Here is a 57,671-nt window from a genome sequence, read left to right as displayed (position 1 = left end):
GCCGTTTCCGGCGGATTCGCCAGGGCGGTTTCGACAATACCGGCTCGCAGCGCGCGCATGCGTCGCGGGCGCACGCGCCTGCTCGCGTGACGCGCGCCCGCGCCGGCGCCCGTGCTACGCCGGTGCGCGCAACGCACGCTGTCCGGCTGCAAGAGCGGCGCCCGCGAACAGCGTCAGCGCCGAATACACAAGCCCGCGTGCAAGCCCCGCGCTGTCCGACACCCAGCCGATCGCGACCGGCCCGGCGATCTGTCCGAACGCGAAGATCGTCGTGAACGCGCTGATTCCCTTCGCCCAACCCTGCGGCGGCAGGTTGTGGCGCACGAATGCCGTCGTCGCCGCGACTGCCGAAAGAAACGTCGCACCGAACAGCACGCCCGACGCGAACGCGGCCGCCGGATGCACGAACAGCGCCGGCATCAGTGTCGCGACGCCGAGCAGCGCGTTCAGCACAGCGAGCGCCTGGCCGCCGCGCATCCGGTCGAGCAACCCCGACCACAAGCGCGCCGATACGACGGTCGCGACGCCCAGCATCACGTAGAAAGCGGCCACGACCGTTGCGCTCATCCCCGCGCCGCGCAGCAGCGCGACGATGAACGTCATGTAGCCGATATAGCCGACACCGAACAGGCCATAACCGCCGAGCGCGAGCGCGAAGCGAGCGGGACTCGCGCTCGCCGCCGGCGCGGCGCCGTCGCGCGGTGCGGCCGGCGCCGCATGTGCGCGCTCGATCCTGCGCGCGGCCGACACGGCCACCGCCGAAAACAGCACGCATGCGAACGCGAGCGCGAACCACGCTGGCTGCCAGCCGTGCGCGCGATGCGCGAGCGTTGCCGGCACGAGCAGCGACGACGCGACGATGCCCCAGCCCGTGCCGCCGTAATAGAGCCCGAGCAGCAGCCCCGCATCGCGCGGCGACGCGGACGCGAGCCGCGCGGCCAGCACGCCGCCACTGATGAAGATCAGCGCGCTGCCGACACCGGTCGCGAGCCGCTCGACCAGCAGCGCGTTCATCGCGGACGTGAACCCGCATGCGCCCATCAGCAGCGCTGTCAGCACGCAGCCGCACGCGAGCAGCGTGCCGCTGCGGCAGCGGCGCGACAGGAGCGGGAAAACGACCGCGCCGATCAGGTAGCCGGCCGCGTTGGCCGTGTTCAGCGCGCCGGCCTGCGCGAACGTCCAGCCGAGATCGGCCTTCATCGGCGGCAAGAGCAGCGCATACGCGAAGCGCGCGAGGCCGAGCGCGATCGCGCTGCCGAGCGACAGGCAGATCGCGAGCCGCCACGCGGCCATGCGGTCGGGTTCGGTGGCGCTGGTGTGCGGCCGTGCTCGGCCGGCGTGCTCCGGTTGCGGCGCTGCGCGCATCGCGGTGTCTCCATCGTGGTTCTCGGCCGGTGCGGCCTCGGGCCGGCGGCGGCGGCGCGGCGCGACAGCGCGCGGCGGCGTCGATACGCAGGCCGATTGTTGGCGGGCGCCGATCGCGTTTGCGGGGCCGACGCGCCGATCGGCCGATGATACTTTCAAATGCCGCCGCGCACCGCCGGCCACGCGGTCGCCAGCAATCGGTCGCGCGTGCCGCGTGGTGCAACCGCGCGTCCATCGTCCGGCGCATCACGTAAACCGAAACGATCGGCGCAATTGGATTCGGATTTAAAAAATCCAGGCATCGATTAAGTCGACATGTCCCCTATATTCGATAAAAAACAGCGCCGATATCGCTTCGCTTATCCATTGTCGTCGCAAAATTGCCCCCAAAATCCGCGTGTTTAGCACGCATCGGCTAAAAATCTTGCGGTCCATTGCATTCGCAAATTCATCAGACTAATATCGATGCCACTCGTCCGGTATTCAAAAAATACCGAATGAGCGGCGATAAATTTTTTATCGCGCTTTCATGTTGAATCGCTGTTCATCACAGGAGAATTGACATGCAGGAAACCCAGCAGATCGAATTGCTTGACTGGATGAAGGAAGACACGCACCCCGAGGCCGTCGACATGATGGTCGAGGATGCCGTGGTGCCGTTCGGCACCGCGCTCTGGCCGGTCTGAGCGGCCAGCCCGTTCCCGCGGAAGGGCTGCGGCCCTTCCGCCGCTTCCGGAGACACGCATGCTGAACCTGCACCGCGCGCTGGGCTTCCATCCGGCGCTGCGCGACAAGCTCGCACGCGGCGAGACGGGCAAGCTGCTGGTCGGCTACGACACCCGCAACCGCGACACCGCACTGCGCGCGTTTTCCGCGCTGCCCGACTCGCTCGACGCGATCACCCTCTGCCTGGAAAGCACGCCGCCCGCCGACATCGCCGCCGCGCTCGCACACGCGGATCTCTTCGTGCTGCTGTACGACTCGTCTTGCCTGCCGACGCCGTCGCCGAGCGGGCCGCCGTTCCTTGCCGCAATCCGGCCGGCGATTGTCGAGCACTGGAACAAATCCGTGCTGTTCAAGGATTACGGCCCGCATCTCGACGAGGCTTTCGCCGAATCGCTCGACGACATCGCCGCGCGCAACGGCCGCCTGATCGAAGCCGCGGCGCGAGCGTCGCAGCTTCACTTCATCGACGAAGCCGGCAACACGCTGACCGGCTCGCTCGCGCCGGACCAGAAATGGACGAGCGTCGACGGGATGGGCAATCTGGACGTTGTGCCCGGCGAGATTGCGACGCACGTCACCGATTTGCGCGGCTCGATCGTGTTCAGCGGCACGTTTCTCGGCACCGTGCCGTTCGCGATCAAGTACCGTGTCGCAGAGCGGCTCGCGACGCTGCATGTCGAGGACAGCCTGATCGTCGATTTCGACAGCGACGACCCCGGCTTCCGGCGCGACTTCGCGACCTATCTCGACCGGCATGAAAACCACCGGCGCATAGAGGAATTCGGCATCGGCACGAACGTCGGGATCCGCAGGCTGTACGGCCGCAACGCCGGCTTCGAGGAACGCCACCCGGGCCTGCACCTCGGTCTCGGCGGCGGCGCGAACGGCAGCCACCACCTCGATTTGATCTTCGCGCGCGGCACGCTCGCGTTCGACGAGCGGATCGTGTTCGACGGCGCGTTCGCCGTCTGACCCGGGAATCAGGCGTCGGCAGCTGCCGCGTCGCCGAGCCACTTGTACATCACGAGGCAATCGACGAAGCCGAGCCGCGCGTGACGATACGCGCGCGGCAAACGGCCGACGACGTCGAAGCCGAGCTTCCGCCACAGCGCAACCGCCACCTCGTTCGTCGCGACCACCGAGTTGAACTGCATCGCGAGGAAGCCGCGCTCGCGCGCGACCTGCTGCGAGTGCTCGCACATCAACCGGGCGACGCCCTTGCCGCGCGCGGCTGCGTCGACCATATAGCCGCAATTGCACACGTGATTGCCGGGCCCGGCCGCGTTCGCCTTCAGAAAGTACGAACCGAGCAGCACGCCGTCCTCTTCCGCCACCCACGTGCAGAGCGGCGCGTCGAGCCAGATCGCGCGCGCCGCTTCGCGCGTCGGCGCGGGATCGAATGCGTAGGTCTCCTGCGCGGCGACGATCGCGCGGTACGTGGGCCAGAAGCGGAGGAAGTCGTCTTCGGTCATCGGGCGAAGCGTGATCATGCGAGTCCTTGCGAGTCGAGGAATTGAAGCGGGATTGAAGCGGCGTCGGAGCGCTGGCGCCGCGTGCCGCGCATAGCGCGCGATGGTGCCAGAAACGCCCTTGTCGGTCGATCCGGCGACTGCCGCCACGATTGCCGCACGTACGGCTGCCCGCGCGATCGACAAACGTGCCGTACACGCCAATGAGATCGGCCGTTCGGCCGAACCGCCATCGTGCGCGCCGGGCACATTCCCGTGCACCGCCTGCATTGCGCTTCGTCTCGACCAGCCGGTTGTCCCGTCGTGCCCGTTCGCTTCATCGGCGCCATCCGTCACCTGAGCCGGCCACGTCGCTATCTCGCGGCCGAAGCCGGCATCGGCCGCGAATCGCTGTAGCGCACGCTGTCGCCGAACGGCAACCCACGCTCAAAACGCTGCTCGCGGTGCTCAAGACGGTCGGGCTGCGCCTGCCCGTCGTCCCTGCGCAACCGTCCCGGCCGTCGCACGCATCACGCCCCACGGATCAAGGCTGCACCATCCAGACGAGCACCATCGCACGCGGCGCCGCGCTCATCCCCGCTGGCGGCTGCTCGATCTTCGGCTCGACGTTCAACGCGTGCGCGATCGTCGCCGCATCGTCGAGGGTCGCAGAGCGCACGAACGTCATCAGTCGCGCGGGCCGATGCAGCGTCTCGCGATAGAGCGCGCCATACCACAGCGGCCGCGTCCCGAGCGCATCCTGCAGCACGTACGGATACCGCCATAACCGCAGCACGAGCCGACTGTCCGGGTGCGCCGGATCGGTGCGCACGAACACGCGGCGCGTGCTCTCGCCGTGCGTGTAGCGCGGCAGCACCGGCAATGCGTCGGCCGGCGCCTGCGGCAACAGCCAGCGCAGCGCAGTCGCGGGCGACCACGGCGTCGCGCGTTGCCAGCCGGCGAGCGCGAGATGACGATCGAGCGTGTCCGACGTCGCGCACCATTGCAGCGGCAGATATTCCTCGCGATCGCCGCCGATCTCGCTGCGCCACGCCGGCACGCGCTGCCAGCCATCGCGCAGCCACTGATCGACGGTCATCGCGACGACGTCGCCCACGTGCGGACGCGCCGCGCGATCGAGCTGCCATTGTGCAGGCACCGTCCACACGCCGGCCGTCGCGAGCACGACGAGCACGGCGACGAGTGCGCCGCGCGGCTGGACGTGCTCGCGCACGTGCCAGTACGCATAGGCACCCGCCAGCACCGCGAACCATGCGAGGCCGAGGCTCCATCCGCCGAGCAGTCCCGACAGCCACGTGTCGCCGACGTACAGCCGCGCGAAGCCGCCGAGCACGATCCACAGCACCACCGCCGTCACGACCGGAATGCGCCACAGCGCGGGCCGGTCGCGCGTCAGCACCCAGCCGATGCCGCTGCTCGCGAGTATCGCGAACGCCGCATCGGCGTCGGGCAGCGGCACGTGCGGCGCGCCGGGCGGCAGGCTCGCGGGCGTCGTGCCGGGCATGCCGGCGAACGCGGGCACGAGCACGACCGCTATGCCGATCGTGCCGAGCCACCAGGCGGACGTCCACCAGCAACGATGGATCATCAGCCACACGAGAAACGCGGCCGCGACGATCAGCCCCGTATCGTGACCGTGCAGCACCGCGAGCGCACGCATCGTCGCATCGACGGGCGGCGTGCGCAGGCTCTGCAGAAACGCATAGAGCGCGATGTCGGCATGCATCAGCGGATCGTTCGCGACGACGTCCTGCACGATGCCGGCGAACAGCCACACGCAGCCGACGAACAGCAGCGCGAACGCCGGCACCGCGCCTGGCAGGCGGCGCACCTTCACGATGGCGTCGTGCAGCCGCGCACCGAAGCGCGGCCAGCGGCGCACGCACGCATGCACAGCCGCGCCGGCCGCGCGGCACAGCAACGGCCAGCCGCGGCGCAGTGCGACCCGCACGCCGATCCACACCAGCGCAACCAGCGCGGCCACGACCAGCAGGATCGCGGCGACCCGCACGCTGATCGCCGCGGCAAGTGCGGCCGACGCACCGAACAGGACGCCGGGCGCGACGTGCACGGGCGCCCAGATCAGCGCCGACACGACGTTGACCGGATAGAACGACCGGCGCGGCAGCGTCGCGCAGCCGACCACGACCGGCACGACCGCGCGCACCGGGGCCAGAAAGCGCGCGAGCACGATGCTCTTCATCCCGTGGCGCAGCACGAACTGCTCGCCGCGCGCATAGGCGTCCGCGTAACCGAACCTGACCCAGCCGTTGCGGATCGCGCCGCGGTAGCGCCGTCCGAGCTCGTAGCTGATCCCGTCGCCGGCGATTGCGCCGGCGGCCGCGACCCCGATCGTCGTCCACGCGTCGAGCGCCCCCGCGCCGATCAGCGTGCCGGCCGCGAACATCACGGCCCCCGCCGGCACGACCGTGCCGATCAGCGCGATCGCCTCCGCGCAGGCAGTGGCGAACACGATCGCCAACACGAGCGCCGGATGCGCACCGATCGCCCCGAGCCACGCGTGAATCGTCTCGCTCATCGCGGGCCGCGCGGCGTGACCGCGCCGGGCGCGTGCCCCGGCCCGGCAGTGGCGTCGGAAGCGTTCACCGGAACGAGCACGTGTTCGCGGCAGCCGGCGGCGTCAGTCGAACTCGTGCTGCCGCGCGTCGGCTTCGAGCGGCGCGTCGTGATAGCCGACCGTTGCAATCTCGTGCAAATAGCGCGCGAGAAATGCACGGATCGACCCGGCTGCCTCGTACTGGTGAACATGGCGGAATTCATGGGTAAGCAAGCGTCGCGTGCCGTGACCGCGAAGCACGAACACGGCGTGGCCGAGCGTGAGGCCGATCGTTCCGGGCGCCAGCAGCCCCGTGTCGCGCGCGATCGCGCCCAGCGCCGGCGTGTCCGGAAACGGGAGCCGGTCGGCGATCACGACGCGGATCCGCTCCGGCTGCGCGACGCCCACGGTGCGCGCGTCGTCTGCCTGCGCGGGCGTCAGCGGCACGCCGCTTGCGATCCCGTGCGCCGCCTGCGCGCCGGCCCACGCGACGACGTCTGGCAGCACGGAAGGCAGTATCTCGGCGAGGTCGATCATCGTGCAGGCTCCTGCGTTCGGAAACGGTGCAATCGAGCACCAGTTTATCTCCGAATCGGCGCCGACCGCGAGGCGCCGCCTCCGGCCAGGGAAGGCCCGCCGGCACTGAGGGCCGCCCGGTCTGGCGCTTCGGGCGGGACGGTTTTCGGGCGGACTATTTCCTTTGACGACACATTCACCGCCGATATATCTCAAAAATTTCCTTCAGATCCACCATTTCCCGCTTCGGCGGAATATATTGATCAGAAGAACGGTCGCGGCGGCAACCGGCAGGACAGCCCGCGACGCCATCCCGAAGAGGAACGCTAGATGATCAGGGTAATTCTGGCTGACGATCACGCAGTCATGCGGGACGGACTGCGTCACATCCTGGAAACGGCCGGCGGCTTCGAAGTCGTCGGCGAGGCGAGCGATGGCGCTGCCACGCTCGCGCTGGCCGAAAGCCGCGCCGCCGACGTGCTGCTGCTCGACTTGTCGATGCCCGGGCCGACCGGCATCGAGCTGATCCGGCTGATCAAGACGCACGTCCCGGCGCTGCGGATGCTCGTGCTGACCATGCACGCGGAGACGCAGTACGCGGCGCGCGCGTTCAAGGCCGGCGCGACCGGCTACCTGACGAAGGACAGCGCGACCGCCGGGCTGGTCGAGGCCGTCATCAAGGTCGCGGCCGGCGGCGTCTACGTGAGCGCGTCGGCGGCCGAAAGCCTCGCTCGCACGTTGCGCACACCGGCCGACATACTGCCGCACGAACGGCTGTCGGCGCGCGAGCTCGACGTGATGCGCCGCATCGTCGCCGGCCAGACGATCACGCGGATCGCATCGGATCTCACGCTGAGCGCGAAGACGGTCAGTACCTACAAAACCCGCATCCTCGAGAAGATGGACCTGCCGCACGAAGCTGCGCTGGTCCGCTATGCGGCGCGTCACGATCTCGACCTCGGCGTCGACGACGCATGATGGCCGCATTCCGCTTCCCGCCCGCCCCGACCGGCGACGACGATGACGATGCGCAGGACCCGTCGCTGCTGTTCATGTCGTCGCTGCCGCCCGGGCGGCGCGAGCGGCGGCTCGCGCTCGCGACGGTGATCGTTTCGGCGCTGATCTTCGTCGCCGTCGCGCCATTCGCCGGCATGCCGCTTGCTCGCGTGTGGGGCTTCATTCCCGTGTATCAGTCGGCGATCGTCGTCAACGACATGGTGACGGCCGGCCTGCTGCTCGGCCAGTACGCGATCCTGCGCGAGAAATCGCTGCTCGCGCTCGCGGGCGGCTACCTGTTCACCGGTTTCATGGCCGGCACGCACATGCTGACCTTTCCGGGGCTGTTCACGCCAACGGGCCTGCTCGGCGCGGGCGAACAGACCACCGCGTGGCTCTATCTGTTCTGGCACGGCGGCTTTCCGCTGGCGGTCGCCGCATACGTGCTGCTGCGCGCGGCGCCGCGCGCGCGGCCGCCGTCGCGCGAGCAGCGCCGCGCCGCGATTCCGATCGTGCTGTGCATCGTGCTGACGGGCGGCGCGACCGCCGCGCTCGCGCTACTGGCCACCGCCGGTCACGATTTGCTGCCGCGGATCATGCAAGGCAACCGGATGACGCCGACGATGACCGACGCGATCGTCGTCGTATGGACGCTGAACCTCGGCGCGCTGGTACTGATGTGGCGACAGCGGCGACGCCATTCGGTGCTCGACCTGTGGGTGATGATCGTGCTGGTCGCATGGCTGTTCGACATTGCGCTGGCGTCGATGCTGAACCACGGGCGCTTCGATCTCGGCTTCTACGCTGGCCGCACCTACGGTCTCGTCGCGTCGGGCATCGTGCTGTTCGCGCTGCTGTTCGAGAACGGCCGCTTGCATGCGCAGACGGTGCGTGCGCTCGCCGGCGCGCGCTACCAGCATCTGCTCGTCGTGCAGAAGAGCGCGCAGCTGAACGACGCGAACGAACGGCTCGAACAGCGCGTCGCCGCGCGCACCGCGCAGTTGAGCGCGTCGAACCGCGACCTGCGGCGCGAAGTCGAGGAACGCGTACGTGCCGAACGCGCGCTGAAGGCGTCGCGCGAGGAGCTGCGCGAGATCGCGGCGATCAGCGCGAGCGCGCGCGAGGCCGAACAACGCCGCATCGCGCGCGAACTGCACGACGAACTCGCGCAGACGCTCGCGACGCTGAAGAACGATCTCGAATGGCTGCTCGATCACGTGCCGCAGGACGACGCGCCGCTTGCACGCAAGATCGCCGCGATGCACGCGCTCGCGCGCGGCGCGGTGACGGCCACGCGGCGCATCGCATCCGATCTGCGCCCGCTGATGCTCGACGATCTCGGGTTCGCGGCTGCGATGCAATGGCTCGTGGAAAATTTCCGGCACCGTCACGGAATGGCGTGCACGCTGCACGTCGAGCCGGGCGAGCTGCACCTCGACGAACCGTATGCGACGGCCGTGTTCCGCATCGCGCAGGAAGCGCTCGCGAACGTCGCGCGGCACGCGGCGGCGTCATGCGCGGCAGTCGAACTCCTTTATCGGGACGAGACGATCGCGCTGACGATTCGCGACGACGGCGCGGGTTTCGATCCGGGCGCGCCGCGCAAGTCGGGGTCGTTCGGGCTGGTCGGGCTGCGCGAGCGCGCATATCTCGTCGGCGGCACGCTGCGCATCGACACGACGCTCGGCGAAGGAACGACGGTGGAGGTGGATATTCCGGTGGGGTCCGCGCATGTGGCGATTGCGCATGAAGGAACGAGGGCGTCGCGAACGAACGCGTGATGCGCTCGACGCCGCAATGGCGGCGGTCGCCGGGAGCGGTCGGTGCTCTCTCCGTGCATGACACCTGTCATGCACGGTGAAACCCGGGCCGGTCCACGACGGTCGGCCGTTCGGTCGCGTGGGGCGGCCGGCGGGCTTACGCCCGCGCCGCCACCATCCCGCGCTCGGACCGCGTCCATGCAACCAGTGCGCCGATCCCGAGCAACGCGAGGCACACGATCGGCACGATCATCGGCCCGAACGCGGTGCCCGTGACCTTGCCCGCGAACGGCATCAGGTTCTGGCTGAAGAAACCGCCGAGGTTGCCGATCGAATTGATCGCGGCAACGCTCGCCGCCGCGCGCGCGCCGGTGAAGTAACGCGGCGGCATCGACCAGAAGCACGGATACAGCAGCGGAATGCAGGCGCCGCCCAGCACGAGCGCGATGAAGCGCAGCGGCGTCGACGGCAGCACGAGGCTCAGCAGGAAGCCGAGCGCACCCAGCGCCGCGACGATCGCGATCGTGCGCAGGATGCTCTTCGCGCGGCGCAGCTTCGACGGCAGCCACACCAGCAGCACCACCGCGAGCGCCCACGGCAGCATACTCAGGAAACCGTTCGTCGTGCTCGACACGCCGAACGATTTCACGAGGGTCGGCAGCCAGTACGTGACGCCGTACAGCGACGTCGACATCAGCATGTACGTCGCGGCGAACAGCATCACGCGCGGATCGAGCAGCGCCTTCCACGGCTGCGCATGCTCGGCGTGCGCCGGTTTCTCGCGCTCCAGCGCGGCTGCAACGATCTGCTTCTCGCGGTCGTCGAGGAACGGCGCGTCGCGGAACGACGCCGGCAGCACGCGAAACACGACGATCGCGACGATCACGGCCGGCAGCCCCGTCGCCACGAACACCCACTGCCAGCCCGCGAGCCCCCACACGCCGTTCAGGCTCAGCAATACGCCGCCGACCAGCGAGCCGAGCATGTTCGCGAGCGCGCTGCCGAGCGTGAAGATCCCGAGCACCTTCGCGCGGTAGCTCTGCGGGAACCACAGCGTCAGGTAATAGATCACGCCCGGATAGAAGCCGGCTTCGGCGATCCCGAGCACAAAGCGCAGCGAGCAGAACGCGGGCATCGACGTCGTGAAGCCCATCAGCACCGTGATGAGCCCCCACGTCAGCATGATCCGCGCGAGCCATACGCGCGCGCCGTAACGATGCAGCGCGAGCGTGCTCGGCACCTCGAACAGCAGGTAGCCGATGAAGAACAGCGACGACGCGAGACCGAACGCGGCCTCGGTCATCCCGAGGCTGTGCACCATCTGCAGTTTCGCGAAGCCGACGTTCTGCCGGTCGATGAACGCGATCAGGAACATCACGACGAGAATGGGCAGCAGGCGCCGCGCCATCTTCGACATGATGCGCTGCTCTTCGGCGGACGCGGGGTCCTGGGTTTCGGTGGTGACATTCACTGCGGGCTCCTCCGTGAATCGGTTGCTTGTCGGTTGAATCGGCGCACCGCGCGACATATGCGCGGGCGCCGTGGTGTTCGTGAAAATCGTGGTCGAGTGCAGAACGTCCGCCGTCAGCCGGTCCGGTAGTCGTCGAGCATCGGCGCGAACATGTCGCGCCACGCGCGCGGCTTCGCCTTGATCGTCCCGGCGAGATACAGAAACTCGACGTAGTCCATCAGCTGGTTCGGCTGCACCGAGAACCGCGTGTCCGGCGCGGCGAGCATCCGCATTACATCGTCGTGCGACACGCCGACGCCCGATGACGCCGCATACAGCGCGGCGGCCGCGCGCCGATCCTGCGCGATCAGCCGGTTCGCTTCGTCGAGCGCGCCGAGAAACGCGCTGGCCAGCGCCGGCTCCGCATCGATGAGACGCTTCGGCGCGAACACGACGTCGAGCGTCATCGGGCCGAGCACGTCGATCGAGTTCACGACGCGATGAATGCCCGGCTGCCGCAATTCGAGCGTCGAGAACGGCGGCGACGTGAAGTGCGCGGTGACGCCGCTGTCGCGGCGAATCAGCGCCTGCATCGCCTGCGGATGCGGCAGGTTCACCGTGATCGAGTCGAGCTGCGCGAAATGCGTGGCGCCGAGCTGCCGGCTCGCGACCATCTGCAGCACGACCGCCGACAACGACGTGCGGATGCCCGGCACCGCGATCCGGTCGGACCGCGTGAAGTCGCGCAGCGACGCGAGGCCCGGACGATTGGCGTTGAGCGACAGCGACGTCGTCGACAATCCGCTGATACCGATCACCTCGACGTTCGGAATGCCGCGCGCGCGCGCCCACAGCTCGATGAAGCCCGGTGCGCCGGCGCCGGCGAAGTCCAGCGTGCCGGCCATCATCGCGTCGTTGACGGAATTGCCGCCGTCGAGCAGCACCCAGTCGACCGCGACATCGCGCAGGCCGTGCCGCGCCGCGTGCCGCTCGAACAGCCGCTGCTTCTCCATCACGAGCAGCGGCAGGTAAAGCACGCCATAGCCTTTCGAGATCCGCACCGTGCGCGGCGTCGCGCGCACCAGCGACGGCGCGCCGAGCGCGCCCAGCATCCCGAGGCCGGCGGCAAGCAACGTGCGGCGGCGGGCCGACGTCAACATTCGCGCGCCTCCGCGCGGCACGCTGCATGTGCCGACGCGGCAGCCGGCGTCACGCGTTGCCGCCGATCCGGCTGCGCGTTCGTCGTGCGCGTCCCATGCTGCATGTTGTCGTCTCCTCTGGTATTAATGCCGTCGTCGATCGTTCCGGCTGAACACAGGTTATCGGCCGAGTCTGAGAAAATGCTGACATCCCGCCCCGGGGAAAACCCCTAACCCTCTACCTGCAAACGGCACCATGCGCATTCTCGTCGTGGAGGACGATGCCGAAATCGGCGCGGCGATCCGCAGCCGCCTCGCGCGGCTCGGCCACGCCGTCGATCTCGAAACCGACGGCTCGACCGCGAACGGCCTGCTGCGCGTCGAGCGCTTCGATCTCGTCGTGCTCGATGCGAACCTGCCCGGCCTCGACGGCTTCGCGGTGCTGCGCAATCTGCGCGCATCGGGCAGCACGACGCCGGTGCTGCTCGTCACCGCGCGCTCGGCGATCGACGATCGCGTGAGCGGCCTCGGCCTCGGCGCCGACGACTATCTCGTGAAGCCGTTCGACTATCGCGAGCTCGATGCGCGTGTGCAGGCACTGCTGCGCCGCAACAGCGGGCATGCGAACGACGTGCTGACGCTCGGCGGCCTCGTGATCGACCGCAGCAGCCGCCTCGCCGAACTCGACGGCCGGCCGCTGTCGTTGTCGCGGCAGGAATTCGCGCTGCTCGAGATTCTCGCGAGCCGCCCGCAGCGGATCTTTTCGAAGGACGAACTGCTGAACCAGCTGTTCAGCTTCGGCAACGAGCCGACCGCGAACGCGGTCGAGCAATACGTGACGCGCGTGCGCAAGAAGCTGCAGGGCAGCTCGGTCGAGATCCGCACCGCCCGCGGGATGGGGTATCAGATTGCCGCGCATTGACTGGTTCCCGAAGACGCTGTTCGGGCGCACGCTGCTGTTCATCGCGCTCGTCGTCGCGAGCGGCGCGTTTGCGCTGGCCGCGATCGCGCGCTATTACGCCGGCGTCGCGGCCGAACGCGCGTACGATCAGTTGCTCGCGGGCGCGTCGATCCAGGTCGCGGAGAACCTGTACGTGCAAGGCGGCGTGCTCGCGCTGAACCCGCCCGTGGCCGCGTTGTCGACGCTGTCGCGCTACGACCTCGTCTATTACAAGGTCGTCGATTCGCGCGGCGTCGTCGTGGCCGGTTACAACGATCTCGCGAGCCCCGCGACGCTCGCCGCCGCGAAGCAGGGCCCAGCGTTCGCGAATGGCGTCTACCAGGGGCACCGGATCCGCACGGCGACCATCGCGCGCTACATGCCGGAGGAAAGCACGCCTGGCTGGGCGCTCGTAACCGTTGCGCAGACAACCAATGCGCGGCAGCAGCTGACGAACGACATGAGCATCAAGGTATGGACGCTGATCCTGCTGATGAGCGTGCTGGCGATCGGTGCGAGCGGACTCGCGATCCGGCGCGGGCTGCGTCCGCTCGCGCAGATCGACGCGATCATTGCCGCGCGCGATCCGGCCGACCTGCGGCCGGTCGCCGTCGATACGCCGAGCGAGATCGACGCGATCATCGGGTCGATCAACGGACTGATACGCCGGCTGGCCGAGCGGATCAACGCGATGCAGCGCTTCATCGCCGATGCCGCACACCAGATGCGTACGCCGCTCGCGCGGCTCGATGCGCAGATCGAGCTGCTCGACGGGGAAGACGATCCGGCTCGTCATGCGGCACGGCTCGATGCATTGCGCGCGACGTGCTCGGATGTCGGGCGTCTCACCGGGCAGCTGCTCAATCATGCGATGGTGATCCATCGCACCGAGGCCGTGCCGCTGCAGCCGGTCGAGCTCGTCGCGCTGGCGAAGGACGTGCTCGGCCGCGCAATTCCACTCGCGGACGAACGCGACGTCGCCGTCGCGTTCGCGAGCGATGCGCCGCAGGCGTGGATCGACGGCGATGCGATCAGCTTGCAGGAAGCGTTGTCGAACGTGGTGCACAACGCATTGCTGCATGGGCATGCGGACGACATCGTCGTGTCGGTCGCGACCGCGGGGAACGTTGACGGTACGGTCACGCTGACCGTCACCGACAACGGTCGCGGCATTCCGCGCGAGCATTGGGACGCGGCATTGCAGCCGTTCGTGAGGATCGCACCGGACGGAAGCGAGCGCCGCACCGGGTCGGGACTCGGCCTCGCGATCGTGCAGGAAGTGATGAAAGCGCACGGCGGGCGCGTGGGGTTCGCGTTCCCCGAGCGAGGCGGGTTTGCGGTGGTGTTGACGTTTCCGCGGCGTACCGGGCCGGAGTCTCGATGATTCCGTGAACGCGTCCGGGCAGATGTCGCAGTGCGGCCACGCAGTGCTTCGGTCTGCGAGCCTGAACATGGCGCCCCAGACCGAACCATCCCGCCTTCGATCACGCCGCCAGCAGTTTCAACCCGGCCGGCAGCGTTTCACCGAACACGCGCACCGTATCGGCTTCATCGAAGGCAATCGCCTCGCGCACCATCTCGATCCATGCGGCCGATGCGTTCGCGGCCGACAGCCGTTTGATCACCGCTTCGCGCGTGTCGTCCGGCAGATCGCGCTCGCGATCGCCAGTCATTCGCGCGATTTGCGCGGCCGCGAATGCCGCCGGCTCGACCTGCTTCCAGTCGAGTGCGAACAGCGCGTCGAGCCAATGCTGCGCGACGTCAGGCGGCACGACGCTGTGCGCGCTGCCGTAAAACGGCCGCCGCGCGCCGATCCGCCCGAGCGCCCAAGCACAGAGCGTACGATCGGCCGGCTTCTGCAACTGCGCGATCAGCCGCTCGCCGAGTTCCACCTTGCGCGCCACGGGCAACCGTTCGAGCGATGCGGACAAGCGCGTCATGTCGGCCGGGCCGACCTTGGCCGGATCGAACGGCAGCTTGCGGCGCTTGTCGTCGGACGGTTCGAGGAATGCGATCGCATCGCGCACCTGCGCCTGCGCATCGTCGTCGAGTCCGCCAGCCACGCGCCGCCACAGCGTCCACCACTCGGACCACACCTGCGAGTCGTTCACATACTGGATACCGTCGTCGAACAGCGGCCACAGTTGCTCGATTCGCCACGCATCGAGCGGATGGCCGAAGCCCGGACGCAGGCAATAGCCGGCGAGATTCAGCCACGCACGCTCGTGATCGGCCGAACGCCGCCGGCGGCGCGCGCGCGCGAGCAATGCATCGAACAGTTCGCGTGCGAGCGCGACATCCCACTCGTCGCGCGGGCCGAGCACCTGTTCAAGTTGCGCGCGCAACCGTCGCGTGTCCTTCGGCGTCACGTTCGCCGACTTGCTGCCGAACGAGCGATCGATCAGCTCGAGCGCTTGGTCGATACGCGGATGGCGCGCGAGCGCGGGATCGCCGCCGTGCGCGGGCGCGTCGCCGCGCAGCTGGAACTCGAGTCGCCAGCGCCGCGACGGGTCGTCGGTCGCGATGCAGTGCATTTCGAGCGTACCGACTTCGGTCAGCGACGCGGTCAGTTTCACCGGCGTTTCGTGTGCAGCGCCGCTGGCTTGCCGGTCGACCACCGTCGCGATCGGGGGCAGCCGCACGAAGTCGCCGCCGTCCAGTTCGACGAGGTCGCCGGGCTGGTACCTGGTGTCGGCCACGGTCGAAACGAGGTGGAAGCGCACCGGCTGCCCGAGCTGCAGCGCGAACGTGCGCTCCTCGAGCCGGATCTCGCGCCCCTCCTCCGAACCGCGCGGCAGCAGGCAGACGCCGCGCGGTGCCGAGCCGGCATCGCCGTCGTCGAGCACGAGGAAATAGCTGCGCGCCGAGCCGCCGCCGATACGCGGCGCATGGCCGGCGCGTGCGAGCCCGTAGGCCACCGCGCCGCGCGCGACGGCCACGTCCGGATGCGCGTTGTGCAGCACGTCGAGCGGCGCGCCGCGCCACGCGCCGAGCGTGTGCGCGAGACGACCGGCGAGCGCACGCGCGCGGAATACGCCGCCGTTGAGCAGCAGCGTGTCAGGCAGCGGGCCTTGCGCATGACGCTCAAGGAACGCGGCGACATGCCGTGTGACGGCCGCGTCGCTTGCATACGGCAACCCGAATTCGACGATCGCGGCGCGCGCACGACGCGGCAACTCGCCGGCATCGACCTGCGGAAAGAAACCGTCGACGACGATCCGTTCGACTTCGTCGCGCGTCAGCTCGGCCGAGCGCGCGCCGCCGACGAGCTTGCTGCCCGCGCCGAGCAGCGTCACGGTGACGGACGCGGGCGCGTCGTCGCCGAGCAACCGCTCCTTCGCCGCGCGGCAGCGTTCGACGAGCTGCGACAGGCTCGCGGCGGACAGCCGCGTGCCCGGCTCGGTCAGCCGGCTTTCGACCAGACGCGCGAGCGCGAGGTCCATGTTGTCGCCGCCAAGCATCAGGTGGTCGCCGACACCGACGCGCGTAAAGGCCGGCTCGCCGTCGTCGCCGGGCGCGACGTCGACCAGCGTCAGATCGGTCGTGCCGCCGCCGACGTCGCAGATCAACACGCGGCGCGGCACGGCGAACGTGTCGCGCAACGTCGCGCGCTGACCGTACAGCCAGTCGTAGAACGCGGCTTGCGGCTCTTCCAGCAGCCGCAGCGCCGGCAGTTTCGCGCGCCGGGCGGCTTCGACCGTCAACGCGCGCGCGCCGTCGTCGAACGACGCCGGCACAGTGAGGATCACGTCCTGCTTCGCGAGCGGCGCATCGGGAAAGCGTGCGTCCCAGGCGGCACGCACGTGCGCGAGATAGCTCGCGCTCGCGTCGACCGGCGACACCTTGTCGACGCCGTCGGCCGCCCCCCACGGCAGGATCGCCGCGAGCCGGTCGACCGACGCGTGCGACAGCCAGCTCTTCGCGCTGGTCACGAGCCGCCCCGGCACCTGCGCACCGAGCGTGCGCGCATAGCGTCCGATCACGGCCGGCAGCGCATCGGCGTTCGCACCTGCGTTCGCGTCGGCGTTCACATCGGCCGCCGCGCCTGCCTTCACATCGGCCTTTGCACCGGCCGTGGCATGAGCGTTCGAGCCGGAAGTCCACGGCAACCGCAGCGCATCCGGCGGCAGCTCCCCCGCTGCCGGGTGATAGCGCACCGACGGCAACAGCGGCTGCGCGGCCACCGCGCCGGGGCCGACCAGTTGGTCGACGTCGAACACGCGGATCGTGTCCGACCCGGCCTCGACGTATGCGACGACCGTGTTGCTCGTGCCAAGGTCGATGCCGACCGTATAGCGTTTCATCGCGCTCAGGCGGCGCCGCGCACGTCGAACTCGACCTTCCAGCGCTCGTCCGTGCCGCTCGGGATTGCCTCGAGTTCGAGCGTGCCGGCTTCGGTCACGCGCGCGTGCAGCTTCACCGGCACGACCTCGCCGACCGAACGGCCTTCGGCAGGCAGCGTCGCCTGGATTGCGTCGAGTTCCTGCAGCTCTTCCGGCGACCAGTAGTCGAGCAGCGTGCCGACCTGGTCCTGACGCCGCACCGACGATCCGAAGAAGCGGAACTGCACCGGTTCGCCGACGACGAGGCCGAACTCCTGCGGCGGCAGCGCCGCGTCGGTGCCTTCCTCCATCCCGAACGGCGCGACGCACAGCGCCTGCACCGGCGGCTCGAGCCCAGGCACTGCCGGCATCGCCGACTCGATCGCGACGTAGTACGCGCGCGCCGTGCCGCCGCGAATGCGCACGCCGCGACCGCGCTTCACGTAACCGTAATAGGCCGCGCCGCGTGCCACCGCCAAATCGAGGTCCGCGCCTTCGAGCAGGCGTGCGGCCGGCGCGCCTTCGGCGGTAAGCCAGCTGTTGAGCGTATCGAGCACGCGCTGCGTGAGCAGCGTCGACTTGAACACGCCGCCGTTGAACAACACCGCGGTCGGATGCAGGAACGTCGCGCCTTGCGGCAGCGTGCGCTGCACGCCTTCGAGCGTGTCGAGCGCCGCGACCTGGCGGCCGAGGAACGCCGCGAGATGGCGCGTAATGCCCGCGTCCTGCGCATACGGCAGGCCCAGCTGCGTCAGGCCGACGCGCGCGCGGCTGACCGGGCGCGCGGCCGCATCGACTTGCGGGAAGAAGCCTTCGAGGATCGTCTGCGTGAGTTCGGCGCGCGTCAGTTCGGTGCGGATCGAGCCGCCGATCAGCTTCGAGCCGCGGCTCGGCACGACGAGCGGCACCGCGTCGATCGCCGGGTCCGACAGCAGCGTTTCCTTCGCGGAACGGCACGCGTAGGTCAGCGCGCGCAGTTGCCACGGATCGGCCTGCGTGCCCTGCTGCGCGAGCTTGCGGGCGACGACGTGCGCGAGCGCGAGGTCCATGTTGTCGCCGCCGAGCAGAATGTGCTCGCCGACCGCGACGCGATGCAGCTCCAGATTGCCGTCACGCTCGACCACCGCGATCAGCGACAGGTCGGTCGTGCCGCCGCCGACGTCCACGCACAGGATCAGGTCGCCCACCTGCACCTGCTTGCGCCAGCCGCCTTCGCTCTTCTGGATCCAGCTGTAGAGCGCCGCCTGCGGCTCCTCGAGCAGCGTCATCCGCGAATAGCCGGCGGCACGCGCGGCTTCCGCCGTCAACTCGCGCGCGGCCGGGTCGAACGACGCGGGGATCGTGACCGTCACGTCCTGGTCGGCGAACGGCGCATCGGGATGCGCGTGGTCCCACGCTTCGCGCAGGTGCGTGAGATAGCGGATCGAGCTTTCCAGCGGCGACACGCGGGACACTTCGGGCGGCGCATCGCTCGGCAGGATCGCCGCGCGGCGGTCGACGCCCGGGTGACACAGCCAGCTCTTCGCGCTCGACACGAGGCGGATCGGCGTGCCTGCGCCGCGCGTGCGCGCCATCTCGCCGACCGCGAAACCGCGCGAGGCCGTCCACGGCAGCGTCAGGTCGCCCTGCGTGAGCTCGCTTTCATGCGGAAGGTAGAGGAACGACGGCAGCAGGTCGCGCGACTCCAGCGCGCCAGGCGCGGTCAGTTGCGGGATCGGGAGCACCTGCTGCGCGATCTTTTCGCCGTCGCTCGCGCCGCCGTCGACGTACGACAGCGCGCAGTGGGTCGTCCCGAGGTCGATACCGATCGAATAGCGCGGATCGCTCACAGTTCCACCTCCGCCGGCGCGATCACCGATGCGTCGTGGCTGCCCGTCAGCTTCGGCAGGCGCACGTCGGCCACGCGCCAGCCGCGGTGGCTGACGGTGCCCGTGAACGGCGCGGAACCGACCACGTTGCCGGTCACGCGCACGGCTGTCGCGTCGAAGCCGGCCGGCAGCGTCACGCGCGCGCCTTCCGCTTCGTCGCGCACCGGCACGATCGTGAAGTGCTCGCGCAGCGCGGCGCGGCAGCCGTCGTGCACGAGACGCGCGGCGGCGCCGATGTCGGCATCCGCGTAGCCGGCGATGTCCTCCTCGACGAAGTCGATGAAGCGCGCATCGCGCTGCAGCAGGCCGAGCAGCTGCAGCGCCGCTTGCGGGCTCGCTTCGCGCAGTTCCGGCGCCGGAGCCTTCACGGGCGCGGCGGCGGCGGCCGGCGCTGCGGCGGGAGCCGGGGCTGCCGGAGCCGGCGCGACCGCCGGGACGCCGTCGCGCACGCGCAGCACTTCGGCCGCGAACTCGCGGTTGCCGAGCACGGAGAAAAACGTGCCGACGGCCAGCGACAGCCGGCCGAAGAAGGACAGGTTGGATTCGGGCATGGGGTCTGGACTCCTGTGGGCTCGCGACATGGCGAGCAGCTTGCCTGGGCGCCCGGCGACGACGTGCGGTTGCGCATCGCCGTGCCCGGCGCATGATTCGGACGCACCCGTGCGGGTGCGGAAAACCCGTATTTTGCCCTGTGGCGGGCGAACCGGGCAGAAGTTGGGGGACAGAACGCGATCGCGCGCGAGTTTTGCGCCGTACCGGGTGCGGGCGGAATGACGTCGGACTGCCGGCTGTCGGTGGGGCCTCGATATTGTGCGGCGCGTCAGCGCGACTTGCGGCGGCGTGCGGCTTTCGTTTCGAAATCCCGCGACAACATCCCGAGCTTGACCTCGCCGAAGCGGGCGAGCAGCACCGCTTCGGCCTCTTTCAGCGTGGCGGACAGATGCGCGTTGACGGCCTGTTCGATCAGGCAGTCGGGCGCGTCCTGGGTCACCAGATCGGAAAACACCGGCGGCTCGCCGACCGCACGATAAACGTCGAGCAGCGTGATGTCGTCGAGTGCGACGCGGAGCGCCCAGCCGCCGCCGTGGCCCTTTTCCGACTGCACGTAGCCGCAGTCGCGCAGCCCGCCGAGCAAGCGCCGCACGACGACCGGACTTGTGCACAGCATCGCCGCGATCGCCTCCGACGTCAGCGGGCCGTCGGCCTGGTCCATGTGGATCAGCGCATGCAGGATGCGCGACAAACGGCTATCGGTTCTCACGGGCTCGCTCACTCTCGAAACTTCTGAAGTTGCATGAATGATACCATCGACCTATCATGTAACTTCTCGTGTTTCATGAGTTGGTGCGCCATCGGAGCACGCTCTCGCTTGAACGAGTCATGAAAGGAGTGAACGGATGCAGAGCCATCATGAAGTGATCGTGATCGGCGGCAGCTTTGCCGGGCTGTCCGCCGCGATGCAACTGGCGCGTGCACGACGACGCGTGCTCGTGATCGACGCGGGTCGGCCGCGTAACCGCTTCGCCGGACATGCGCACGGTTTTTTCGGGCAGGACGGCAAGCCGCCGGCGCAGATCGTCGCCGGCGCCGCCGCGCAACTCGCGGCCTATCCGACCGTACAGCGGATCGCCGGCGAAGCGCACACCGCCGCGCGCGATGCGGCCGGCCGCTTTCACGTGACGCTGGCGGACGGCAGCCGCGCGAGCGCCGAGCGCCTGATCCTCGCGACCGGCATCCGCGACCAATTGCCCGCGCTGCCGGGACTCGCGGAACGCTGGGGGATCAGCGTGCTGCACTGTCCGTATTGCCATGGCTACGAGGTCGCGGGCCGGCAACTCGGCGTGCTCGCCACGCATCCGCTTTCCGTGCATCAGGCAATCCTGATTCCGGACTGGGGGCCGACGACGTGGTTCACGCAACGCATGGTCGAAGCAAACGAAGCAGAAGCCGCATTGCTCGCCGCACGCGGCGTGCGCATCGAGCACTCGCCCGTCGTCGAAATCCTTGGCGAAGCACCGCGAATCGACGCGCTGCGGCTCGCGGACGGCAAGATGGTGCCGATCGATGCGCTGTTCGTCGGCGCACGCACCGAGATGGCCAGCGATCTCGCGCAACAGCTCGGCTGCGCGTTCGACGAAGGGCCGCTGGGTGCGGCGATCCGCGTCGACATGTGGAAGCAGACGAGCGTGCCCGGCGTGTTCGCGGCCGGCGACGCGTCGAGCCTGATGACCAATGCGACGTTCGCGTCGGCCTCGGGTGTCGCGGCCGGGGTGGGTGCGCATCGGTCGTTGATTTTCGGGCTCGATGCGTGAAGTGAACGACTTCGCACGCGAGGTAACGCGGCGTCGTCTTCGTTTCGCCGCGCGATCGGATGCGGTACGGGCGACGCGCGAGGAGCGCTCATTCTCCCGAGCCTGAAGCGCGTTCGCCGACGTCGATTCTCGCGGATGCTTGGCTGCGCGGCCGCATGGATGGATTCGATGCTCGATGTGATGTCTAATTAATGCCTGCCCACGCCGTCATTCATGGACACGAAATGCTCGATCTCGACGACCTTCGACTCGTGCGCGCGATCGGCGCGTCGCGATCACTGGCATCCGCCGCGCGCCTGCTCGATCTCACGCCGCCCGCGGTCACGGTCCGCCTGCAGCGGATGGAGTCCCGGCTCGGCGTGAGGCTCGCCGTACGGCAGCCGAAAGGCATCGAATTGACCGACGAAGGGCAGCGGCTCCATCAGGAGGCCATCGACATTCTCGAGCGCGTGGACGCACTGCCGGGCAGCATCGCGGGCGATCACGGCGACGTGCAGGGCACGCTGCGCGTCGTCGCGCCGTTCGGCTTCGGACGCAAGTACGTCGCGCGGATCGTGCGCGACGTGCAGCGCGCGCATCGCAAGCTCGACATCTCGCTGCATCTGTCCGAGAGCCCGCTGACCAGCGCGTCCGGTGCCGACGTCGTGATTCACGTCGGCAGCCTGAAATCGTCGTCGTGGATCGGCTATCCGCTTGCGCCGAACGAGCGCTTCCTGTGCGCGAGCCCCGGTTACGCGCGTCGCATCACTGCACTGAACCACCCTTCCGACCTCGCCCGCTACGACTGCCTGTGCCTGCGCGAGAACGACGAGGACATTCCGCGCTGGCGCTTCTCGCAAAGGGCCGATGGCAAAGGCGAATCCCGGCGCTCGGCGGTGATCCGCGTAACGGGCGCGCTGTCGTCGAACGACGGCACCGTCATCACCGACTGGGCGCTGGCCGGGCTCGGCATCGTCGAACGGTCCGAATGGGACGTCGCGCCGCTGCTCGCGAGCGGCAAGCTGGTCAGGCTGCTACCCGACTGGCATCTGCCTCCCGCGCCGGTGACCGCGCTGCTGCCGTCGCGCACCGGCCGCTCCGCGCGGCAACGCATTTTCGTCGACGCCGCAAAGCAGTTTCTCGATCCGCCGCCGTGGCGCGGGAAGGCGTGACGCGCAGCCGCTCATTAACGCTTGCTTAATGGATCATTTGCTGCGCGTTAAACCCGTGACGCATCAACCGTCCTACGATGCTTGCATCGGCCACTCTCGAGGCAACGCACCATGGGCGTCCCAACCGTCAATACCCCCGCCGCACTGATCGACATCGAACGCATGCGTGACAACATTGCGCGCATGCAGACACGTCTGGACGCGCTCGGCGTCCGATTCCGGCCGCACGTGAAGACGACGAAGTGCCAGCACGTCGTCGACGCGCAGATCGCGGCCGGCGCGCGGGGCATCACGGTATCCACGCTGAAGGAAGCAGAGCAGTTCTTCGCGGGCGGCGTGCGCGACATTGTCTATGCGGTCGGGATGATTCCCGCGAAGCTCGGCCAGGCGCTCGCGCTGCGCCGGCAGGGCTGCGATCTGAAGATCGTCGCGGACAGCGTACCGGCCGCCCGAGCGATTGCCGAATTCGGGCGCGAGCACGGCGAACGTTTCGAGGTCTGGATCGAGGTCGACGTCGACGGGCACCGGTCGGGCATTCCGCCCGACGACGATCGGCTGATCGACGTCGGCCGCGCGCTGGTTGACGGCGGCATGACGCTCGGCGGCGTGTTGGCGCACGCCGGCTCCAGCTACGACTACGACACCCGCGACGCGCTCGTCGCGATCGCGGAACAGGAGCGCAGCCGGACCGTACGCGCCGCCGAGCGCCTCAGGGCCGCCGGCTTGCCGTGCCCGGTCGTGAGCATCGGATCGACGCCGACCGCGCTGTCCGCCGAGCATCTCGCCGGCGCAACCGAAGTCCGCGCGGGCGTGTACGTGCTGTTCGACCTCGTGATGCACAACGTCGGCGTGTGCGCGCTGTCCGATATCGCGCTATCGGTGCTGACCACCGTCATCGGACATCAGGAAGAGAAAGGCTGGGCGATCGTCGATGCGGGCTGGATGGCGATGAGCCGCGATCGCGGCACGCAGCGGCAGGCGCGCGATTTCGGCTACGGGCAGGTGTGCACCGAGGACGGCGACGTGCTCGGCGACTACGTGATCAGCGCGGCCAATCAGGAACACGGAATCGTGTCGCGCGCCGGCACGATCGATGCGGATATCGCAAAGCGGTTTCCGATCGGCACCCGCCTGCGAATCCTGCCGAACCACGCATGCGCGACCGGCGCGCAGCATCCGGAATACCACGCGCTGAGCGGCGACGGCGCCATACAGACGTGGCCGCGCTTCTACGGCTGGTAATCGGAAGGCGTGCTGAAACGGTGGTGTGGCGTGATCGTCCGTTTCATCGGACGACATCGATCGCGCCATCGTCGTTCAACAATCGGTGACCGTTTGCCCGTATCTGGACAACCCATAAAATCCGCACATCGTTCCACACTCGACAGGCTCCCGACCATGCCGACAGACGCCCAACTCCTCCTTCTCGATCGCGATGCGGTCGAACCGGCTCTGCAAGCCGAGCCGGTGATGGCGGCGGTCCGCGAAGCGTTCGTGCTGCACAGTCGGCGCGCCGGGCGCGTGTTTCCGGTCGTGCGCGAGAAGCTGCATACCGGCGGGGTATTCGGCATCAAAGCCGGTGACGTCGCGAGCCAGGATCTGCTCGGTTTCAAGGCCGCGGGGTTCTGGCCAGGCAATCGCCGCCGCGGCGGCGAGCCGCATCAGGCGACGATCGCGCTATTCGATCCGGCCAGCGGCCGCCCGCTCTGCATCATGGACGGCAATGCGATCACCACCGCGCGAACGGGTGCGGCGGGCGGCCTCGGGCTCCAGGCGCTCGCGCGGCGCGACAGTTCACGAATCTGCGTATTCGGCACCGGCGTGCAGGCGCACGTCCAGCTCGACTACGCGATACGGCTGCTGCCGCAACGGTGCACGGTGCAGTACGTGAACGTCGGCGGCGAGCCGGATCCGGTATTCGAAGCGGCATTCCGCGGACGCTGCGACATTCGCGTCGCGCGAAGCCGGAACGATGCTGTGGCCGACAGCGACGTCGTGATTACCGCGACGCCGGGCGGCGGCCCGTTGTTCGACGCCGATGCTGTCCGGCCGGGCACGCATCTGACCTGCGTGGGCGCGGACACTGCGGGCAAGCGCGAACTGCCCGAAGGTGTTTTGGCGCGCGCGCGGATTTTCGTCGACGATCACGAGCAGGCGCGCACCATCGGCGAGTGCCAGTGGGCGCCCGATCTGCCGCGCACCGAAATCGGCGACGTACTCGCCGGCACCGTGTCGATCGTTCGCTCCGCGAACGAGATCACCGTCTTCGACATGACGGGGCTTGCGCTGCAGGACCTGACCGTCGCGCGTCTCCTGTACCGGCAGGCTGTCGACAACGGCGCGGGCCGTTCGATCCCGTGGGCGTGGTGAACGGCAACTGCGTGATATCTTCCGTCACCATGCCGCTTGCCAAAGTTTCCGCCATCTCGTTCGACCTCGACGACACACTGTGGCCGTTCGGCGCGGCCGTCGTTCGTGCCGAGGCGTCGCTGCACGCGTGGCTGCTCGCGCGCGCGCCGAATATCGCGAATGTGCTGCCGACGCCGCACGCGTTAAGCCGATTGCGCGACGAATACGAACGTTCGCGGCCCGATCTCGTCGGCGACTATCGCGCGCTGCGCATCGGATCGATCCGGCTCGCGCTGGCGCGCGCAAACGAAGACGTCGAACTGACCGACCACGCATACGATGCGTTCTATGCGGCGCGGAATCAGGTCGAGTTCTTCGACGATGCACTGCCGGCGCTCGCGTGGTTGAGCGCAAGGTTTCCGCTGATCGCGGTGACGAACGGCAATGCGGATCTTCGCTTGACCGGCGGCGCCGAGTTCTTCCGCGAAACGATCAGCGCGCGCGCGTTCGGATTTGCAAAACCCGAGCCGGAGATTTTTCATGCGGCTGCCACGACGCTCGGGGTGCGGGCGGCGGAACTGCTGCACGTCGGCGACGATTTTCATCTCGACGTCGTCGGCGCGTTGAAGGCGGGGCTTCAGGCCGCGTGGGTCGTACGCGACGAACACCCGGAAACGGAGCACGCTGCGCATCGCGCCCCATCCCCGCATCTGACCGTTCGCGACTTGTCGGTCCTGTGCCACGCGCTGGGCGGCCCGGCCGCCGTGCAGTAGCCCCGCACGGCGCGCCATCGCGACAGCGCGCCATCGCGCCCGCTCGCGGCCGTCGGCGCGCTCCACGGCCACTCACGCGGCCTTGCGCGCGTCCGCGATCCGTTGCGGCGCCTTCGGCCGCGCGTAAAGGCGCGCGAGGTACGCCCGCAACTGCGGGAACCCATCGAGCAGCTGACACTCGCTCGCCCAGTCGATCAGATACGCAGTCACGCAATCGGCGACCGTCAGCGTGTCGCCGACGATGAATTCACGCCCCTCGAGATGCCGGTCGAGAATTCCGGCCATTGCGTTGAAATCCTCGCGCGCGAGTTCGATATCGGCCGGCAGCCGCTTCTCCGGCGGGTAGAGGAACGTATGCCGCGTGATGCGCCACAGCGGCTGCTCGAGTTCCGTCACCGCGAACATCACCCAGCGGTAAGCGTGCGCACGCAGCGCCGGATCGGTCGGCAGCAGCGCCTTCTCCGGATACTTGTCCGCGAGGTACAGCACGATCGCGGCCGACTCCGGGATCACGAGATCGCCGTCCACCAGCACGGGCACCTTGCCGGCCGGATTGATTTGCAGGAATTCGGGCCGCTTGTGCTCGCCCGCCAGCAGATTGACGGACACGAATTCGAAATCCGCGTCCAGTTCCCTGAGCCCCCAGAGCGCGCGTTGCGAGCGCGTTCCGGCGAATCCGTATAGCTTCATCGCAATGTCTCCATCAAGATGTCGCGGAACACGCGGTGCGCAGGCGACTCCGGCCCGTTCGGCCGCTTCGGCCACGTCGGCCGCATGCGCAGCGCGCCCGCTGCCGATCACATGCCGGGCACGGCGAGCACCGGCATCACGTCGATCGCGTCGCCCGGGAACAGCGTGAAATGCGGATGACCTTCGAACAGCGCGGCCGCCGCGTCATGCGATGCGGCGCGCACGACGGTGAAGCCGCTCATCGCATTGGCGGTATCCGCGACACCGCCCTTGCCGATCGTCTTGGTCTTGCCGAGCGGACCGCCGAGTTCGACGATCGCATCGCGATGCCGGTCGACCCACGCATGCCACGCGGCGATTCCGTCCCGCTCGCGCGCGCGCCGTTCGTCCTCCGGCAGCGCCATCCACGCCTTCATGCCGGGACTTTCCTTGCTGCCGAGGAATACCGCGAGATACAACTGCTGTTGGGCACTCATGCTTCCTCCGTCCGGTGACGGGAGCGGCGGGCTGCCGCTCCTCGCCCTTGACACGATAGGTTGATATCAACACAATTGCAACATGGCACGCAAAGAAAAGCTTCCGTTCGAGACGACGCTGATGGTGCGCGATTGCTGCCTGTGCCTGCACATGCAGCGCGCGGCCCGCAATCTCGCGCGCATCTTCGACGATGTGCTGCGTCCGCTGGATCTCACCAACGGCCAGTTTTCGCTGTTGATGTCGCTGAACCGGCCGCAGCCGGCCGCGATGAAGTCGGTCGCGTCGCTGCTCGCGATGGACCGCACGACGCTCACCGCCGCGCTGAAACCGCTCGAGCGGCGCGGGCTCGTCACCATCACGCAGGATCCGGACGACAAGCGCAGCCGCCTGCTCGAACTCACGCCGGCCGGCCATCGGCTGCTCGCCGACGCGTTTCCGCTGTGGCAGCAGACGCACGCCGAGATCGAACGGCCGTTCGCCGACGGCGAGGTCGACGTGTTGCGCGACCAGTTGCGGGCGCTGTCGGAGGATCCGGCCACGCGCGGCTGACACCGCGCGGCCCCGCGCGCTACTTCCGGCCCTTCTTCGGCATCAGCAGTTGCGCGAATTCCTGCAGGAAGCGCACCGGCCCATGCGCATGCAGCGCCTGTCCGCTGCTCAGTGCGCCGTCGATGACGGTCGCGAGCCGCAGCGCGTAAGTTTCAGGTGCGTCGATCCGCATCGCGCTCGCCAGCTCGGTCAGCCTGCGCCGCAATTCCTGCTTGTGCGCGACGGCGACCTTGCGGGCCGGATGATTACTATCCGCGTATTCGGCGGCGATGTTGATCTGCGGGCAGCCGCGATAGCCGGGGCGCTCGATGCGCTCGCCGATCCACTGCAGTTGCGCATCGAGTTCGTCGCGCGGCGAGCGGCGGTGCTGCGCGGCCACCGCGTCCCAGTGCGCCCAGAAATCGGCATCCTCGCGCAGCAGAAACGCTTCGATCAGGTCGTCCTTCGTTGCGAAATAGCGGTACAGGCTCGTCTTTGCGACGCCCGCCTGCGCGACGATCAGATCGACGCCGACCGCCCGCGTGCCTTCCCGATAGAACAGCTCGCTCGCCGTCTGCAGAATGCGCTCGCGCGTATCGGACGCGCTCCCGGTCGTGTCGTTTCCCTGTTTCATCCCAGCCCGGCCGCGATGGCCGCCCGTGCCGCCAATTAGTGCGCCCGATGATAGCACCCGGCGATTGACGACGATACAGGTCTGTACTATAAAACAAACCGGTCTGTATCGGAGTGGATCATGAACGATCGAATGACGGTTGCCGTGTATGGCGCCAGCGGGCACACCGGGCGGTTTGTCGTCGCGGAGCTGGAGCGGCGCGGCGTCGGCACGCTCCGCATCGGGCGCGACGCCGCACGGCTCGCGCAAAGCGGCAACCACGGGGCGCCGTGGCGCGTCGCTCCGATCGACGATGCGCATGCGCTCGCCGCCGCATTGCGCGGCGCGCACGCGGTGATCAACTGCGCGGGACCGTACCTCGACACCGCACTGCCGGTCGCGGATGCGGCGCTGCGGGCGGGCATTCCGTATTTCGACCTGACGGCCGAGCAACCGGCGGTCCAGGCGCTGACCGACAAGTGCGACAGCCGGGCGCGCGCCGCCGGCGTGACGCTCGTGCCGGCCGCCGCGTTCTACGGCGGGCTCGCCGATCTGCTCGTGACGGCGCTCGTGGATCCGGGCCGCCCGGTCGACCGCGTCGACGTCGCCACCGGCCTCGACAGCTGGCATCCGACGCGCGGCACGCGCGTGACCGGCGAACGCAATCACACGATCCGGCTGATCCAGCGCAACGGCAAGCCGACCGCGGTGCCGTCGACCGCCCGCACACGCACGTGGCCGTTCCCGCCGCCGTTCGGCAACGCCGACGTGACGCTGCTGCCATTCACCGAAGTGATGACGCTCGCGCGGCATCTGCGCATCGATACCATCGAATCGTGGCTCGCGACGCTCGCGCTGCGCGACGTGCGCGATGCCGGCACGCCGCCGCCGCAACCGGTCGACGCGCTCGGCCGTTCGGCGCAGCGCTTCGCGATGGACGCCATCGTCGTGCAGAACGGCGTCACGCATCGCGCGACCGCGTCGGGACGCGACATCTATGCGACCAGCGCGCCGATCATCGTCGAGGCGACGCTGCGCGTGCTGACCGGCAGGACGCTCGCGTCAGGCGGCGTGCGCAGCGTCGGCGAACTGTTCGACGCACGCGATTTTCTCGCGGCGCTCGACACGATCGATGTATCGTTCAGCAACACGAACAATCCGAATTTCCACTGGAGGGACGAGCATGAGCCGCAATAACACCGAAAAAGCCGCGTATTTCCGTTCGCTTCACCGGGCGGGCCAGCCGCTCGTGCTGTTCAACGTGTGGGACGCCGGCAGCGCGCGCACGGTGGCCGACGCAGGCGGTGTCGCGCTTGCGACCGGCAGCTGGTCGGTCGCGGCCGCGAACGGTTTCGTCGATGGGGAGCAGATGCCGAAAGCGCTCGTGATGGAAGTGCTCGCGAGGATCGCACAGGCGACGGACTTGCCCGTCACCGTCGATCTGGAAAGCGGGTACGGCGAGCGGCTGGAAGATGTCGCCGACACGATCGCGCGCAGCATCGACGCCGGCGCGATCGGCTGCAATCTCGAAGACAGCTTTCCCGCGACGGGCGAACTGCGCACCGTCGACGACGCGGCAGCGCGTCTCGCCGCGGCCCGGCAGGCGGCCGATCGCACGGGAAGCGGCTACTTCATCAACGCGCGCACCGACGTGTTCTTCACGGTCGCGGCCGATGCGCACGACGAACGGCTGCTCGACGACGCGCTGACGCGCGCACGCGCTTATGCGGCGGCAGGCGCCGACGGACTGTTCGTGCCGGGCCTTCGCTCGCCGGCGCTGATTCGCGCGCTCACCGCTGCGTCGCCGCTGCCGGTGAACATCATGCGCGTCGACGAAACGCCGACGCTCGCCGAACTCGCCGAATACGGCGTCGCCCGCATCAGCCACGGGCCATACCCGTACCTTCAGGCGATGAAGGCGCTTGCGGCGGTGGTGACGCAACGCGGCTGATCGCCCCCGACCAAGCCGGATCAAGCATGCAAAACGCGGGCACGATGCGTGATGCAACGTGCCCGCGCGACAGGGAACCGCGGATTCACACCGCTGTTTGCCAGGCCGCCCGGGGCAGCCGGTCGACGCCCATGCCGATCGGCTTTCCCCGCATCATTCGGCCAGCGCCGTCGCTCCGACCCGCTTCGGCACGCCGGTGACGATCGTCGCAACCGCGACGGCCAGCACCGCGGCCGCACCGAGGAACACGCCGCCCGCGCCGTTCGCGTCGAACACGACGCCGCCCGCCGCCGCACCCGTGGCAATCGCGAGCTGGATCGCCGCGACGATCAGCCCGCCCGCGCTCTCCGCCTCATCGGGCACGGTGCGCGTGACCCACGTCGACCACGCAACCGGCACGCCGCCGAACGCCATCCCCCACAACGCGACGAGCACCGCGTCGAACATCGGCGCGCGTCCAAGCGCGACGAGCGCGACGCCGAGCACGACCATCAACGCCGGCATCCCGATCAGCATCGGCCGCAGCCGGTGTTCGAGCACGCGGCCCGCGAGCGACGTGCCGACGAAGTTCGCGATTCCGTAGCCGAGCAGGATCGCCGACAACCCGTTCACGCCGACGCCCGCCACCTGTTCGAGGAACGGCCGCAGATACGTGAAGAATGCGAAATGTCCGGTGAACACGAGGATCGTCGCGAACATCCCGAGGCCGACGGTCGGCCGACGCAGCACGTCGACGAGCGTACGCAGCCGCGTGGTGCCGCTCGGCGGCATCGACGGCAGCGTGACGACCTGCGACAGGAATGCGACGCCGCCGAGTCCGGCGGCGATCAGGAACACGTTGCGCCAGCCGATCAGGTGACCGAAGTAGCTGCCCATCGGCGCGGATGCGATCGTCGCGACCGCGACGCCGCTGAAGATGATCGACAGCGCGCGCGGCACCAGCGCGGTCGGCACGAGCCGCATCGCGGTGGCGGTCGCCATCGTCCAGAAGCCGCCGAGCGCGATGCCGAGCACGACGCGGCCGATCAGCAGCATCGCCAGGTTCGGCGCAAACGCAACGGCGAGATTCGACGCGACGAGCAGCACCGAGAACGCGAGCAGCACGCGGCGGCGGTCGATCGTGCGCGTCAGCGCGGAAATCAGCAGGCTCGTGACGAGCGCGACCGTCGCGGTGGCCGTGACGGCCTGACCGGCAACGCCCTCGGTCACGCCGAGGCTGTCGGCCATCGGGGTGAGCAGGCTCGCGGGCAAGAATTCGGCGGTGACGAGACCGAACACGCCAAGCGTCATCGCGAAAACGGCGCCCCAGGCCGGCTCGCGGGGCGCCGCCGTGGTGGCGGCAGAAGAGATTCCGGGATTCATGCGTCGTTCCGTGTCGTATAGGGAAATTACTGATGTCGACGTATCGTAAGGAGCGGCGTCAGGACGGTCTATGACATACAATCCGTTATTGTTGATCGATCGTCCGAATCTCATATGTCCGAACCGCTGCTTCCTCCCGCGCCCGACGTGCACGATCTCGTCAGCGAACTGCTGCTGGGCATGCGCCTGAGCGGCGTCCAATACCGTCGGATCCACGTGCCGCGGCCGTTCGGGCTGAGCTTCGGTCATGCGCCGGGCCGTGCGCAGTTCCATTTCGTCGGGCGCGGCCCCGTGCTGCTGCGCGACTCGCACGGCACGACGGTGCGGCTCGAGGCCGGCGATGCGATCCTGCTGCCGCACGGCCGCAAGCATGCGCTGTTGTCCGATCCGGACGCCCCGTGCCGCGAGATCGGCGGGTTCGAGGCTGCGAAGATCTGCGATACGGTCGCGTCGGTCGGCGCCGCGTCGTGCGCGGCAGCGGAGCCCGCCGCCGGCGATGCGCTGATCTTCAGCGCGTGCATGGAGCTCGATCTCGGCGGCATGCAACCGCTCGTCGGCACAATGCCGGCGTTCATGCACGTCGGCACGCTGCTCGCGCGCTACCCGGAAATCCGGCCGATACTCGACGCGATGGAACGCGAATCGTGCTCGGAGCGCGCGGGTTTCGCAGGCATCCTCGCGCGGCTCGCGGACGTGGTCGCCGCGTTCATCGTGCGCGGCTGGGTCGAGTGCGGCTGCGGCGATGCGACCGGCTGGGTGCAGGCGCTGCGCGAACCGAAGCTCGGCCGCGCGATCGTCGCGCTGCATCGCGATCCGGGCCGCAACTGGAGTGTCGCCGAACTGGCCGCCGAAGCCGGCGTGTCGCGCTCGGTGTTCGCCGAACGTTTTCTCGCGGCCACCGGGATGACGCCGGTGCGCTACCTGACCGAGCTGAGAATGCGCCTCGCCGCACAGTGGATCGCGCGCGACCGCGAGACGATCGAGGCGGTCGCGTACCGGCTCGGCTACGGGTCGCTCGCCGCGTTCAGCCGCGCGTTCAAGCGCGTGGTCGGACGGCCGCCGGGCGCGGTGCGTGCGGAAGGCGACGCGCACGCCGACGCCCCCGCCGACGCATAAAGTCCGGCGCTTCGCGCGCAACGCGCAGCAACGCCAATGCCCGTCGCGTCACGCAGGCTTCGCGCGATACTTCACCAAGCGCGCAACAATCGCACTCAGCCGCTGCGCGCGTCCAGCTGGTCGATCAGCGCCGTCGCGCACTGCACGGCCAGCGCCGCGCACTGTTGCGCATCCACCGGCGCGCCGCTCGTTGCCGTGCCCTGTACGATCGCGCCCAGCAGTTCTTTCGACAGCGCTGCGATCTCGTGTTCCCGTTCCGTCATGTTCGTCTCCTGAGCGTCGGCCGGCTTCGGCCAGGCGCGTCTGCTCGTGCACGGCGCCCGCTCGCCGCGCCCGCCTTCAACGTTGCTTCGCCCTCACGACGATCTGCGCCTGCGCGTCGCGCTCGATGCGCTCGAGCGACGCACGCAGCGCGGTGAACTCGTCGGCCGTGCAGACCTGCCGGCCGAATTCGGCCGTCATCCGCCGCGTGACCTGCACGACGTGCGCGGCCGGATCGAACACGTAATGCGACGTGAAATCGATGAAGCGGTCGCGCACGGCGGTGTCGGCCGGCAGGTCTGTCACCGCGACGTCGGCCGGCAGCGCGATCTGCCCGGTCTCGTCGAACGTGCCGCCGACACACGTCCAGGGCTGCGTGCGCACCGGTTCGGCGAGCCAGCTTTCGACCTGCGTCGCGATCCCGCCGGTCACGCTCGACAGCGCGGGCACCGCAGTCGTGCCGTCCGGCCAGACGAAGTGATCGAGCGTGCCGGTGAACGTCACGTCGAACGGGCCGCCGGTCGCGCGGCGGTCGCTCGTCGCGATCTGCGTGCGGCCGCGCAACCCGCTTTGTCGCAGCCGTTCGTTCGCGAGCTGCCGCAGGCGCTCGGGCGGCGCCCGGCGAAACACGTTGCGCTCGAGCTCGGCCGTCCAGCCTTCGTCGTCGACGAGCGCGTGAAATCGCGCCGCGCCCGGTTGCGACGCATCGATGTCCACGCGGGCGGTGCGGCGCTTCGTCTGCGTGGCCGGAGTACGCGACAGCACGCCGCTATCGACCAGCAGCGCCGGCCGGTCCATCACGATCGGCGGCAGGTAGCCGAATGCGATGCCGGCTGTCGTGGTGTCCGCGTAGAGGCCGAGATCCGGCAGCCACGTGATCGCATGATTGATCGCGCCGCCGCCGTAACCGGGCACCGACGGCAGCGTGTACACCGCGCCGAGATTGATCAGCACCGGTTCGCTCCGGATGCCGACCGCCGCGAGCAGCGCGCCGAACAGCGCGACGTGGTCCTTGCAGTCGCCGTAGCGGTTGCGCAGGATGTCCGTCACGCGATGCGGCGCGGCGGCCGTCTCGCCGAGGAAGATCGCGACGTACCGCACGTTCGCCTGCACCCAGTCGTACAGGATGCGCGCCTTGTCGTGCGGATCGTCGGCGCCGGCGGTGAGCGCGCGCGCCAGCTGCACGACGGCCGGATCGTTCGCACCCGGATCCACGGCCGCGTCGCGGTAGCGCGCGGCGAACGCTGCATAGTCGGGCAGCGTGGACACGACGAGCCGGTCGCCGTAGGTCGGATAGCCGACCGAGCCGCTCTCGATCCGGTCGTACGGGCCATGCCGGTAGTCAAATTCGTAGCGCGTGCGGCCGTTCGCGGTGACGGGCGGCAGCGCGACGTAGCCGCGCGCATCCGCATGCAGCGGCAGGTCGGCCGGCACGTCGAAGATCAGCCTCTGGCTCTCCACCGGCTCGCGCGACGGTTCGACCGTATAGCCGAAATAACCGGCGTTGACGGGCTTCGTGCGCGACTTGCGGAACGCGATGCGCGTGCTCGACCCGGCTTCGACGCCGGGAAATACGACGGTGCGCAACAGCCCGTCCTGAAACGTCGGCGCGCCGGCCGAACGCGGCTCCTGGACGTCGCGGATGCCGTCCGGGCCGACCGGATGCGCGACGCCGTCGCGATCGATCGTCTCGGCCGCGATCAGCTCGACCTTTTCGAGGTTCTTGTCGAACCACACGTAGCGTTGCGCGATTGCGTCGATCCCGTTCGCATCGTTCGCACGCAGCGTCGAATCGTCTTGCTCGTCGAGCGAGCCGTCGTGCTGCAGCACGAACACATGCACATCGCTGACGATCGTGACCGGCGGCACGTCGTCGGCGGCGGCAGCAGCAAACGCCGGGCACGCGAGCGCGGCACAGGCGGCGGCGAGCGCGAGCGCAAATGCGCTGCGCGGCCGGATGCCGTTCGATGGAAATGGAAAGCGCACCACGTCGAAATTCTCCGCGCGGTCGGGTTCATGTCGGCACGCGACGGCGCGCGTTTACGGACGCCGCGCGCCGTCGTTCAGTCGAGTGTGGGCGACGCGCCCGCGACCGTCAAGGCGTCGCGTGCGGGCTTCTGCCGCCACGCTCGCAGGCAGACCGGAATGCGTCGCGCACCGTACACCCGGATTGCCGCACATTCACGATCTGTCGGCTGAACGACCGATTTTTATGTCACGTCGCGATACAAAATCCCCGGCAGGCGGGCAACGTAGTCCGGCCCCGGAATGGCGATGGCCGGGTTGCTGGAATGCGGGGCGCGCCGCGGACGTCGTCCATCGCTGGCCGGCTCGTGCGTCGTTGCGTGAGCGGCAATCGACTCGCCTGCCGCGCCGCATCCGCGCGAGCATGTATTTACCTGCTTGAACCGGCACCGTGCAGTCGCAATTCCCGTGGCAATGAGGATGGTCACGATTCGATGATCGCGTGAAAAACGCATGGTCCAGGCCAGGTCCGCGCGCTTGCCGCACGAGGTCCAGGCGACGGTTCCGCGCATGGCCCGCGTGCCGACGTCGTCGATGCAACGGGCGACGGCCACACGACGCCGTTCGCCGCCAACCGCGCCGGCGTGATCTTGTCGAGCGTCGCCGACGCCTCGCCAACGTTTGCGCGCACAGGAATCGCGTCGAAACACCGAACTGCAAGCGCGCGCATCGTCATCGCGCCGCATCGATCCACGCCGCGCAGCGCCGCTACCGTCATTTCACTCGCGCTTCTTCCGTCGAGCGTTCACCCCGATCGCGTCATTCGCATCGATCTCGCAGCGCACGTCGCCCGCGATGTGCGCGATGTCCGCGACATGCGTTTTTCCCCGCAATTCGACCTTTGTGTGCGCGCAACAATGGCGATGCCTCGCGGCCGGCGCCGTGCGGGGGCTGGTTTTCCACGACGCCGGCCGCGGTGCTTCTGGAAAACCACATCTCACGAGGACATACCATGCAACTCCAATCCCATCCGGCGTGCCGTCCGTTTTATGAAGCAGGAGAACTCTCACAACTGACCGCGTTCTATGAGGAAGGGCGCAATGTCATGTGGATGATGCTGAGATCCGAGCCGCGGCCGTGCTTCAACCAGCGGCTCGTCACGGACATCATCCATCTCGCGCGCGTCGCACGCGAGTCGGGTCTACGCTTCGACTTCTGGGTGACGGGCTCGCTCGTGCCCGAGCTGTTCAACGTCGGCGGCGACCTGAGCTTCTTCGTCGACGCGATCCGCAGCGGCCGGCGCGATCAGCTGATGGCCTACGCGCGCTCGTGCATCGACGGCGTGTACGAGATCTACACGGGCTTCGGCACCGGTGCGATCTCGATCGCAATGGTCGAGGGCAGCGCGCTGGGCGGCGGCTTCGAGGCCGCGCTCGCCCACCACTACGTACTCGCGCAGAAAGGCGTGAAGCTCGGCTTTCCCGAGATCGCGTTCAACCTGTTTCCGGGGATGGGCGGGTATTCGCTGGTCGCCCGCAAGGCGGACCGCGGGCTCGCGGAATCGCTGATCTCGAGCGGCGAAGCTCATGCGGCCGAGTGGTACGAGGATCGCGGGCTGATCGACCAGACCTTCGACGCGGGCGATGCTTACCTCGCCACACGCACCTTCATCGACGTGATGAAACCGAAGCTGAACGGCATCCGCGCGATGCTGCGCGCGCGCGAGCGCGTGTTCCAGCTCACGCGTTCGGAGCTGATGGACATCACCGAGGAATGGGTGCGCGCGGCGTTCACGATCGAGCCGAAGGACCTCGCGTACATGGAACGTCTGGTGATGCTGCAGAACCGGCGCGTGTCGAAGCTGCGCACGGTGTGACGTGATGACGGCGCCGCCGTCCAGCCGGCGGCGCACTCGGTCATCTGAGGACGCTCAGGCGATCAGCCTGAGCTTTCTCGTTTCCGCGAGCCACGCTTCGAACGCCTGGGCCGGCATCGGCCGCGCGAAGTAGAAGCCCTGTGCGTGGTCGACGTCGATCTGCTTCAGGAAGTCGGCTTCGGCGCGCGTTTCGACGCCTTCGGCGACCACCGAAAAACTCAGCGCCTTCGCGAGCGACACGACCGAGCGCACCAGCGCCTGCGAGCGCGGGTTGCGGTCGATGCCGGTGATGAAGCTGCGATCGAGCTTGATCGAATCGAGCGGCAACCGCGACAGTTGCGACAGCGACGAATAGCCGGTGCCGAAATCGTCGAGATGGATCTCTGCGCCGAGTTGGCGGAACTGCTTCATCAGCTCGTGCGCCGCTTCTTCGTCTTCGATGAAGCTGCTTTCGGTAAGCTCGATATCGACGAGGCTGGGCTTGAGCGCCGCGCCGTCGAGAATCGATGCGAACTGCAGCACGATGTTCGTGTCCTGCAACTGCCGTGCGGACACGTTCACGGCAATCCGTACGCCGAGCCCCTTCGCCTTCCACGCGGCGGCCTGCGCGGCCGCGGTGCGCATCACCCAGCGGCCGAGCGGCGCGATCAGCCCGGACTCCTCGGCGAAACGGATGAACTCGATCGGCGCGACCAGCCCGCGATCGGGCGACTGCCAGCGGATCAGCGCCTCGACGCTGTGCACGTCGCCGGTCGCAATGTCGACGACCGGCTGGTAGTGCAGCACGAACTGCTCTTCCTCGAGCGCCTTGCGCAGGTTCGTGTCGAGCCACATGTACTTCGCGACCTTCTGGTTCATCTCCATCGAGAACACGCGGTACGTATGCTTGCCTTCTTCCTTCGCGACGTACATCGCGGTATCGGCGCTGCGGATCAGCGTTTCGAGCGAATCGCCGTGCTGCGGATACATCGCGATGCCGATCGAGCAGCTCGTGTAGACCTCGACCAGCCCGAGATGAATCGGCGTGCGCATCCGCTCGAGGATGATCTGCGCGGTCGCCTCGAGCAGCGCGCGCGTGCCGTTCTCGAACAGCACCAGAAACTCGTCGCCGCCGAGCCGCGCGAGCGTCGCACCGGACGGCAGGCAGCCGCCGATGACCGCGGACACGTCCTGCAGCAGCCGGTCGCCGGTGATGTGGCCGTAGTGATCGTTGACGCGCTTGAAGTTGTCGAGATCGAGGAACAGGATCCCCACCTGGCCGCGCATGTCGGCGCGCTCCGCGCCCAGCGCGATGCGGATGCGCTCGCTGATCGCGTGACGGTTCGGCAAGCCGGTCAGCCCGTCGGTGTTCGCGAGCTCGGTGAGCCGCTGCTGCGCGTTGCGCTCCTCCGTGATGTCGATGCCCGAGCAGATCAGGAACTGCTCGTCGGCGCCGCTGCCGCTCTGCACGAACTTGTTGCGGAACTGAAACAGGCGCGGCCCGTTGACCGTGTTGATGTAGCGCTCGACCGCGAACGACTTGTTACTCGCGAAAAAGCCGGTGATGTTGCTGCGCGACTGTGCGCCCTGCTCGGGGCTCATGAACAGCTCGAACGCGCTGCGGCCGATCACGTCGACCTCGCGCTTGCCGGTCACTTCCTCGCACAGCCGGTTGAAGCGCTGCACCATCCCGTTGCGGTCGAGGATCACGACCAGCGAGTTCACCTCGGACACGACCTGCTCGGCGAACGCGAGCCCGTGCGCGAGGTCGCTCGCAACGGACGCCGTATCGGAATAAGCGGACGCCGTGCCGGCCCAGTTCGCGGTATCGACCTTCTTGCCGACCAGATGGAGGCTGACCGCATCGCCGAACAGCGCGAGCTCGAGCACCAGGTGGGACGTGACGCCGGTGAGCGCGCGAATCCGCGCGGCCTGCTCGCCGGTCAGCGCCACCGCGATATTGGTGAGGCCTCGAACGGCGGCCAGCTCGAGTGCATTGCTGTCGCTGCCGAGGCGCCAGCATGGGCTGCGCGTACCGAGATGCGCCTCCAGCACCGCGCTATCGTTTTCGTCGTCCATGGATTCGCCCCGATCCAGAAAAAACGCACAGTGTAGACGGAGGCGAGCTGGCCGCCGCCCTCCGGGGGTGCGACGCGCGCACCCGGAACGGCAACCGCGATGGCGTTGACAGCTGCCCTCGTTCCGTCCTTGTTCCCAGCCAATGCGACCCGGCGTATGCGCGCGACGCGCGCTGATTTCCAAACGAATGATGGATCCCATCTTATCAAATGACGATGGAGATTGGCACTCACATTTAGAACGGGGTGTCAAGGAATCGCCGCTCAATTGGCACAGCGATCTGTTCGTGACCGGCGCCGCTTGCGCAGCGGGCGCCGGCGCGCCGCACCGCATCCGCAAAACGCCGGAAACGCTTGTCCGACGGGCGTTTGCCGACTTTCCCGCGGGGGGCTTCATCGCGCCGCGGCGCGTGCTCCCATGTGGGGTCAAAGCGTGTCGCAGCACGCTGCGACATCGTGAACATTCGTTTCCGTTCAGGTCGGAATATGCTTTTTTATTCTCTCCGCCGGCGCAATATCGGCGCGAACGACGCTGGCCGGGCGGTCTCGCCCAGCCGCCCGACCGTCGCGCCAGCGCGCATGGAACCGGTGCGATCGGCGCGGCCGGCGCGCGCGCCGGCATTCCGGGGCGAGCCCCGGCGCCGCTGCGCTTGCGCGCGCATCACGTGCCGAAGGCGGGTCAGCCCGCCGCGCCGTAACCGCCGCCGCCCGGGGTCTCGACGACGAATACGTCGCCCGGCGCCATCTGCGCGCGGCCGATATGCCGCAGGGTTTCGACCGTGCCGTCCGCCCGCTCGATCGTGTTGCGGCCAAGCGCGCCGGGCTCGCCGCCCGCCGCGCCGAACGGCGCGTGGATCCGGTTGTTCGACAGGATCGACGCGGTCATCGCCTCGAGGAACCGAATCCGCCGCACGGCGCCGTCGCCGCCGCGCCAGCGGCCGGCGCCCCCCGACCCGTCGCGCAGCCGGTGCGACTCGAGCCGCACCGGGTAACGCCATTCGAGCACCTCGGGATCGGTCAGCCGCGAGTTGGTCATGTGCGTCTGCACCGCGGCCACGCCCGCGAAGCCGTTGCCCGCGCCGCTGCCGCCGGCGATCGTCTCGTAGTACTGGTATTGATCGTTACCGAATGTGAAGTTATTCATCGTTCCCTGGCTCGACGCGACGCAGCCGAGTGCGCCATACAGCGCGTTGGTGATCGCCGACGACGTTTCGACGTTGCCCGACACGACCGCCGCCGGATACTCGGGATTCAGCATCGAGCGCGCGGGCACGATCACGTCGAGCGGCTTCAGACAGCCGGCGTTGAGCGGAATGTCGTCGCCGACGAGCGTGCGGAACACATACAGCACCGCGGCCATGCAAACGGCCTTCGGCGCGTTGAAGTTGTTGTCGAGCTGCGCGGACGTGCCGGTGAAGTCGATCTGCGCGCGCCGTGCCGCACGGTCGACGCGGATCGCGACGCGAATCTCGGCGCCGTTGTCGAGCGCATAGCGATACGCGCCGTCCTGCAGCGCGCCGATCACCCGCCGCACTGCTTCTTCGGCGTTGTCCTGCACGTGCCCCATGAATGCGAGCACGACGTCGCGGCCGAACTGCGCAACCATCCGCCGCAACTCGTCGACGCCCTTCTGGTTCGCGGCGATCTGCGCGCGCAAGTCGGCCATGTTCTGCTCGACGTTGCGCGCCGGGTAGCGGCCCGATGCGAGCAGCGCGCGCGTGTCCGCATCGCGCAGCACGCCCGCCGACACGAGCTGCCAGTTGTCGATCAGCACGCCCTCTTCGTCGATGTGCGTCGAATCGGGCGGCATCGAGCCCGGCGTCGTGCCGCCAATGTCCGCATGGTGGCCGCGCGAGCCGACGTAGAACAGCGGCGCGTCCGAGCCGTCCGCGAACACCGGCGTGATCACCGTGACGTCGGGCAGATGCGTGCCGCCGTGATACGGATCGTTCAGCATGAACACGTCGCCGTCGCGCATCCGGCCGCGGTTGCGCTCGATCACCGTCCTGATGCTCTCGCCCATCGAGCCGAGATGCACGGGCATGTGCGGCGCGTTCGCGATCAGGTTGCCGTCGCCGTCGAAGATCGCGCACGAGAAGTCGAGCCGTTCCTTGATGTTCACCGAGTACGCGGTGTTCTGCAGCCGCAGTCCCATTTGCTCGGCGATCGACATGAACAGGTTGTTGAAGATCTCGAGCCGCACCGGATCGGCGTCGGTGCCGAGCGAGCGGCGCGTCGGCAACGGCGTCGTGCGCGTCAGGACCAGGTTGCCCTGCGCGGTCATGTCGGCGCGCCAGCCGGGTTCGACGACGGTCGTGCCGTTCCGCTCCGCGACGATCGCCGGGCCGTCGATCGTATCGCCGGCGAGCAGCGTATCGCGCACGTACAACGCCGCGTCGTGCCACTGGCCGCCCGAGTAGAACCGCACCGCACTGTGTGCGTGCGGCGCCGCGTCCGCGTCGCGCGGCGCGAGCGGCGCGACCTCGACCGGCGCGTCGGAGCGGCCGATCGCCTCGACCGACGCGAGTTCGGCGACCAGCGGCGTGCCGGGCATCAGGAACGCATAGCGCTGCCGGTACGCGGCCTCGAACGCCTGCTGCATCGCGGCGACGCTTCCGGCCGGCACGTCGAGCGCGGAATCGGTGCCCTGGTAGCGCAGGTGCACGCGCCGCTCGGTCGCGATGCGCTCCGGCGGCACGCCCTGTTCGAGCAGCGCGCCGATCGCGTCGTCGGCGAGCCGGTCGAGCGTCGCATTCAGCGCGGGCAGCGACGCGTCGGACAGCACCGCTTCCACCGCGCGTTCCCGCATCGCGGTCTGGTCGGCCAGACCCATCCCGTATGCGGACAGCACGCCCGCCAGCGGATGCGCGAACACCTGCGTCATCCCCAGCGCATCTGCGACGCCGCACGCGTGCTGGCCGCCCGCGCCGCCGAACGTCGTCAGCACGTAGCGCGACACGTCGTGGCCGCGCTGCACGGAGATCTTCTTGATCGCGTTCGCCATGCTGCCGATCGCGATTTCAAGGAACCCTTCCGCGAGCGCCTCGGGCGTGTCGCGCCGGCCGGTCGCCGCGTGGATCTGGTCCGCGAGCGCTTCGAACTTCGCGACCACGCCGGCACGATCGAGCGGCTCGTCCGCGTGCGGGCCGAACACGCGCGGAAAATGGTCGGGCTGGATCTTGCCGAGCATCACGTTGCAGTCGGTCACCGTCAGCGGGCCGCCGCGACGATACGCGGCCGGGCCCGGATTCGCGCCGGCCGATTCGGGGCCGACGCGCAGCCGCGCACCGTCGAAGCCGAGCACCGAGCCGCCGCCCGCGGCGACCGTATGGATGCTCATCATCGGCGCACGCATCCGTACGCCGGCCACCTGCGTCTCGAACACGCGCTCGAATTCGCCGTTGTAGTGCGACACGTCGGTCGACGTGCCGCCCATGTCGAAGCCGATCACGCGCTCGAAGCCGGCCGCGCGCGCGGCGCGCACCATCCCGACGATTCCGCCGGCCGGCCCGGACAGGATCGCGTCCTTGCCCTGGAATGCGTCCGCGCGGGTGAGACCGCCGCTGCTTTGCATGAACTGCAGGTTCACGCCGGGCATCTCGTGCGCGACCTGCTCGACGTAGCGGCGCAGGATCGGCGACAGATACGCGTCGACGACGGTCGTGTCGCCGCGCGACACCATCTTCATCAGCGGCGACACCTCGTGCGACACCGACACCTGCGTGAAGCCGATCCGGCGGGCCAGCCCGGCCAGCGCGCGTTCGTGCGCGGTGTAGCGATAGCCGTGGATCAGCACGATCGCGAGTGCCTGCACGCCCGAGTCGAACACGCTGCGCAGCGCCGCTTCGGCGCTCTGCAGATCGAGCGGCACAACGACGTCGCCGTGCGCGCCGATCCGCTCGTCGATTTCGACGACGGTCTCGTACAGCGCATCGGGCAGCACGATGTCGAGATCGAACAGGCGCGGCCGGTTCTGGTACGCGATGCGCAGCACGTCGCGAAAGCCGCGGGTCGTCGCAAGCGCGGTGCGCTCGCCCTTGCGTTCGAGCAGCGCGTTGGTCGCGACCGTCGTGCCCATCTTCACCATGTCGACGCGCTCCGGCGTGATCGGCTCGCCGTCGGCGAGGCCGAGCAGATGGCGAATGCCGGCGACTGCGGCGTCGCGATATTGCTCGGGATTCTCGGACAGCAGCTTGTGCGTGACGAGCGTGCCGTCGGGCCGGCGCGCGACGATGTCGGTGAACGTGCCGCCGCGGTCGATCCAGAATTGCCAGCGTGCGGCGTCGGAGGAAACGGGGAAACTGTGTCGGTCAGTCATGGCGATGAACTCGATGCGTCGTTGATTCGAAGGACGAGCGCCGTCGCACGGCGCGCGTCGCGCGCCGCGTGAGGGCTTCGATGAACAGGGGTAGGTAACGCGGCAGGAGGAACTGCCGCCCGCTTGCGCGGCGCGCTTATGCGGCGTCGAGCTCGCGGCCGCGCGTTTCGGGCAGCGTCAGCGCGGCGACGATCATCACGCCGTACGCGGCAACCGCGAAGATGCCGATGCTCGCGCCGAGCCCGTAGTGTTTCGCCAGCGCACCGATCAGGAACGGGAACAGCGCGCCGACCGCACGGCCGACGTTGTAGCAGAAGCCTTGCCCCGACCCGCGCACGCGCGTCGGGAACAGCTCGGTCAGGAACGCGCCCATCCCGGAGAAGATGCCCGATGCGAAGAAGCCGAGCGGGAACCCGAGCCACAGCATCGACGAATCGGTGAGATGCAGCGCCGGCGACGTGTAGGCGAACGCGATCACCATCGAGCCGAGCGCGAACAGGATGAAGTTCGGCTTGCGGCCGACGCGGTCGGTCAGATAGGCGCTCGTCAGATAGCCGATCCACGAACCGATGATGATCGTCGCGAGATAGCCGCCGGTGCCCATCACGGTCAGGTGCCGCTCGGTCTTCAGGAACGTCGGCAGCCACGTCGTGATCGCGTAGTAGCCGCCCTGCGCGCCGGTCGTCAGCAGTGCCGCGCGCAATGTCGTCGACAGCAGCTTCGGCGCAAAGATTTCCGTGAAGCGCGGCGCGTCGGCGCCTTTCGCCTGCGCGGCCTTCTCTTTTTCGTAGACGTCCGGCTCCTTCACGTAGCGGCGGATCACGACCACCAGCAGCGCCGGCGCGAGGCCGACGAGGAACAGCGCACGCCACGCCTGCTCGGCCGGCAGCACCGAGAACAGCAGCGCATACAGCAGCGCCGACAGCCCCCAGCCGATCGCCCAGCCCGACTGCACGAGCCCGACCGCCTTGCCGCGATCGCGTGCACGGATCACCTCGCCGATCAGCACGGCGCCCGCTGTCCACTCGCCGCCGAAGCCGAAGCCCATCAGCGCGCGCGCGGCGAGCAGCTGGTGGTAGTTCTGCGCAAGCCCGCACAGCGCGGTGAACACCGCGAACCACAGCACCGTCAGTTGCAGCGTGCGCACGCGGCCGATCCGGTCGGACAGGATGCCCGCGATCCAGCCGCCGAGCGCCGACGCGAGCAGCGTCATCGTGCCGATGAAGCCGGCATCCGCGAGCGAGATGCCCCACGTCGCGACGAGCGTCGGGATCACGAACGACAGCATCTGCGTGTCCATCCCGTCGAGCATGTAACCGACCTTGCAGCTCCAGAACGCGCGCCGCTCGCGCGGCTGCGCGTGCGCATACCATCCGAACAGGCCGTTGCGCGCGGGGCCCGCGGGCTCGGCGGCGGGCGCCGCGAGGGTCTTGCTTTCCATGGTGAGGCTCCTGTCGAAATGTGCGGTCGAGACCTGCACGTCTTGCGTGTGGTACGTAGGCTTCATGCGTGTGCCGCGGCGTGCTCCGGCCGCGAGCGGATCGTCGGCGCCCGGCGCCCCGCTGCCGCGTAATGCCGCGTAATGCCGCGACGGGCGGCGCCGGCGGCCGCGCGGGCCACCGGCATCGACCGGATCAGAACACGGCCAGCGACGCGTTCGTGATGTCGGTCATCAGCATGTAGCCGGGCGTATGCGCGATCGCGAGCGGCAGCTTCGCTTCCATCAGCGCGGTTTGCGGCGTCACGCCGCACGCCCAGAACACCGGCAGCTCGCCGTCGCGCACCGTTACCGCGTCGCCGAAATCGGGCGCGCCGAGATCGGCGATGCCCAGCGCTTCAGGGTGGCCGATATGGACCGGCGCGCCATGCACGCCGGGAAACCGGCTCGTGATCTGCACCGCGCGTATCGCGTCGGCGCCGCGCAGCGGCCGCATCGACACGACCAGCTGGCCGCCGAAGATTCCCGCGCGGCGGTTCGGGATCGACGTGCGGTACATCGGCACGTTGCGCCCTTCCTCGATATGCCGCAGTCCGATCCCTTCGCGCGCCAGCATGTCCTCGAATGAAAACGAGCAACCGATCGCGAACACGACGAAGTCGTCGCGCCACAACGCCTCGAGCGAATCGACGCGCTCCGTCAACACGCCATTCCTGTACACGTTGTAGCTCGGCACGTCGGTGCGGATGTCCAGATCCTCGCCGAGCACGTCGACGCGGAACGCACCCGGTTCGCCGACGCCGAGCAGCGGACACGCCTTCGGATTCGCCTGACAGAAGCGCAGGAAATCGTGCGCATGCGCGTTCGGCAGGATCGCGAGATTCGCTTGCGCGAACGGGCCGCACTGGCCGGCTGTCGGATTGCGGAACGCGCCGCTGCGTACGGACTGGCGGAATTCGGAAGGCGTCATGATGTCGGTAGCGGATCGGGGTGTGAGTGGGCCGACGATGTCGCTGCGTCAGCGGATACGGCGAAGAATAGAAAAGAAAAAATTTTGTCGCCAACGAGTTTTTTTGTGCCCGGTGTATAGAATTGCTTAACAGATGTCCGGGTTTTCCCCGGTCCCGTTCAGTTTTTTTCACCGGCAAGCTGCGCGTCCACCGTCCGCGGGATCGCCATGAACACGCGTTTTCTCGAAACCTTCGTCACGCTCGCGAAGCTGCGCAATTTCCGCACGACGGCCGCCGCGCTGCACGCGACGCCGGCCGCGATCTCTCAGCGCCTGAAGGCGCTCGAGGACGAATTGCAGACCGTGCTCGTCGACCGCGACAGCCGCGCGTTCCGGCTCACGCCGAACGGCGAGTATCTGCTCGGCTATGCGAAGGCCGTCGTCGAGGCCACGCACGAGCTTCAGGCCGCCGCGGCAGGCGAAAGCGCGCTGCGCGGCAAGCTGCGGCTCGGCGTGATCGAGACGGTCGTGCATAGCTGGTTGCCGCATTACCTGCGCCGCCTCGCCGCCGACTATCCGCAGCTCGAGATCGACCTGACCGTCGACGTCAGCGTCGTGCTGCAGCGGCGGCTGATGGCGGGCGAGCTCGATCTGATCATTCGCGTGGAAGGCAGCGACGAGGCGTCGGTGATCTGCGACGCGCTGGCGAACTATCCGGTGCGCTGGATCGCGCGCGCGGGGCTGCTGCCGAACGCGCGCACGGGCCTCGCGCGGCAGGTGCTGCGCCAGCCGATCCTCACCTACGGGCGCGGCACCGCGCCGCATCGCGCGCTCGAGGACATCGTGCGCACGCTCGCGCACGCGCACGGCGTGCCGCTGTCGGAAACGCGGATCACCGGTTCGCCGTCGATCTCGGTGATCGTGCAGCTCGTGCGCGACGGGTTCGGCGTCGCCGCGATTCCGGTGCTGTTCGTGGATGCATTGATCGCGAGCGGCGAGGTCGTCGAGCTGCCGCTGCAGCCGTCGCCGCCGTCGATCGTCGTGTCGATGTCACGGCGGGCCGATGCGCCGAAGTTCGTGCACGGCGCGTCGATTGCGGCGCGCGCCGCGTGTCACGAGTATTGCGGGAAGAGCAACCGGTTGCTGGTCGAGGCGCTTTGAAGCGATGTGCGGATACCGCGCAGCGTACGCCGCGCGCGACGCATGAAGCGCCGCGTCGGCAAGCCGCTCACGCCGGCTGCCCCGGGTGAGGCTGCGCGCACGCGTCGGCGTCGATGCCGTTTCGATCATCGAGCCATGCTTCGATGCGACGCGCATCGAGGCTCGCACGCGACGTGGCAGTTTCCGGCACCGCAGCGAGCACATGCCGCGCACGTTCGAGGGCCGCTGCGAAGCCGCGCAGTTCGCGCGACACCGGACGATCGTCGAGACGCCGGCGTGCGAGCGCGGCTTCGAGCCGCTGTTCGATCAGCGCGCGCTGGGCGTCGACGAAGTCGATGCACAACGCACGACAATGCGTGGACACCGATGCGGCTGCCAGCAGCACCGGCACGATCGACATCGTCAGATAACCGCCGGGTGCGAGCCGCGCTAACGCCTGACGGACCTGCGGCCCGCCGTCGCTCAGCGACGCGAACACCGCGTCACGCCACACCGCGCGCTCGAACACGAGCGAATGGCGGAACGTGTCGAGTGCGGCGCGATCGACGAGCATCCCTTCCTTCAACAGCGGAATCGTCTGCGATGCATCGATGGAAGCCGTGCCGCCGTCTTCCGTGCCGACGATACAGTGCGCGCCCAGCCATGCCGTTTCGTCCCGCCGCCGGGCGAGGACGCGCGACTGCAAGCGATCGGGCAGCATCGGATCGAGCGGCACCGCGCCGCAAATCGACGGCTTGCCGGCATGCACACGGCAGCGGCTATCGTCGGCCAGTGCCGGGCACCGCGCGAGCGACGGATAATCGTAGCCTTGCAGCGTCAGCGCGATCCATTCGCCGCCGGCGCCCGTCGCGCGATGGAACAACGTGTCGGCAAGCGCGTGCGAAGCGGCGACATCCTCCGGATCGAGCACGTCGCCATGCCGCTGCGCGTGCAACCGCTCGCCGACGCGCAGCTTCGGCACGCGACCGATCGTCAGCGCACCGACGAACGTATGCCGATGCCTGAACAGTTCGCGCAACGACAACGTCGGCGCGCTGTTGCAGCAGCGCCCGCACGCATGGCACGCGAGACGGTAATCGCTTACCACGGCCGCCGCACCGAATCCTGATAGCGCGCGAGGATGAAATGCGCGACGTCGTCCGAGTGATACGCGGCCACCAACTGCGCGACCCAGGGTTTCGCACGATCCCCGTCGCGCACGGTCAACACGTTCGCGTACGGCGAGCGCGCGTCTTCGAGATTGATGCTGTCCCGGGCCGGTTGCAGGCCCAGGCGCGCGGCATCGTCGCTGTCGATCGCGACGAACGCAGCCGAATCCAGCGCCGCATGAACGCGATCTCGGCGCAGCGCGACGAATTTCAGCGCGAGCCGGTTGCCGGTTACGTCGCGCAGTGTCGCATGCAGGCCCGCGTTTTCGCGCAGCGTGACCAGCGTATCGTTCTGCAGCAGCACAAGCGCCCGCGCCATCCCGCGCGGGTCGGCGGGAAGGCCGACCGTCGCGCCGGGCTGCAGTTCGTTCAGACTCTTCAGCTTGCGCGAATACAGCGCCATCGGCAGCGTGACGGTCGGTGCGACGGCGGTCACTGCATAGCCCTTTGCCGCGCGCGTCGCAGCGAGGCGCTGCGCGTCCTCGAAGCTCGCCGCATCGATCCGGCCGTCGGCGAGCGCGGTATCGATGCGCGACGCGTCGTCAAACTGCACCACGTCGATGCCGACGCCGCGCGCGGCGGCGACGCGCTTAACCTGGCCCATGATCTCGGCATGCACGCCGCGTGTGACGCCGACGCGTATCGCCGGCGTCGCCGCGTCCGCGGCGAAGGCTCGGCCGGGCCCGCCGAAGCCGCACGCGACGGCCACCAACGCGGCGATGCAACGCCTCATCGCCCGCGTCATGATGGATCCCTCAGAATCGTGCGAAACCCGATGTGCGACGCGCCGAGATCGGCTTCCTGCTGCTCGCGCGACGATGCGCGGTAACGCACGCAGTAATCGCGCGAGCACAGGAACGAGCCGCCCTTGATCACCATCGGCGTATCGTGCCGGCGCGTCGGCGGTGCGACGGCCGCCGTGTCGCCGTTCGTGTGCGATTGATGCGGGCCGGTGTACGCGTCTTTCGTCCACTCCCACGCATTGCCGATCATGTCGTACAGATGGAAGCCGTTTGCCGCATAGCAGCCGACCGGCGCGAGGCCCGCATGACCGTCCTCGGCCGTATCGAGCACGGGGAACGCTCCCTGCCAGTAGTTCGCGGCCGGCTTGCCGTTCGCGTCGCGCGGCGCCGCATCGAGCGATGCGTCGTCGCGGCCGGCCTTGCCCGCGTATTCCCATTCGGCTTCGGTCGGCAGATCGCGGCCGAGCCACTTCGCATATGCGAGTGCGTCGCGCTGCGTGACGAGCGTAACGGGCAGGTTGCCGAGCCCGTGAACGTTGCTGCCGGGGCCGTGCGGCTGGCGCCACGACGCGCCCTTCACCCACGTCCACCACGCGAGATCGCGCGCATTCAGTTCGTCGCGCGTCGGCACATGAAACACCGCCGCGCCGCCCTGCTGTTCGGCCTCCGTCACGTAGCCGGTCGCGTTCACGAACGCGGCGAACTGCGCGATCGTCACGTCGGTCTGATCGATCCAGAAGCCACCGACGCGCGCGCTGCCGTCGCCGGCGGGACGCTCGTCCGCATAGCCGCGCGTGCTGCCGAACACGAATGCGCCGCCGCGCAGGTGCACCATCCCCGCCTTCGGATCGTCGCCCCATTTGGCAGGCAGGCCCGAATAGCGCTCGCACTGCTGCTCGGAGCCGAGCGGCGCGAGCGGACGCCCGCGATTCGCATCGTCGAACGCGCCACCGGCCGACGCCGGCGGGCTCGCATATCCGGCCGCGAACGCGGCCGCGAACAGCGTGGCCGCGAGCGCCGCGCCGAGCGTCAGGAAGCGTAACCGCATCGCGCTACCTCAGTAATAGCCGCGAGGACGCAGCGGCTCCACACCGCCGACGTTGCTCATGTAGGTCTTCCACTGGTCGACCAGCGTGCCGATTACCGACGGGTTCTGCGCTGACACATCCGTCGTCTCGCCGCGGTCTGCCGTCAGGTCGTACAGTTGCCAGTGGCCGTCGAGCGGCCCGAGCGGCGGCTCCGTCCACAACGCCTTCCAGCGACCGTCGGCGCTGCGCAGGTAGGCGCGGCCATACGCTTCGTCGCCGAACGGCGTCGTATGCACTTCTCCCGACGCGGAACCGGTCAGCACCGGCAGCAGCGACTGGCCGGTGACCGGATACACGTAGCGGTTGTTGTAGACGACCTTGCCCTTGTTCTGATCGACGCCCGTCAGCGTGTTCACGAGCGGCGGCGCCGGCTGCGACGGCGGCGTGACGCCTGCGACCGCGAGGAACGTCGCCGTGTTGTCGGTCACGTGCGTGAACGCGCGCAGCGTCGGCAACTGCCGCGTCTGGCCCGGCAGGCGCACGATCGTCGGCGTCGACACGCCGCCCTCCGCCGAATAGCCCTTCGTGAGCCGGAACGGCGTCGCGCTCACTTCGGCCCAGCGCAGCCCGTACTGCAACCGCTGCGCGTTCTGTTTGCCGTTGTCGGTACCGAGCGCCGAATAAGTCGGCTCCTGCGCGTTCGCGGTGTCGGTCGCCGTCGGGTCCGCGCCGGAATCGATCGGCCAGCCTTCCGCGCCGTTGTCCGACTGGAACATGATGAACGTGTTGTCGTATTCGCCGATGTCCTTCAGGTGCTGGATCAGCAGGCCGATGTTGTAGTCGAGGTTCTCGACCATCCCGGCGTAAATCTCCATGTAGCGCGCTTGCGCCTTGCGCTCGGCGGGGCTCAGGCTGGCCCACAGCTTGTCGACCTTGCCGGCGCCGTAGTCGCTGTAGCCATCGGCAGCCGAATGCACGGCGCTGATGTACTTCGCGTTCGCGGCGCCGTTGTTCGCCGTCGCGGGCGACGCCGATGTCGTTTCCGGCAAACCGTCGAACGGCTTGAAGTCGGCGGGAATCAGGCCGAGCGCCTTCTGCCGCGCGATGCGCGCATTGCGGATCGCGTCATAGCCGGCGTCATACACGCCCGCGTATTTGTGCAGCCATGGGTCCGGAACCTGCAGCGGCCAGTGCGGCGACGTGTACGCCGCGTACGCGAAGAACGGTTTGCCATCCTGCCTGTTCGCATCGATGTACGAAATCAGCTTCTGCGTATAGAAGTCCGTCGAATAGAACACGGCCGGGCTGCCACCCGTTCCGCCCGGCTGCCCGGGCTGACCCGGCTGCACGTAGCGACCGTCTTCCGTGTAGTTCGTCGAGCCGGCCGGCTCGTGCGCGAAGTGGTTCGTCGCCGCGCCGCCGAGCAGTACGTAGCTGCGCTCGAAACCCCACTGGTCCGGCGTCTGCCCGCTGCCCGTCGCACTGCCGACGATCCCCGAGCCGATGTGCCACTTGCCCGCGATGTACGTGTGATAGCCCGCATCCTTCAGCAGTTGTGCGAACGACAGCGCGCGATCGTTCAGATAGCCTTCGTAGCCGGGCAGGCCGCGACGTTCGTCGGTCGGCACGCCCATCGTGCCTTCGCCGACGAGATGGTGGTCGGTTCCGGAAATCAGCATCGCGCGCGTGATCGCGCACACGGTGCCGGTGTGATGATTCGACAGGATGCGGCCCGACGCGACGAGCGCGTCGAGGTTCGGCGTGTTGATCTCGCCGCCGAATGCATGGATGTCGGAATAGCCGAGATCGTCGGCCATGATGTACAGGATGTTCGGGCGTTTGGGCGCCGGCGCCGCGCTGGCTTGCGGAGGCGGATTGCTGTCGACGCCGCCGCACGACGCGAGCGACAGCGCGCCGGCGATCGCGGCGCAGACCACACGGAAACGAAAGGCAAACAACGGCGAAGCGGATTTTTTCATTGTTGTGGCGCACACGATCTACGGGATCGGCGATCTTAGCGTCGCGCGCGCGGCGCCCAAAGTCGGATTCGTCACATGCTAACGGGACGGGGGAATATGCGATTCGCGACGACGCGGCCAGGCGGCCACTCGTCGAAATCGATTACGGTCCGACGTTTTCGACAACCTGCGTACGCAACGCCAAATCAGGATTGCTTGTCAACCGGCATTCAGGACATGAACCGCCGCATCGACCATTCGCGACGCGTCGTCGCAGCAGCCGTGCACGCCGCCGGCCCATAGCGCATCCGCGCAAATGCTTTTCCGAATCCGTTATTGGATCGCGCCGCCGCGCATTTTTATACTCGTCAGCACTCTCTGTTGAAGAGTGCCAACCCATCCTTCCGGACAGAACAGCACAGGACGAAAAAATGAGCCTACGCCCGTTGCACGACCGCGTCATCGTGAAGCGACTCGACCAGGAAACCACCACCGCGTCGGGCATCGTGATCCCCGACAGCGCCGCAGAAAAACCCGACCAGGGCGAAGTGATCGCCGTCGGCCCCGGCCGCAAGGACGCGGACGGCCAGCGCGTCGTGCCCGACCTGCAGATCGGCGAACGCGTGCTGTTCGGCAAGTACGCAGGCCAGGCCGTCAAGGTGGACGGCACCGAGTTTCTCGTGCTGCGCGAGGAAGATATCGTCGCGGTCGTCAATCAATAACGGAGCGCAATCATGGCAGCGAAGGAAATCATTTTCAGCGACGTCGCGCGTGCGAAGCTGACCGAAGGCGTCAACATTCTCGCGAACGCGGTGAAGGTCACGCTCGGGCCCAAGGGCCGCAACGTCGTGCTCGAACGCAGCTTCGGCGCGCCCGTCGTCACGAAGGACGGCGTGTCGGTCGCGAAGGAAATCGAGCTCGCGGACAAGCTGCAGAACATCGGCGCGCAGCTCGTGAAGGAAGTGGCGTCGCGCACCAGCGATGCAGCCGGCGACGGCACGACAACCGCGACCGTGCTCGCGCAGGCGATCGTGCGTGAAGGCCAGAAATATGTCGCGGCCGGGCTCAATCCGCTCGACCTGAAGCGTGGGATCGACAAGGCCGTCGCGGCCGCTGTCGACGAGCTGAAGAAGATCAGCAAGCCGACCACCACCAGCAAGGAGATTGCGCAGGTCGCGACGATCTCCGCGAACGGCGAGGAGTCGATCGGCCAGCGCATCGCGGAAGCGATCGACCGTGTCGGCAAGGAAGGCGTGATCACCGTCGAGGACGGCAAGTCGCTCGCCGACGAGCTCGACGTCGTCGAAGGGCTGCAATTCGATCGCGGCTACCTGTCGCCGTATTTCATCAACAACCCCGACAAGCAGATCGCCGAGATCGAAAACCCGTACATCCTGCTGCACGACAAGAAGATCTCGAACATTCGCGATCTGCTGCCGGTGCTCGAACAGGTTGCGAAGTCGGGCCGCCCGCTGCTGATCATCGCGGAGGACGTCGAAGGCGAAGCGCTCGCGACGCTGGTCGTGAACAACATCCGCGGGATCCTGAAGACGGTCGCGGTGAAGGCGCCAGGCTTCGGCGATCGCCGCAAGGCGCTGCTGGAAGACATCGCGATCCTGACCGGCGGCCAGGTCATCGCGGAAGAAACCGGGCTGACGCTCGACAAGGCGACGCTCGCCGAGCTTGGCCAGGCGAAGCGCATCGAAGTCGGCAAGGAAAACACGACGGTGATCGACGGCGCCGGCGACGCGAAGAACATCGAAGCGCGCGTGAAGCAGATTCGCGTGCAGATCGACGAGGCGACGTCCGACTACGATCGCGAGAAGCTGCAGGAACGCGTGGCGAAGCTCGCGGGCGGCGTCGCGGTGATCAAGGTCGGCGGCGCGACCGAGATCGAAGTGAAGGAGAAGAAGGACCGCGTCGACGATGCGCTGCACGCGACGCGCGCGGCCGTCGAAGAAGGCATCGTGCCGGGCGGCGGCGTCGCGCTGATTCGCGTGCGTCAGGCGATCCGCGAGCTCCACGGCGCCAACGCCGACCAGAACGCAGGCATCAAGATCGTGCTGCGCGCACTCGAGGAACCGCTGCGCCAGATCGTCACGAATGCGGGCGAGGAAGCGAGCGTGGTCGTCGCGAAAGTCGCGGAGGGCACGGGCAATTTCGGCTACAACGCGCAGACCGGCGAATACGGCGACCTCGTCGAATCGGGCGTGCTCGATCCGACCAAGGTCACGCGCACCGCGCTGCAGAACGCGGCGTCGGTCGCGGGCCTGCTGCTGACGACCGATGCGACCGTATTCGAAGCGCCGAAGGATGCGGCGCCGGCCGCTGCGCCGGGCGGGCCCGGTGCGGGCGGGCCCGGGTTCGATTTCTGACGACGGTGCGTGCGGGCTCCGAACCGGCCCCGCACGCGTTATCTCCAGGCGGCGCGCGGCGACACCTTTCGCCGCGCGTTTTTTTTCACGCCCCGCGAGCCGCGGTCAGAACATCTGGCGCAGGCCGATCGCGACGCCGACGTTGTTGGTCCGGCCGATCTGGTCGACCCTCCCCGTCTGCCGGTTGGTGACGCCGGGATAATCGGCGGCGAACGCGCCGTTGCCGCGTGCGAAGTCGGCCGTCCCGTATATCTCCGTGTGCTTCGACAATGCATACTCGGCGAGCACGGTCGCCGAATAATTGATCCCGGAACCGAGCGTGCCGTCGAGCCGCTCCGCGTTGCGCGCGTGGCCGTAGTAGCCGGCGACCGTGATCAGCAACGGCGCGGTGGCCTGCCAGTTCGCGCCCACATAGAACGTATCGTCGATCCGGTTGGGGCTGCCGCCGCGCAACGCGGGTGCGCCGCCTTGCTGCATGTTGAAATCGGTCGTCCCCGTCTTGTCCTGCCCATGCAGCCAGCCGGCCAGCACGCGCACCGTCTGCGTAACCTGGTACGCGCCGCTCACGTGCACGAAATTCACCTTCGCACCGTTGACCGCGCTGCCGTTCACCGACGACACCGACGTTTGCTGAAAGCCGGTGTTGATCGATGCGGGACCTTGCGCGTAGGTAAGTTCGACACCGTACGTGCTGTCCAGGCCCATTGCACCGGCATGATTGCCGAAACCGTAGATCGCATCGACGTCGAAGCCGTTGTATGAGAACTTGTACTTCACCGAATTCGGCACCGTCAGGTAGTTGCCGATGCCGTTGTACGCCCAGCTGTCCTGCCAGTAGTCGCCGACGGTCATCGGATCGAATACGTCGCCCATCGTGTCGTACAGCGGCGCGTACTGGTTACCGAAGGTCAGCGCCCCGTACCGGTTGCTCGACAGGCCGACGTACGCTTGCCGGCTGAACAACGTGTTCGCGACGTGGAGCTTGCCGTCGCCGAGCTCGAAGCCGTTCTCGAGACGGAAGATCGCCGACAGCCCGCCGCCGAGATCCTCGCTGCCGCGCAAGCCCCAGCGGCTGTGCGTTTCCGGACCGACGGTCATGCCGACCAGATCCTTGCCGTCAGGACCGGCGTTGGTCTGATAACGAATCGCCGTATCGACGAGGCCATACAACGTGACGGAACTCTGCGCGAACGCAGACGATGCTGCGGCGACGAAAACCGCGCCGATACCACCGGCAACGACGATGCGGGTCATGGAAGGCCTCCCTGAGCAATTGATTTTGTAAGCAGTCCGACAGCAGTTGCGCTCGCCGCCCGGTACCGCGATCGGGAGAATAATCGGTCATATTCGCCGCACCTATTGCTGCTTCTGGAGCGGACCTTTCCAATACCGTCAACAATTGCGGCCGCAGCCGGGAAGACGCCGGGGCGTCGCGCTCGGGTAACATGAAAGCCCATTCCGCTTCGCTGCCCACGGCCATGTCGACTCCCGTCCACTCCCTGCTGCCGCTCGCCGGCGTCCTGCTGCTCAGCGTTGCCAGCCCGGGCCCGAACTTCGTGATCGTGACATCGACCGCGGTCGCGCAGCGCCGAGCCGGCGTGATCACCGCTCTGGGACTCGCCGCCGCATCGGGCACCTGGGCCGCGATTGCGATTGCCGGCCTGAGCGTGCTGGTAACGCACGTCGGCTGGGTGCACACCGCGCTGCGGCTGGCAGGCGCCGCCTATCTGATCTGGCTCGGCCTGAAGATGGTGCTGAACGCGCGCAAGCCGTTGGCCGTGTCGGCGCGCACGGTGTCCGCCGGCTGGCACGCGGCGAAGAAAGGCTTTGTCGCCAGCATGACGAACCCGAAGGCCGTCGCGTTCTACGGCAGCATCTTCGCGTTGATGGTCCCCGCCCATGCGCCGGCGTGGTTCAATGTCACGGTCGTCGCATTGTCGATCGCGATTTCGGGCGCGTGGTACTGCACGATGGCGCTGCTCGCGTCGCACCCGTCGGTGCGCGGGCTGCTGGTCCGACGCAAGGCCGCGATCGATACGACGGCCGGGGTGCTGCTGATGGGGCTTGGCGGACGGATGCTGGCGGGGCGTTGAGCGTCCTGGAACGCGTTGCTGCGTCGACGAAAAAAAGCCGCTTGCGGCATCCCGTCATCGGGACACGCAAGCGGCCTTGTCGCTCGCAACATCGACGATCGTCGCGTCGCGAGCCTGCTCATCGATGCGGCACGCCTGTCATCGAGTCACGCAGCCGGATCGACCACATCGATCGACGCGCCGCGCGCCTCGATATCGCGCCCGGCGAGCAGACACAGATCCTCGCGATGATGCGCGGCGACCACCTGCACGCCGACCGGCACGTCGCCGACGCTTCCCGTCGTCACCGCCAGCCCCGGCAGTCCCATCGCCGGCAGAGCACGCAGCGTCAATTGTGCTTCCCATACCCGCGCGAAACCTTCCGGCCCTTGCCGATCGAGATCGTCGGCGAATGGCAGTTCCGACGACACGGGCAACAGCAACACCGCGTATTCGTCGAGGAATAGCCGCCACTGCCGCGTCAGCGTCGTGCGCTGCACGAGCGCGCGGCTGATCACGTCGGCCGGCAGATCGCGCACCTTGCCGCGCACACCGGCGATCACCGCGGCCGCGCCTGGATCGCCGTCGCTCGCGACCGCGTTCGCCAGCGCGTCGAATCCGTCGCCGAGCCAGAGTTGCTCCTGCAACAGCGCGGCCTCGCGCATCGGCGGCGTATCGTCGATTTCATCGACGGTCCACCCGGCATCGACGAGCCGGCGTGCGGCATCGCGCAACGCAGCCTCGACTTCGGGCGCGACCTGCAGCCCGCCCGGCCGCACGCACACCGCCGCACGCCTCGCCACGTCGCGTCCGTCGATCGGCACCGGCACGAACCACGGATCGCGCAGGTCCGGCGCGGCGAGCGCGCGCAGCGCGAGCGCGAGATCGTCGATCGTGCGCGCGATCGGCCCCGTCGTCGACATCAGTTGCGCGCCGATCGCGCGCTCCGGCGACGATGCATTGAACGCCGGCACACGCCCGAGCGACGGGCGGATGCCGTGCACGCCGCACGCATAGGCCGGGTAGCGCACCGAGCCGCCGATGTCCGTGCCGAGCGCGAGCGCGCCGATCCCGGCCGCTACCGCGGCCGCCGCGCCGCCGCTCGACCCGCCCGGCGTCAGCGAGCGGTTGCGCGGATTGTACGTATGACCGTGCACGAGATTCGACGTGAACCAGCGCAGCGCGAACGTCGGCGAATTGCTGCGGCCGAGCAGCACCGCACCGGCTTTTCTGAGGTTCGAGACGGACGGGCTGTCGGCGTTCGCGATCAGGTGTTCCTGCAACCGCGTGCCGTTGGTCGTCGCGAATGCCGCGACGTCGACGTTGATCTTCACGGTCACCGGCACACCGGCCAGGGGGCCTGGATCGTCGCCGCGCGCGATCGCGCGATCGACTTCGTCGGCCTGCCGGCGCACGTCGTCGGGGCGATGCTCGACCACCGCGTTGATCGCCGGATTCACCGCGTCGAGACGGGCCAGCGCCGCATCCGCCACTTCCCGCGCCGACACTTCACGTTGCCGCACCCGCTTCGCGATCTCGGTCGCCGACAATTTCCAAAGCTGCTGCGTCATGACTTCTCCTCGTGCAAGGACATCACCATCACTCGCGGCGCCACGCGCGTCGCGGCGTGGCGCAGCCTTCACTCACTGCGCATCGTGCTTCGCACGTTCCGCTGCCGCGATGATCGCGTCGGCCACGGCCTTCGGCTGGCTCAGCATCGCGACGTGGCTGCCGTTCACGCGCGTGACCGTCGCACCGATCCGCTTCGCCATCGCATCCTGCAGTTTAGGATCGATCATCCGATCCTGCGTCGCGACGACGAACGACGACGGCTTCACGTGCCATGCGGCCTGCGTCACCTTCTCCGAAATGCAGCCGCCGTACCACGGTCC

49 protein-coding genes and 1 pseudogene (1 of these 50 only partly in view) are annotated in these 57,671 nt (G+C 68.3%); 22 read left to right on the top strand and 28 right to left on the bottom strand.

What is annotated here, in order from left to right; all coding sequences use genetic code 11:
• Positions 1–114 precede the first annotated feature (114 nt).
• Positions 115–1,365 carry a YbfB/YjiJ family MFS transporter gene (locus tag KDW55_RS24285; RefSeq protein ID WP_212198057.1) on the bottom strand — a complete coding sequence of 417 codons (1,251 nt, stop codon included), beginning with the start codon at positions 1,363–1,365 and terminating at the stop codon, positions 115–117.
• 563 nt (positions 1,366–1,928) lie between these two features.
• Here KDW55_RS24285 and KDW55_RS29660 point away from each other — a divergent pair.
• The gene (locus KDW55_RS29660; protein WP_040139183.1) at positions 1,929–2,051 is read left to right on the top strand and encodes a hypothetical protein; all 123 of its coding nucleotides are present in this window, start codon (positions 1,929–1,931) and stop codon (positions 2,049–2,051) included.
• Positions 2,052–2,109: 58 nt separating this feature from the next.
• Complete coding sequence (locus KDW55_RS24280) at positions 2,110–3,063, top strand: leucyl aminopeptidase (RefSeq protein WP_069242630.1); 954 nt, start codon at positions 2,110–2,112, stop codon at positions 3,061–3,063.
• 8 nt (positions 3,064–3,071) lie between these two features.
• Here the strand turns inward: KDW55_RS24280 and KDW55_RS24275 are convergent, their stop codons facing one another.
• Positions 3,072–3,581, bottom strand: coding sequence for an N-acetyltransferase (locus KDW55_RS24275; RefSeq protein WP_040139181.1), 510 nt, complete (start codon positions 3,579–3,581; stop codon positions 3,072–3,074).
• Positions 3,582–3,917: 336 nt separating this feature from the next.
• Between KDW55_RS24275 and KDW55_RS29785 the strand changes: the two are divergent.
• Positions 3,918–4,069 (top strand): annotated as a pseudogene (locus KDW55_RS29785) (transcriptional regulator); the annotation flags it as partial.
• Positions 4,070–4,083: 14 nt separating this feature from the next.
• On the opposite strand, the gene KDW55_RS24270 reads toward KDW55_RS29785, so the two are convergent.
• Positions 4,084–6,099: an LssY C-terminal domain-containing protein gene (locus tag KDW55_RS24270; protein WP_069242629.1), complete on the bottom strand. Its 2,016-nt coding sequence runs from the start codon at positions 6,097–6,099 to the stop codon at positions 4,084–4,086.
• 102 nt (positions 6,100–6,201) lie between these two features.
• Positions 6,202–6,654 (bottom strand): hypothetical protein, encoded by a 453-nt coding sequence (locus KDW55_RS24265; protein WP_040139179.1) that lies wholly within the window; start codon positions 6,652–6,654, stop codon positions 6,202–6,204.
• Positions 6,655–6,963: 309 nt separating this feature from the next.
• Here KDW55_RS24265 and KDW55_RS24260 point away from each other — a divergent pair, with 309 nt between their 5' ends.
• Both KDW55_RS24260 and KDW55_RS24255 read left to right on the top strand, forming a co-directional pair.
• Positions 6,964–7,611, top strand: coding sequence for a response regulator transcription factor (locus KDW55_RS24260; RefSeq protein ID WP_212160526.1), 648 nt, complete (start codon positions 6,964–6,966; stop codon positions 7,609–7,611).
• Positions 7,608–9,410 (top strand): sensor histidine kinase, encoded by a 1,803-nt coding sequence (locus KDW55_RS24255; protein WP_212160527.1) that lies wholly within the window; start codon positions 7,608–7,610, stop codon positions 9,408–9,410. The genes KDW55_RS24260 and KDW55_RS24255 overlap by 4 nt, the downstream gene beginning before the upstream one ends.
• 136 nt (positions 9,411–9,546) lie before the next feature.
• Here KDW55_RS24255 and KDW55_RS24250 read toward each other — a convergent pair whose 3' ends face one another.
• Both KDW55_RS24250 and KDW55_RS24245 read right to left on the bottom strand, forming a co-directional pair.
• A complete protein-coding gene (locus KDW55_RS24250) occupies positions 9,547–10,860 on the bottom strand; it encodes an MFS transporter (protein ID WP_040140944.1) in 1,314 nt (437 codons plus the stop codon).
• 113 nt (positions 10,861–10,973) lie between these two features.
• Positions 10,974–11,999: an ABC transporter substrate-binding protein gene (locus KDW55_RS24245; protein ID WP_059546250.1), complete on the bottom strand. Its 1,026-nt coding sequence runs from the start codon at positions 11,997–11,999 to the stop codon at positions 10,974–10,976.
• A gap of 235 nt (positions 12,000–12,234) precedes the next feature.
• Here KDW55_RS24245 and KDW55_RS24240 point away from each other — a divergent pair, with 235 nt between their 5' ends.
• Complete coding sequence (locus KDW55_RS24240) at positions 12,235–12,900, top strand: response regulator transcription factor (RefSeq protein ID WP_040139175.1); 666 nt, start codon at positions 12,235–12,237, stop codon at positions 12,898–12,900.
• Positions 12,887–14,302, top strand: coding sequence for a sensor histidine kinase (locus KDW55_RS24235; protein ID WP_212160528.1), 1,416 nt, complete (start codon positions 12,887–12,889; stop codon positions 14,300–14,302). Before KDW55_RS24240 ends, KDW55_RS24235 begins: the two co-directional genes overlap by 14 nt.
• 100 nt (positions 14,303–14,402) lie before the next feature.
• Here the strand turns inward: KDW55_RS24235 and KDW55_RS24230 are convergent, their stop codons facing one another.
• The 4 genes from KDW55_RS24230 to KDW55_RS24215 form a co-directional block, all read right to left on the bottom strand.
• Positions 14,403–17,222, bottom strand: a complete 2,820-nt coding sequence (locus KDW55_RS24230; RefSeq protein ID WP_212149276.1) for an Hsp70 family protein — start codon at positions 17,220–17,222, stop codon at positions 14,403–14,405.
• A gap of 5 nt (positions 17,223–17,227) precedes the next feature.
• Positions 17,228–19,069, bottom strand: a complete 1,842-nt coding sequence (locus tag KDW55_RS24225) for an Hsp70 family protein (protein ID WP_209822209.1) — start codon at positions 19,067–19,069, stop codon at positions 17,228–17,230.
• Positions 19,066–19,659 carry a DUF2760 domain-containing protein gene (locus KDW55_RS24220; RefSeq protein ID WP_059546245.1) on the bottom strand — a complete coding sequence of 198 codons (594 nt, stop codon included), beginning with the start codon at positions 19,657–19,659 and terminating at the stop codon, positions 19,066–19,068. The genes KDW55_RS24225 and KDW55_RS24220 overlap by 4 nt, the downstream gene beginning before the upstream one ends.
• 269 nt (positions 19,660–19,928) lie before the next feature.
• Entirely contained in the window at positions 19,929–20,369 is a 441-nt protein-coding gene (locus tag KDW55_RS24215) for an Rrf2 family transcriptional regulator (RefSeq protein ID WP_040140942.1), read from the bottom strand.
• Between the two features lie 136 nt (positions 20,370–20,505).
• Between KDW55_RS24215 and KDW55_RS24210 the strand changes: the two genes are divergently transcribed.
• The 5 genes from KDW55_RS24210 to KDW55_RS24190 all read left to right on the top strand — a co-directional run bounded on the left by KDW55_RS24210 (position 20,506) and on the right by KDW55_RS24190 (position 25,693).
• Positions 20,506–21,420, top strand: coding sequence for an NAD(P)/FAD-dependent oxidoreductase (locus KDW55_RS24210; protein WP_212160530.1), 915 nt, complete (start codon positions 20,506–20,508; stop codon positions 21,418–21,420).
• Positions 21,421–21,644: 224 nt separating this feature from the next.
• Positions 21,645–22,571: a LysR family transcriptional regulator gene (locus tag KDW55_RS24205; protein ID WP_156432180.1), complete on the top strand. Its 927-nt coding sequence runs from the start codon at positions 21,645–21,647 to the stop codon at positions 22,569–22,571.
• Between the two features lie 111 nt (positions 22,572–22,682).
• Positions 22,683–23,813 (top strand): DSD1 family PLP-dependent enzyme, encoded by a 1,131-nt coding sequence (locus KDW55_RS24200; RefSeq protein WP_040139168.1) that lies wholly within the window; start codon positions 22,683–22,685, stop codon positions 23,811–23,813.
• 156 nt (positions 23,814–23,969) lie between these two features.
• Entirely contained in the window at positions 23,970–24,941 is a 972-nt protein-coding gene (locus KDW55_RS24195) for an ornithine cyclodeaminase family protein (protein WP_212198056.1), read from the top strand.
• 29 nt (positions 24,942–24,970) lie between these two features.
• Positions 24,971–25,693, top strand: a complete 723-nt coding sequence (locus tag KDW55_RS24190) for an HAD-IA family hydrolase (protein ID WP_212160532.1) — start codon at positions 24,971–24,973, stop codon at positions 25,691–25,693.
• Positions 25,694–25,765: 72 nt separating this feature from the next.
• On the opposite strand, the gene KDW55_RS24185 is transcribed toward KDW55_RS24190, so the two are convergent.
• Both KDW55_RS24185 and KDW55_RS24180 read right to left on the bottom strand, forming a co-directional pair.
• Positions 25,766–26,383, bottom strand: a complete 618-nt coding sequence (locus tag KDW55_RS24185; RefSeq protein ID WP_059546242.1) for a glutathione S-transferase family protein — start codon at positions 26,381–26,383, stop codon at positions 25,766–25,768.
• A gap of 107 nt (positions 26,384–26,490) precedes the next feature.
• On the bottom strand, positions 26,491–26,859 hold the full coding sequence (locus tag KDW55_RS24180; protein ID WP_040139166.1) for a YciI family protein: 369 nt from the start codon (positions 26,857–26,859) through the stop codon (positions 26,491–26,493).
• Between the two features lie 82 nt (positions 26,860–26,941).
• On the opposite strand from KDW55_RS24180, the gene KDW55_RS24175 reads away from it, so the two are divergent.
• A complete protein-coding gene (locus KDW55_RS24175; protein WP_040139165.1) occupies positions 26,942–27,409 on the top strand; it encodes a MarR family transcriptional regulator in 468 nt (155 codons plus the stop codon).
• Positions 27,410–27,428: 19 nt separating this feature from the next.
• Here the strand turns inward: KDW55_RS24175 and KDW55_RS24170 are convergent, their stop codons facing one another.
• Complete coding sequence (locus KDW55_RS24170) at positions 27,429–28,022, bottom strand: TetR/AcrR family transcriptional regulator (RefSeq protein WP_212160534.1); 594 nt, start codon at positions 28,020–28,022, stop codon at positions 27,429–27,431.
• 120 nt (positions 28,023–28,142) lie between these two features.
• Here KDW55_RS24170 and KDW55_RS24165 point away from each other — a divergent pair, with 120 nt between their 5' ends.
• On the top strand, positions 28,143–29,198 hold the full coding sequence (locus KDW55_RS24165; RefSeq protein WP_212160535.1) for a saccharopine dehydrogenase NADP-binding domain-containing protein: 1,056 nt from the start codon (positions 28,143–28,145) through the stop codon (positions 29,196–29,198).
• Complete coding sequence (locus KDW55_RS24160) at positions 29,185–29,952, top strand: isocitrate lyase/phosphoenolpyruvate mutase family protein (RefSeq protein WP_212198055.1); 768 nt, start codon at positions 29,185–29,187, stop codon at positions 29,950–29,952. Before KDW55_RS24165 ends, KDW55_RS24160 begins: the two co-directional genes overlap by 14 nt.
• Positions 29,953–30,105: 153 nt before the next feature.
• On the opposite strand, the gene KDW55_RS24155 is transcribed toward KDW55_RS24160, so the two are convergent.
• Positions 30,106–31,314 carry an MFS transporter gene (locus KDW55_RS24155; protein ID WP_059546236.1) on the bottom strand — a complete coding sequence of 403 codons (1,209 nt, stop codon included), beginning with the start codon at positions 31,312–31,314 and terminating at the stop codon, positions 30,106–30,108.
• Positions 31,315–31,428: 114 nt separating this feature from the next.
• Between KDW55_RS24155 and KDW55_RS24150 the strand changes: the two genes are divergently transcribed.
• Positions 31,429–32,430 (top strand): AraC family transcriptional regulator, encoded by a 1,002-nt coding sequence (locus tag KDW55_RS24150; protein WP_212198054.1) that lies wholly within the window; start codon positions 31,429–31,431, stop codon positions 32,428–32,430.
• 95 nt (positions 32,431–32,525) lie between these two features.
• Here the strand turns inward: KDW55_RS24150 and KDW55_RS24145 are convergent, their stop codons facing one another.
• The 3 genes from KDW55_RS24145 to KDW55_RS24135 form a co-directional block, all read right to left on the bottom strand.
• Positions 32,526–32,693, bottom strand: a complete 168-nt coding sequence (locus tag KDW55_RS24145) for a hypothetical protein (RefSeq protein ID WP_197416260.1) — start codon at positions 32,691–32,693, stop codon at positions 32,526–32,528.
• 76 nt (positions 32,694–32,769) lie between these two features.
• The gene (locus KDW55_RS24140; RefSeq protein ID WP_212198053.1) at positions 32,770–34,680 is read right to left on the bottom strand and encodes a DUF3857 and transglutaminase domain-containing protein; all 1,911 of its coding nucleotides are present in this window, start codon (positions 34,678–34,680) and stop codon (positions 32,770–32,772) included.
• A gap of 221 nt (positions 34,681–34,901) precedes the next feature.
• Positions 34,902–35,402: a hypothetical protein gene (locus KDW55_RS24135; protein ID WP_212160539.1), complete on the bottom strand. Its 501-nt coding sequence runs from the start codon at positions 35,400–35,402 to the stop codon at positions 34,902–34,904.
• A 266-nt stretch (positions 35,403–35,668) separates the two neighbouring features.
• Here KDW55_RS24135 and KDW55_RS24130 point away from each other — a divergent pair, with 266 nt between their 5' ends.
• On the top strand, positions 35,669–36,532 hold the full coding sequence (locus tag KDW55_RS24130) for a crotonase/enoyl-CoA hydratase family protein (protein ID WP_212160540.1): 864 nt from the start codon (positions 35,669–35,671) through the stop codon (positions 36,530–36,532).
• A 54-nt stretch (positions 36,533–36,586) separates the two neighbouring features.
• Here the strand turns inward: KDW55_RS24130 and pdeR are convergent, their stop codons facing one another.
• On the bottom strand, positions 36,587–38,590 hold the full coding sequence (gene pdeR / locus KDW55_RS24125; protein ID WP_212160543.1) for a cyclic di-GMP phosphodiesterase: 2,004 nt from the start codon (positions 38,588–38,590) through the stop codon (positions 36,587–36,589).
• Between the two features lie 187 nt (positions 38,591–38,777).
• Here pdeR and KDW55_RS24120 point away from each other — a divergent pair, with 187 nt between their 5' ends.
• Complete coding sequence (locus tag KDW55_RS24120) at positions 38,778–39,287, top strand: hypothetical protein (protein WP_212160544.1); 510 nt, start codon at positions 38,778–38,780, stop codon at positions 39,285–39,287.
• On the opposite strand, the gene KDW55_RS24115 is transcribed toward KDW55_RS24120, so the two are convergent.
• From KDW55_RS24115 to KDW55_RS24105, 3 genes are all read right to left on the bottom strand, one after another.
• Positions 39,269–42,907 carry a hydantoinase B/oxoprolinase family protein gene (locus KDW55_RS24115; protein ID WP_212160545.1) on the bottom strand — a complete coding sequence of 1,213 codons (3,639 nt, stop codon included), beginning with the start codon at positions 42,905–42,907 and terminating at the stop codon, positions 39,269–39,271. The genes KDW55_RS24120 and KDW55_RS24115 overlap by 19 nt on opposite strands.
• A gap of 136 nt (positions 42,908–43,043) precedes the next feature.
• Positions 43,044–44,348, bottom strand: coding sequence for an MFS transporter (locus tag KDW55_RS24110; protein ID WP_040139153.1), 1,305 nt, complete (start codon positions 44,346–44,348; stop codon positions 43,044–43,046).
• Positions 44,349–44,541: 193 nt separating this feature from the next.
• Positions 44,542–45,315: a putative hydro-lyase gene (locus KDW55_RS24105; RefSeq protein ID WP_040139152.1), complete on the bottom strand. Its 774-nt coding sequence runs from the start codon at positions 45,313–45,315 to the stop codon at positions 44,542–44,544.
• Positions 45,316–45,522: 207 nt separating this feature from the next.
• Here KDW55_RS24105 and KDW55_RS24100 point away from each other — a divergent pair, with 207 nt between their 5' ends.
• Complete coding sequence (locus KDW55_RS24100; RefSeq protein WP_059546223.1) at positions 45,523–46,455, top strand: LysR family transcriptional regulator; 933 nt, start codon at positions 45,523–45,525, stop codon at positions 46,453–46,455.
• A 67-nt stretch (positions 46,456–46,522) separates the two neighbouring features.
• Here KDW55_RS24100 and KDW55_RS24095 read toward each other — a convergent pair whose 3' ends face one another.
• The 4 genes from KDW55_RS24095 to KDW55_RS24080 are packed head-to-tail and all read right to left on the bottom strand — an operon-like array spanning position 46,523 to position 51,353.
• A complete protein-coding gene (locus KDW55_RS24095) occupies positions 46,523–47,542 on the bottom strand; it encodes a flagellin N-methylase (RefSeq protein WP_212160547.1) in 1,020 nt (339 codons plus the stop codon).
• Positions 47,536–48,348 (bottom strand): MetQ/NlpA family lipoprotein, encoded by an 813-nt coding sequence (locus tag KDW55_RS24090; RefSeq protein ID WP_212160550.1) that lies wholly within the window; start codon positions 48,346–48,348, stop codon positions 47,536–47,538. Before KDW55_RS24090 ends, KDW55_RS24095 begins: the two co-directional genes overlap by 7 nt.
• A complete protein-coding gene (locus KDW55_RS24085) occupies positions 48,345–49,394 on the bottom strand; it encodes a formylglycine-generating enzyme family protein (protein WP_040139148.1) in 1,050 nt (349 codons plus the stop codon). Before KDW55_RS24085 ends, KDW55_RS24090 begins: the two co-directional genes overlap by 4 nt.
• Before the next feature lie 9 nt (positions 49,395–49,403).
• Entirely contained in the window at positions 49,404–51,353 is a 1,950-nt protein-coding gene (locus KDW55_RS24080) for an arylsulfatase (RefSeq protein ID WP_212160552.1), read from the bottom strand.
• A gap of 410 nt (positions 51,354–51,763) precedes the next feature.
• Here KDW55_RS24080 and KDW55_RS24075 point away from each other — a divergent pair, with 410 nt between their 5' ends.
• Together KDW55_RS24075 and groL are read left to right on the top strand one after the other, a co-directional pair.
• Complete coding sequence (locus KDW55_RS24075; protein WP_040139146.1) at positions 51,764–52,054, top strand: co-chaperone GroES; 291 nt, start codon at positions 51,764–51,766, stop codon at positions 52,052–52,054.
• Between the two features lie 12 nt (positions 52,055–52,066).
• Entirely contained in the window at positions 52,067–53,707 is a 1,641-nt protein-coding gene (groL, locus tag KDW55_RS24070; RefSeq protein ID WP_040139145.1) for a chaperonin GroEL, read from the top strand.
• Positions 53,708–53,812: 105 nt separating this feature from the next.
• Here groL and KDW55_RS24065 read toward each other — a convergent pair whose 3' ends face one another.
• Entirely contained in the window at positions 53,813–54,961 is a 1,149-nt protein-coding gene (locus KDW55_RS24065; RefSeq protein WP_212160554.1) for a porin, read from the bottom strand.
• 224 nt (positions 54,962–55,185) lie between these two features.
• Between KDW55_RS24065 and KDW55_RS24060 the strand changes: the two genes are divergently transcribed.
• Positions 55,186–55,800, top strand: a complete 615-nt coding sequence (locus tag KDW55_RS24060; RefSeq protein WP_059546211.1) for a LysE family transporter — start codon at positions 55,186–55,188, stop codon at positions 55,798–55,800.
• A 146-nt stretch (positions 55,801–55,946) separates the two neighbouring features.
• Here the strand turns inward: KDW55_RS24060 and KDW55_RS24055 are convergent, their stop codons facing one another.
• Together KDW55_RS24055 and KDW55_RS24050 are read right to left on the bottom strand one after the other, a co-directional pair.
• Entirely contained in the window at positions 55,947–57,350 is a 1,404-nt protein-coding gene (locus tag KDW55_RS24055; protein ID WP_212160556.1) for an amidase family protein, read from the bottom strand.
• 72 nt (positions 57,351–57,422) lie between these two features.
• A protein-coding gene (locus tag KDW55_RS24050) for an alpha/beta hydrolase (RefSeq protein ID WP_040140936.1) crosses the window boundary here: on the bottom strand, positions 57,423–57,671 show its 3' portion. The gene runs 543 nt beyond the window's last position; 249 of the gene's 792 nt are visible here — the last part of the coding sequence; the start codon falls outside the window, past its right edge; it ends in the stop codon at positions 57,423–57,425.

The sequence above is a fragment of the Burkholderia sp. AU19243 genome, assembly GCF_018148075.1.
In the GTDB taxonomy this organism is placed as follows: Bacteria; Pseudomonadota; Gammaproteobacteria; order Burkholderiales; family Burkholderiaceae; genus Burkholderia; species Burkholderia latens_A.
The sequence above is the reverse complement of the archived record's forward strand: the minus strand, read 5'-3'. Positions and strand labels throughout refer to the sequence as shown.

Coding starts and splice junctions, on each gene's coding strand:
- KDW55_RS24285 (WP_212198057.1), bottom strand. CDS start 1,365: ATGCGCGCAGCGCCGCAACCGGAGCACGCCGGCCGAGCACGGCCGCAC.
- KDW55_RS29660 (WP_040139183.1), top strand. CDS start 1,929: ATGCAGGAAACCCAGCAGATCGAATTGCTTGACTGGATGAAGGAAGAC.
- KDW55_RS24280 (WP_069242630.1), top strand. CDS start 2,110: ATGCTGAACCTGCACCGCGCGCTGGGCTTCCATCCGGCGCTGCGCGAC.
- KDW55_RS24275 (WP_040139181.1), bottom strand. CDS start 3,581: ATGATCACGCTTCGCCCGATGACCGAAGACGACTTCCTCCGCTTCTGG.
- KDW55_RS24270 (WP_069242629.1), bottom strand. CDS start 6,099: ATGAGCGAGACGATTCACGCGTGGCTCGGGGCGATCGGTGCGCATCCG.
- KDW55_RS24265 (WP_040139179.1), bottom strand. CDS start 6,654: ATGATCGACCTCGCCGAGATACTGCCTTCCGTGCTGCCAGACGTCGTC.
- KDW55_RS24260 (WP_212160526.1), top strand. CDS start 6,964: ATGATCAGGGTAATTCTGGCTGACGATCACGCAGTCATGCGGGACGGA.
- KDW55_RS24255 (WP_212160527.1), top strand. CDS start 7,608: ATGATGGCCGCATTCCGCTTCCCGCCCGCCCCGACCGGCGACGACGAT.
- KDW55_RS24245 (WP_059546250.1), bottom strand. CDS start 11,999: ATGTTGACGTCGGCCCGCCGCCGCACGTTGCTTGCCGCCGGCCTCGGG.
- KDW55_RS24240 (WP_040139175.1), top strand. CDS start 12,235: ATGCGCATTCTCGTCGTGGAGGACGATGCCGAAATCGGCGCGGCGATC.
- KDW55_RS24230 (WP_212149276.1), bottom strand. CDS start 17,222: ATGAAACGCTATACGGTCGGCATCGACCTTGGCACGAGCAACACGGTC.
- KDW55_RS24220 (WP_059546245.1), bottom strand. CDS start 19,659: ATGCCCGAATCCAACCTGTCCTTCTTCGGCCGGCTGTCGCTGGCCGTC.
- KDW55_RS24210 (WP_212160530.1), top strand. CDS start 20,506: ATGCAGAGCCATCATGAAGTGATCGTGATCGGCGGCAGCTTTGCCGGG.
- KDW55_RS24205 (WP_156432180.1), top strand. CDS start 21,645: ATGCTCGATCTCGACGACCTTCGACTCGTGCGCGCGATCGGCGCGTCG.
- KDW55_RS24200 (WP_040139168.1), top strand. CDS start 22,683: ATGGGCGTCCCAACCGTCAATACCCCCGCCGCACTGATCGACATCGAA.
- KDW55_RS24195 (WP_212198056.1), top strand. CDS start 23,970: ATGCCGACAGACGCCCAACTCCTCCTTCTCGATCGCGATGCGGTCGAA.
- KDW55_RS24190 (WP_212160532.1), top strand. CDS start 24,971: ATGCCGCTTGCCAAAGTTTCCGCCATCTCGTTCGACCTCGACGACACA.
- KDW55_RS24185 (WP_059546242.1), bottom strand. CDS start 26,383: ATGAAGCTATACGGATTCGCCGGAACGCGCTCGCAACGCGCGCTCTGG.
- KDW55_RS24180 (WP_040139166.1), bottom strand. CDS start 26,859: ATGAGTGCCCAACAGCAGTTGTATCTCGCGGTATTCCTCGGCAGCAAG.
- KDW55_RS24175 (WP_040139165.1), top strand. CDS start 26,942: ATGGCACGCAAAGAAAAGCTTCCGTTCGAGACGACGCTGATGGTGCGC.
- KDW55_RS24170 (WP_212160534.1), bottom strand. CDS start 28,022: ATGAAACAGGGAAACGACACGACCGGGAGCGCGTCCGATACGCGCGAG.
- KDW55_RS24165 (WP_212160535.1), top strand. CDS start 28,143: ATGAACGATCGAATGACGGTTGCCGTGTATGGCGCCAGCGGGCACACC.
- KDW55_RS24160 (WP_212198055.1), top strand. CDS start 29,185: ATGAGCCGCAATAACACCGAAAAAGCCGCGTATTTCCGTTCGCTTCAC.
- KDW55_RS24155 (WP_059546236.1), bottom strand. CDS start 31,314: ATGAATCCCGGAATCTCTTCTGCCGCCACCACGGCGGCGCCCCGCGAG.
- KDW55_RS24150 (WP_212198054.1), top strand. CDS start 31,429: ATGTCCGAACCGCTGCTTCCTCCCGCGCCCGACGTGCACGATCTCGTC.
- KDW55_RS24145 (WP_197416260.1), bottom strand. CDS start 32,693: ATGACGGAACGGGAACACGAGATCGCAGCGCTGTCGAAAGAACTGCTG.
- KDW55_RS24135 (WP_212160539.1), bottom strand. CDS start 35,402: ATGCGGCGCGATGACGATGCGCGCGCTTGCAGTTCGGTGTTTCGACGC.
- KDW55_RS24130 (WP_212160540.1), top strand. CDS start 35,669: ATGCAACTCCAATCCCATCCGGCGTGCCGTCCGTTTTATGAAGCAGGA.
- pdeR (WP_212160543.1), bottom strand. CDS start 38,590: ATGGACGACGAAAACGATAGCGCGGTGCTGGAGGCGCATCTCGGTACG.
- KDW55_RS24120 (WP_212160544.1), top strand. CDS start 38,778: ATGATGGATCCCATCTTATCAAATGACGATGGAGATTGGCACTCACAT.
- KDW55_RS24115 (WP_212160545.1), bottom strand. CDS start 42,907: ATGACTGACCGACACAGTTTCCCCGTTTCCTCCGACGCCGCACGCTGG.
- KDW55_RS24110 (WP_040139153.1), bottom strand. CDS start 44,348: ATGGAAAGCAAGACCCTCGCGGCGCCCGCCGCCGAGCCCGCGGGCCCC.
- KDW55_RS24105 (WP_040139152.1), bottom strand. CDS start 45,315: ATGACGCCTTCCGAATTCCGCCAGTCCGTACGCAGCGGCGCGTTCCGC.
- KDW55_RS24100 (WP_059546223.1), top strand. CDS start 45,523: ATGAACACGCGTTTTCTCGAAACCTTCGTCACGCTCGCGAAGCTGCGC.
- KDW55_RS24090 (WP_212160550.1), bottom strand. CDS start 48,348: ATGACGCGGGCGATGAGGCGTTGCATCGCCGCGTTGGTGGCCGTCGCG.
- KDW55_RS24085 (WP_040139148.1), bottom strand. CDS start 49,394: ATGCGGTTACGCTTCCTGACGCTCGGCGCGGCGCTCGCGGCCACGCTG.
- KDW55_RS24080 (WP_212160552.1), bottom strand. CDS start 51,353: ATGAAAAAATCCGCTTCGCCGTTGTTTGCCTTTCGTTTCCGTGTGGTC.
- KDW55_RS24075 (WP_040139146.1), top strand. CDS start 51,764: ATGAGCCTACGCCCGTTGCACGACCGCGTCATCGTGAAGCGACTCGAC.
- groL (WP_040139145.1), top strand. CDS start 52,067: ATGGCAGCGAAGGAAATCATTTTCAGCGACGTCGCGCGTGCGAAGCTG.
- KDW55_RS24065 (WP_212160554.1), bottom strand. CDS start 54,961: ATGACCCGCATCGTCGTTGCCGGTGGTATCGGCGCGGTTTTCGTCGCC.
- KDW55_RS24060 (WP_059546211.1), top strand. CDS start 55,186: ATGTCGACTCCCGTCCACTCCCTGCTGCCGCTCGCCGGCGTCCTGCTG.
- KDW55_RS24055 (WP_212160556.1), bottom strand. CDS start 57,350: ATGACGCAGCAGCTTTGGAAATTGTCGGCGACCGAGATCGCGAAGCGG.